The 57,478-nt window shown below is 67.1% G+C and carries 46 protein-coding genes (1 of these 46 only partly in view); 28 read left to right on the top strand and 18 right to left on the bottom strand.

What is annotated here, in order from left to right; all coding sequences use genetic code 11:
• The 9 genes from RTI28_RS20855 to RTI28_RS20815 all read right to left on the bottom strand — a co-directional run.
• Window positions 1-372, bottom strand: the 5' end (the start) of a protein-coding gene (locus RTI28_RS20855; RefSeq protein WP_316922184.1) for a class I adenylate-forming enzyme family protein. The gene continues 1,308 nt to the left of window position 1, outside the view; the window shows 372 of its 1,680 coding nt (coding positions 1-372); it begins with the start codon at window positions 370-372; the stop codon falls past the left edge of the window.
• Between the two features lie 181 nt (window positions 373-553).
• Window positions 554-1,699 (bottom strand): acyl-CoA dehydrogenase family protein, encoded by a 1,146-nt coding sequence (locus RTI28_RS20850; RefSeq protein WP_316922183.1) that lies wholly within the window; start codon window positions 1,697-1,699, stop codon window positions 554-556.
• Window positions 1,696-2,901: an acyl-CoA dehydrogenase family protein gene (locus RTI28_RS20845; protein ID WP_316922182.1), complete on the bottom strand. Its 1,206-nt coding sequence runs from the start codon at window positions 2,899-2,901 to the stop codon at window positions 1,696-1,698. Before RTI28_RS20845 ends, RTI28_RS20850 begins: the two co-directional genes overlap by 4 nt.
• 196 nt (window positions 2,902-3,097) lie before the next feature.
• Complete coding sequence (locus tag RTI28_RS20840; protein ID WP_316922181.1) at window positions 3,098-4,267, bottom strand: acyl-CoA dehydrogenase family protein; 1,170 nt, start codon at window positions 4,265-4,267, stop codon at window positions 3,098-3,100.
• A gap of 10 nt (window positions 4,268-4,277) precedes the next feature.
• Window positions 4,278-5,456, bottom strand: coding sequence for a lipid-transfer protein (locus RTI28_RS20835; RefSeq protein ID WP_316922180.1), 1,179 nt, complete (start codon window positions 5,454-5,456; stop codon window positions 4,278-4,280).
• 227 nt (window positions 5,457-5,683) lie between these two features.
• Complete coding sequence (locus RTI28_RS20830) at window positions 5,684-6,103, bottom strand: MaoC family dehydratase (RefSeq protein ID WP_316922179.1); 420 nt, start codon at window positions 6,101-6,103, stop codon at window positions 5,684-5,686.
• Window positions 6,075-7,202 carry an acyl-CoA dehydrogenase family protein gene (locus RTI28_RS20825; protein WP_316922178.1) on the bottom strand — a complete coding sequence of 376 codons (1,128 nt, stop codon included), beginning with the start codon at window positions 7,200-7,202 and terminating at the stop codon, window positions 6,075-6,077. The genes RTI28_RS20830 and RTI28_RS20825 overlap by 29 nt, the downstream gene beginning before the upstream one ends.
• A gap of 6 nt (window positions 7,203-7,208) precedes the next feature.
• Window positions 7,209-8,183, bottom strand: a complete 975-nt coding sequence (locus tag RTI28_RS20820) for a bifunctional MaoC family dehydratase N-terminal/OB-fold nucleic acid binding domain-containing protein (RefSeq protein ID WP_316922177.1) — start codon at window positions 8,181-8,183, stop codon at window positions 7,209-7,211.
• A 54-nt stretch (window positions 8,184-8,237) separates the two neighbouring features.
• On the bottom strand, window positions 8,238-9,014 hold the full coding sequence (locus RTI28_RS20815) for an SDR family oxidoreductase (protein ID WP_316922196.1): 777 nt from the start codon (window positions 9,012-9,014) through the stop codon (window positions 8,238-8,240).
• Between the two features lie 131 nt (window positions 9,015-9,145).
• Between RTI28_RS20815 and RTI28_RS20810 the strand changes: the two genes are divergently transcribed.
• From RTI28_RS20810 to RTI28_RS20795, 4 genes are all read left to right on the top strand, one after another.
• Complete coding sequence (locus tag RTI28_RS20810) at window positions 9,146-9,931, top strand: enoyl-CoA hydratase (protein WP_316922176.1); 786 nt, start codon at window positions 9,146-9,148, stop codon at window positions 9,929-9,931.
• A gap of 184 nt (window positions 9,932-10,115) precedes the next feature.
• The gene (locus RTI28_RS20805) at window positions 10,116-11,531 is read left to right on the top strand and encodes a PAAR domain-containing protein (RefSeq protein WP_316922175.1); all 1,416 of its coding nucleotides are present in this window, start codon (window positions 10,116-10,118) and stop codon (window positions 11,529-11,531) included.
• Window positions 11,528-11,914: a hypothetical protein gene (locus tag RTI28_RS20800; protein ID WP_316922174.1), complete on the top strand. Its 387-nt coding sequence runs from the start codon at window positions 11,528-11,530 to the stop codon at window positions 11,912-11,914. Before RTI28_RS20805 ends, RTI28_RS20800 begins: the two co-directional genes overlap by 4 nt.
• Complete coding sequence (locus RTI28_RS20795) at window positions 11,904-12,539, top strand: CHAP domain-containing protein (protein ID WP_316922173.1); 636 nt, start codon at window positions 11,904-11,906, stop codon at window positions 12,537-12,539. The genes RTI28_RS20800 and RTI28_RS20795 overlap by 11 nt, the downstream gene beginning before the upstream one ends.
• 425 nt (window positions 12,540-12,964) lie before the next feature.
• Here RTI28_RS20795 and RTI28_RS20790 read toward each other — a convergent pair whose 3' ends face one another.
• The 4 genes from RTI28_RS20790 to RTI28_RS20775 form a co-directional block, all read right to left on the bottom strand.
• Window positions 12,965-13,741: an SDR family oxidoreductase gene (locus tag RTI28_RS20790; protein ID WP_316922172.1), complete on the bottom strand. Its 777-nt coding sequence runs from the start codon at window positions 13,739-13,741 to the stop codon at window positions 12,965-12,967.
• Entirely contained in the window at window positions 13,738-15,432 is a 1,695-nt protein-coding gene (locus RTI28_RS20785) for an FAD-binding protein (protein ID WP_316922171.1), read from the bottom strand. The genes RTI28_RS20790 and RTI28_RS20785 overlap by 4 nt, the downstream gene beginning before the upstream one ends.
• Window positions 15,429-17,141: an FAD-binding protein gene (locus RTI28_RS20780; protein ID WP_316922170.1), complete on the bottom strand. Its 1,713-nt coding sequence runs from the start codon at window positions 17,139-17,141 to the stop codon at window positions 15,429-15,431. The genes RTI28_RS20785 and RTI28_RS20780 overlap by 4 nt, the downstream gene beginning before the upstream one ends.
• A gap of 389 nt (window positions 17,142-17,530) precedes the next feature.
• Window positions 17,531-18,202 carry a DUF3313 domain-containing protein gene (locus tag RTI28_RS20775; protein WP_316922169.1) on the bottom strand — a complete coding sequence of 224 codons (672 nt, stop codon included), beginning with the start codon at window positions 18,200-18,202 and terminating at the stop codon, window positions 17,531-17,533.
• A 253-nt stretch (window positions 18,203-18,455) separates the two neighbouring features.
• Here RTI28_RS20775 and RTI28_RS20770 point away from each other — a divergent pair, with 253 nt between their 5' ends.
• Complete coding sequence (locus RTI28_RS20770; protein ID WP_316922168.1) at window positions 18,456-21,095, top strand: patatin-like phospholipase family protein; 2,640 nt, start codon at window positions 18,456-18,458, stop codon at window positions 21,093-21,095.
• Window positions 21,096-21,177: 82 nt separating this feature from the next.
• Here the strand turns inward: RTI28_RS20770 and RTI28_RS20765 are convergent, their stop codons facing one another.
• Window positions 21,178-22,473 (bottom strand): serine/threonine transporter, encoded by a 1,296-nt coding sequence (locus RTI28_RS20765; RefSeq protein ID WP_316922167.1) that lies wholly within the window; start codon window positions 22,471-22,473, stop codon window positions 21,178-21,180.
• A gap of 186 nt (window positions 22,474-22,659) precedes the next feature.
• Window positions 22,660-24,033: an L-serine ammonia-lyase gene (locus RTI28_RS20760; protein ID WP_316922166.1), complete on the bottom strand. Its 1,374-nt coding sequence runs from the start codon at window positions 24,031-24,033 to the stop codon at window positions 22,660-22,662.
• 146 nt (window positions 24,034-24,179) lie between these two features.
• On the opposite strand from RTI28_RS20760, the gene RTI28_RS20755 reads away from it, so the two are divergent.
• The 4 genes from RTI28_RS20755 (at window position 24,180) to RTI28_RS20740 (ending at window position 28,168) form a co-directional block, all read left to right on the top strand.
• Entirely contained in the window at window positions 24,180-25,097 is a 918-nt protein-coding gene (locus tag RTI28_RS20755; RefSeq protein WP_316922165.1) for a LysR substrate-binding domain-containing protein, read from the top strand.
• A gap of 566 nt (window positions 25,098-25,663) precedes the next feature.
• Window positions 25,664-26,272, top strand: coding sequence for a biliverdin-producing heme oxygenase (locus tag RTI28_RS20750; RefSeq protein ID WP_316922164.1), 609 nt, complete (start codon window positions 25,664-25,666; stop codon window positions 26,270-26,272).
• Between the two features lie 55 nt (window positions 26,273-26,327).
• Window positions 26,328-26,756, top strand: coding sequence for a YbaN family protein (locus tag RTI28_RS20745; protein ID WP_316922163.1), 429 nt, complete (start codon window positions 26,328-26,330; stop codon window positions 26,754-26,756).
• Between the two features lie 53 nt (window positions 26,757-26,809).
• Entirely contained in the window at window positions 26,810-28,168 is a 1,359-nt protein-coding gene (locus tag RTI28_RS20740) for a CoA transferase (RefSeq protein ID WP_316922162.1), read from the top strand.
• A gap of 75 nt (window positions 28,169-28,243) precedes the next feature.
• Here RTI28_RS20740 and RTI28_RS20735 read toward each other — a convergent pair whose 3' ends face one another.
• Window positions 28,244-29,980 carry a sulfatase-like hydrolase/transferase gene (locus tag RTI28_RS20735; RefSeq protein WP_316922161.1) on the bottom strand — a complete coding sequence of 579 codons (1,737 nt, stop codon included), beginning with the start codon at window positions 29,978-29,980 and terminating at the stop codon, window positions 28,244-28,246.
• A gap of 395 nt (window positions 29,981-30,375) precedes the next feature.
• Here RTI28_RS20735 and RTI28_RS20730 point away from each other — a divergent pair, with 395 nt between their 5' ends.
• The 16 genes from RTI28_RS20730 to RTI28_RS20655 are packed head-to-tail and all read left to right on the top strand — an operon-like array spanning window position 30,376 to window position 48,263.
• Window positions 30,376-31,728, top strand: a complete 1,353-nt coding sequence (locus RTI28_RS20730) for a UDP-glucose/GDP-mannose dehydrogenase family protein (protein WP_316922160.1) — start codon at window positions 30,376-30,378, stop codon at window positions 31,726-31,728.
• Window positions 31,725-32,789, top strand: coding sequence for an NAD-dependent epimerase (locus RTI28_RS20725; RefSeq protein WP_316922159.1), 1,065 nt, complete (start codon window positions 31,725-31,727; stop codon window positions 32,787-32,789). The genes RTI28_RS20730 and RTI28_RS20725 overlap by 4 nt, the downstream gene beginning before the upstream one ends.
• Before the next feature lie 2 nt (window positions 32,790-32,791).
• Window positions 32,792-33,538, top strand: a complete 747-nt coding sequence (locus tag RTI28_RS20720) for a sugar transferase (protein ID WP_316922158.1) — start codon at window positions 32,792-32,794, stop codon at window positions 33,536-33,538.
• Between the two features lies 1 nt (window position 33,539).
• Window positions 33,540-34,187, top strand: coding sequence for a CpsD/CapB family tyrosine-protein kinase (locus RTI28_RS20715; RefSeq protein WP_316922157.1), 648 nt, complete (start codon window positions 33,540-33,542; stop codon window positions 34,185-34,187).
• Between the two features lie 24 nt (window positions 34,188-34,211).
• Window positions 34,212-35,237, top strand: a complete 1,026-nt coding sequence (locus tag RTI28_RS20710) for a polysaccharide biosynthesis/export family protein (protein WP_316922156.1) — start codon at window positions 34,212-34,214, stop codon at window positions 35,235-35,237.
• An 18-nt stretch (window positions 35,238-35,255) separates the two neighbouring features.
• Entirely contained in the window at window positions 35,256-36,821 is a 1,566-nt protein-coding gene (locus RTI28_RS20705; RefSeq protein ID WP_316922155.1) for a lipopolysaccharide biosynthesis protein, read from the top strand.
• On the top strand, window positions 36,782-37,906 hold the full coding sequence (locus RTI28_RS20700; protein WP_316922154.1) for a glycosyltransferase family 4 protein: 1,125 nt from the start codon (window positions 36,782-36,784) through the stop codon (window positions 37,904-37,906). Before RTI28_RS20705 ends, RTI28_RS20700 begins: the two co-directional genes overlap by 40 nt.
• Complete coding sequence (locus RTI28_RS20695; protein WP_316922153.1) at window positions 37,903-39,273, top strand: O-antigen ligase family protein; 1,371 nt, start codon at window positions 37,903-37,905, stop codon at window positions 39,271-39,273. Before RTI28_RS20700 ends, RTI28_RS20695 begins: the two co-directional genes overlap by 4 nt.
• Window positions 39,270-40,235 (top strand): glycosyltransferase family 2 protein, encoded by a 966-nt coding sequence (locus tag RTI28_RS20690; protein WP_316922152.1) that lies wholly within the window; start codon window positions 39,270-39,272, stop codon window positions 40,233-40,235. Before RTI28_RS20695 ends, RTI28_RS20690 begins: the two co-directional genes overlap by 4 nt.
• Complete coding sequence (locus tag RTI28_RS20685; RefSeq protein WP_316922151.1) at window positions 40,228-41,364, top strand: glycosyltransferase; 1,137 nt, start codon at window positions 40,228-40,230, stop codon at window positions 41,362-41,364. Before RTI28_RS20690 ends, RTI28_RS20685 begins: the two co-directional genes overlap by 8 nt.
• 10 nt (window positions 41,365-41,374) lie before the next feature.
• Window positions 41,375-42,373, top strand: coding sequence for a polysaccharide deacetylase family protein (locus tag RTI28_RS20680; RefSeq protein ID WP_316922150.1), 999 nt, complete (start codon window positions 41,375-41,377; stop codon window positions 42,371-42,373).
• Window positions 42,370-43,677, top strand: coding sequence for a lipopolysaccharide biosynthesis protein (locus tag RTI28_RS20675; protein ID WP_316922149.1), 1,308 nt, complete (start codon window positions 42,370-42,372; stop codon window positions 43,675-43,677). Before RTI28_RS20680 ends, RTI28_RS20675 begins: the two co-directional genes overlap by 4 nt.
• Window positions 43,674-45,593 carry a hypothetical protein gene (locus RTI28_RS20670; RefSeq protein ID WP_316922148.1) on the top strand — a complete coding sequence of 640 codons (1,920 nt, stop codon included), beginning with the start codon at window positions 43,674-43,676 and terminating at the stop codon, window positions 45,591-45,593. Before RTI28_RS20675 ends, RTI28_RS20670 begins: the two co-directional genes overlap by 4 nt.
• A 45-nt stretch (window positions 45,594-45,638) precedes the next feature.
• Window positions 45,639-46,328 carry an N-acetyltransferase gene (locus RTI28_RS20665; RefSeq protein WP_316922147.1) on the top strand — a complete coding sequence of 230 codons (690 nt, stop codon included), beginning with the start codon at window positions 45,639-45,641 and terminating at the stop codon, window positions 46,326-46,328.
• 1 nt (window position 46,329) lies between these two features.
• The gene (locus RTI28_RS20660; protein ID WP_316922146.1) at window positions 46,330-47,481 is read left to right on the top strand and encodes a GNAT family N-acetyltransferase; all 1,152 of its coding nucleotides are present in this window, start codon (window positions 46,330-46,332) and stop codon (window positions 47,479-47,481) included.
• The gene (locus RTI28_RS20655) at window positions 47,466-48,263 is read left to right on the top strand and encodes a ChbG/HpnK family deacetylase (protein ID WP_316922145.1); all 798 of its coding nucleotides are present in this window, start codon (window positions 47,466-47,468) and stop codon (window positions 48,261-48,263) included. The genes RTI28_RS20660 and RTI28_RS20655 overlap by 16 nt, the downstream gene beginning before the upstream one ends.
• 184 nt (window positions 48,264-48,447) lie before the next feature.
• Here RTI28_RS20655 and RTI28_RS20650 read toward each other — a convergent pair whose 3' ends face one another.
• Complete coding sequence (locus RTI28_RS20650) at window positions 48,448-48,636, bottom strand: hypothetical protein (RefSeq protein ID WP_316922144.1); 189 nt, start codon at window positions 48,634-48,636, stop codon at window positions 48,448-48,450.
• 126 nt (window positions 48,637-48,762) lie between these two features.
• Here RTI28_RS20650 and RTI28_RS20645 point away from each other — a divergent pair, with 126 nt between their 5' ends.
• Window positions 48,763-52,848 (top strand): leucine-rich repeat domain-containing protein, encoded by a 4,086-nt coding sequence (locus RTI28_RS20645; RefSeq protein ID WP_316922143.1) that lies wholly within the window; start codon window positions 48,763-48,765, stop codon window positions 52,846-52,848.
• A gap of 21 nt (window positions 52,849-52,869) precedes the next feature.
• Here the strand turns inward: RTI28_RS20645 and RTI28_RS20640 are convergent, their stop codons facing one another.
• Window positions 52,870-55,122 (bottom strand): putative bifunctional diguanylate cyclase/phosphodiesterase, encoded by a 2,253-nt coding sequence (locus RTI28_RS20640; protein WP_316922142.1) that lies wholly within the window; start codon window positions 55,120-55,122, stop codon window positions 52,870-52,872.
• Window positions 55,123-55,260: 138 nt separating this feature from the next.
• Between RTI28_RS20640 and RTI28_RS20635 the strand changes: the two genes are divergently transcribed.
• Entirely contained in the window at window positions 55,261-56,883 is a 1,623-nt protein-coding gene (locus tag RTI28_RS20635) for an NADP-dependent glyceraldehyde-3-phosphate dehydrogenase (RefSeq protein WP_316922141.1), read from the top strand.
• Between the two features lie 133 nt (window positions 56,884-57,016).
• Window positions 57,017-57,478, top strand: a complete 462-nt coding sequence (locus RTI28_RS20630) for a VOC family protein (protein WP_316922140.1) — start codon at window positions 57,017-57,019, stop codon at window positions 57,476-57,478.

Raw genomic sequence — 57,478 nt, 5'->3', positions numbered from 1 at the left:
GCGCAGGCCCCAGCTGTTGAGCGGCACGCAGACCGCGCCGCAGCGCTGGACGGCGGCGAAGGCCACCAGCCAGGCCGGCTGGTTGCGCAGGGCGATGGCCACCCGCTCGCCCGGCTGCAGGCCGAAGCGCGCCAGCAGCTGGCCGGCCAGGCGGTCCACCTGGTCGAAGAAATCGCTGAAGCTCAGGCGCTGCTCCTGCCAGACGAGGAACTCGCGCCCGGCGTGGACGCGGGCGGACTCGATGACCTCCTGCAGGGTCTGCGGGGCGTGGCGGAACTGGCGTGGGCCGCCCTGCTCCGGGGTCACTACTTCAAACGGCGCACCCGCGGCAGTGAGTTGCTGCCAGGCGCTGCGCCAGTGTTCGATGCTCATGTGCTCGTGTCTCCATGAAACGGATTGACGCGCCCCTTTGTAGGAGCTGGCTTGCCTGCGAAAGGACTGCGCAGCAGTCCCAATCAAGTTGCCACCTATTTGGGACTGCTTCGCAGTCCTTTCGCGGTGGTTCGTCACACGACAAGCCGCGCATCCAATTACAGGGGGGGCGCGCAGGTCATCAGGCTTCAAGGGCCTCATAGCGCTCGCAATGGAAATCCCGATCGCCCAGGCAGGCCTGCGCCACCCGCACGCGCTTCAGGTACAAGCCGACATCCAGCTCATCGGTGACGCCGATGCCGCCATGCATCTGCACCGCCTCGTTGGCCACCTTGAGCGCGCTGTCGCCGGCCTTCCATTTCGCCAGGCTGACCAGGCGCCGCCGCTGCGCCGTGTCGAGGCGCTCGTCATCCAGCGCCGACAGCCCGGCCAGCACCGCGCTGCGCGCCAGCGCCAGGTCGACGAACAGCCGCGCCGCGCGGTGCTGCAAGGCCTGGAACGAGCCGATCGGGGTATCGAACTGGACCCGGGTCCGCAGGTACTCCAGGGTGGTCTGCAGCAGGTTGTCGGCAATGCCCAGCAACTCCGCCGCCAGGCACGCCCGCCCGCGGTCGAGCACCGCATCCAGCACCGCCCAGCCCTGGCCTTCCTCACCCAGCAAGGCCGCGCGGCTCAGCTTCACCTGCTGCAACTGCAGGCGCGCGCAGTTGCGCGAGTCGATCAGCGGCAAGGCGCTGACACTCAGCCCCGGCGTATCGGCGGGAACCAGGAACAGGCTGATGCCCTGCTCGTCCCCGGGTCTGCCGCAAGTCCGCGCGGCGACAACGTAGGCATCCGCGCCGTTGCCATCCACCACCCAGTACTTGTCGCCGTCGAGGCGATAGCCATCGCCCTCGGCCTGCGCCTTGAGGCTGGTCCCCAACGGGTTGTGCCGTGCCCGCTCATCTACTGCCAGGGCCAGGCGCAGGCCACCGGCGATCAACCCCGGCAACCAGCGCGCCTGCTGTTCGGCGGTCCCGGCCAGGTGCAGCAGCGAACCACCGAGCACCACACTGGACAGCAGCGGCGTGGCCGTGAGGTTGTGGCCGATGGCCTCGAATACCGGCCCCAGGCCCATGCAGCCGAAGGCCAGGCCACCGAGTTCTTCGGGAAAGGCGATGGCGCTCCAGCCGAGGTTCACCGCGTCCTGCCAGAGCTGGCCGTCGAAGCCGCTCGCCGAGCCCTCGTCGCGCAATCTGCGCTGCGCCGACACCGGGCCACGGGCGGCGAGAAAGTCCCGCGCACTGTCGGCCAGCAGGCGCTGTTCTTCGCTGTAACGCAGGTTCATGCCGTCGCTCCTTTTTTCCCGTCGGGCAGGCCAAGCACACGCTTGGCGATGACATTGAGCTGAATTTCCGAGGCCCCGCCGGAGATGGTCAGGGCGTAGCTGTTGAGCCAGCCGCGGGTCACCGCCAGCTGCTGCTCGCTGAACGCCGCGCTCTGCCAGCCGAAGGCATGACCGCCGAGCAGGTCCAGCAAGACCTCGAACTTGTCCCGCTCCTGCTCGGTGTGCACCAGCTTCATGATCGCCATCAGGGCGCTGACGTCATCGCCGTGCCGCGCCTCCTCGCCCATGCGCTGCACGGTGAGGTCGTAGGCGTGTTCGTTCATTGCGCAGGCGGTGGCGCGGGCACGCAGGGCCAGTTCGCCCTGCCCCTGTGGCGCGGGCAGGTATTCGCGGACCAGCGCCGGCAGATCGAAATGCGACGGCAGGCTGATCTCGCCGAACTTGGACATGGCCTTGCGTTCGTGCTGCAGCAGGTACTTGCCGAGGTTCCAGCCGCCGTTGAGCGGGCCGATCAACTGGCTCCTGGGCACCTTCACGCCATCGAAGAACACCTGGCAGAAGGCCGACTTGCCGCTGATCAGGTCGATCGGCACCGCCTTCACCCCGGGGCTGCGCATGTCCAGGACGATCAGGCTGATGCCCTCGTGCTTGGGCTTGCTGCTGTCGGTGCGGACCAGGGCGTACATCCAGTCGGACTGGTCGCCGTAGGAGGTCCAGATCTTGCTGCCGTCCACCACGAAATGGTCGCCGGCATCGCGCGCGGCCATCTTCAGGCTGGCCAGGTCGGAGCCGGCATTGGGCTCGGAAAAGCCCTGGCACCAGCGCGTCTCGCCACGGGCCATGGGCGGCAGCAGGCTGCGCTTCTGTTCCTCGCTGCCGTAGGCCAGCAGCACCGGGCCAAGCATCCAGATGCCCAGGTTGATCTGCGGTGGCCGGCATTTCAGGCGACGCATCTCGCTTTCCAGTACCGCCAGCTGTTCGGCGTCCAGGCCGGCGCCGCCGTATTCTTCCGGCCACTCCGGGCAGAACCAGCGCTTGTCGCGCATGCGTTCGAACCACAGTTTGGCGTCCGCACTGGGAAACCGCGGCTGACTGGCACCCCAGACCACGTCGCCCTCGCCCATCGCGGTGCGCATCGACGGTGGACAGTTGGCCTCCAGCCAGGCACGGGTATCGTGCCGGAATTGCTCGATTGTGCTCATGACCTGTTCCTTGTTGTTATTGAAATGCGCGAGCCGGCCCTTGTAGGAGCGTGGCTTGTCGTGTGACGAACCACCGCGAAAGGACCGCGCAGCGGTCCCCGATAGCAGTGAAGTCTGGGACCGCTATGCGGTCCTTCGCAGTGGTTCGTCACACGACAAGCCAGCTCCTACAGAAGCGTTGGCGCCAATAGGTTTTTCAGCGTTGTGTCCGCGGCATCCCCAGGCCGAACTGGGCGATCAGCTCGCGCTGGATTTCGTTGGTACCGCCGCCGAAGGTCACGGTGACCGAGGCACGCAGCTCGTATTCCAGTTCGCCGTGCAGGGCGCTCGCCGCCGACCCCGCACGCAGCGAGCCGTTGGCGCCAATCACCGCGGCCAGACGCCGGAGGATCTCGATGGCCGATTCCGAGCCGTAGACCTTGGTGGTCGAACTCAGGGCCACGTCCATGCGTTCGTGCTCCAGATTGGCGGCGATACGCAGGTTGATCAGGCGCATCGCCTCCAGGCGCGAGTAGCACTCGGCCAGCGAGCTGCGCACCCAGGCCTTGTCCATCGCTCGACGCCCCTGCTCGTCGCGGGCCCTGGCCCACAGGTAGACGCGGCGGAACAGCCCGGCGACCTTGTCCGACCAGGAGCCCAGACCCAGGCGCTCATGGTTGAGCTGCGCGGTGATCAGCTTCCAGCCACCGTGCAGCTCGCCCACCAGCATGTCCCGGGGGACCCGCACGTTGTCGTAGTAGGTGGCCGCGGTGGGGTTGCTGGTGGTCGGGATCACTGTGCTGGAGAAGCCCGGCAGCGAAGTGTCGAGGATCAGGATCGACACGCCCTTGTGCCGCGCCTGCTCGGGGTCGGTGCGCGCCGCCAGCCAGATGAAGTCGGCCGATTCGGCGCCCGAGGTCCACAGCTTGTTGCCGTTGACCACGAAGTGCTCGCCGTCCAGGCGCGCGCTGGTCTTCAGCACCGCCAGGTCGCTGCCGGCCTGCGGCTCGGAATAGCCGATGGCGAACATGATCTCGCCGGCGGCGATGCCCGGCAGGAAACGCGCCTTCTGCGCCGCGCTGCCATGCTCCATCAGCGCCGGACCCACCGTGCTGATGGTCACGAACGGCAGGGGCGCCCCGGCGATATTGGCCTCTTCGAAGAAAATCAACTGCTCGGTGGCGGCATAGCCCTGGCCGCCATGGACCTTGGGCCAACCGACCGCCAGCCAGCCGTCGCGGCCCATCTGGCGGATGGTCTGGCGAAACAGCTCGCCGCCCTCCTGGCCGCGCAACTGCTCGCGCAGCTCGGGGGTCATCAGGGCCTGGAAGTAATCCCGCACCTGACGGCGCAGGGCATGTTGTTCGGGGGTGAGGTCGACGAACATGGACGGCTCCTTAGGCCACGCCGAGAATCAGGCCGCTGGTGGGCACGCCGGTACCGGCGGTGACCAGCACGTTCTCCACATCGGCCACCTGGTTCACCGCCGTGCCGCGCACCTGGCGCACCGCTTCGGCGATGCCGTTCATGCCGTGGATATAGGCTTCGCCCAGTTGCCCGCCATGGGTGTTGATCGGCAGCTTGCCGCCGCGGGCGTGATGGCCGGCGCGGATGAACTCCTTGGCCTCGCCGCGCCTGGCGAAACCGAATTCCTCCAGTTGCGGCAGCACGAACGGGGTGAAGTGGTCGTAGATCACCGCGGTCTGGAACGCCTCCGGGCCCAGGCCCGACTGGCGATACAACTCCCTGGCGACCACGCCCATCTCCGGCAGGCCGGTGATGTCGTCGCGGTAGAACGAGGTCATGATCTGCTGGCCGCTGCTGATGCCCTGGGAGCCGGCCTTGATGGTCACCGGTTTCTGCTTGAGGTCGCGGGCCCGTTCGGCCGAGGTGATGACCATGGCTACCGCACCGTCGGACTCCTGGCAGCAGTCGAGCAGGTGCAGCGGCTCGCAGATCCAGCGCGAGGCCTGGTGCTCCTCGAGGGTGATCGGCTTGCCATGGAAGAACGCCTTGGGGTTGCTCGCGGCGAAATCGCGCACTGCCACGGCGACCCGACCGAAGTCCTCGGAGGTGGCGCCGTAGGTGTGCATGTAGCGCTGGGCGAACATGCCGACCCAGGCCGCCGGGGTGTGGAAGCCGTGGGGCATATACCAGCCGTAGTTGACGTTCTCGAAGATCGGCGTCGAGGCGAAGCCGTAGGTGCCGGTACCGAAGCGGTACCAGGAACGCTCGTTCATCGCCCGGTAGACCACCACCACCTTGGCCACGCCGGTGGCCACGGCCATCGCCGCGTGCATCACCGGGGCGCAGGCGGCGCCGCCGCCGTGGGGCACCTGGGAGAAGAACTTGACCTCCTTGCAGCCCAGCAGGCGGGCGATCTCGTACTCCGGGACCTTGTCCACCGAGTAGGAGCTGAAGCCCTCCACCTCGGACGGATCGATGCCGGCATCGCGCAGGGCTTCAAGGGTGGCCTCCATGGCCAGGCGCAGCTCGGTGCGTCCGGAGTTCTTGGAAAACTCGGTCGCGCCCAGACCGACAATGGCGGCGCGCCCGGAAATCGACGATTGACTCATCAGGTCTTTCCTCAAATAGAACAAAACATAAATGCCGCCTTGCCTGTACGGGCGTGGCTTGCCTGCGAAGGACTTGAGCCGGCTTGCCCGCGAAAGACTTGAACTGGCTTTCCCGCGAAAGGACTTGTAGGAGCTGGCTTGCCTGCGAAAGGACTGCGCAGCAGTCCCAAATAGGTGGCAACTCGATCGGGACTGCTGCGCAGTCCTTTCGCGGGCAAGCCACGCTCCTACGGCAGCACTAGCGAGACCGTGCCGGTCACGTGGTTGCCCATGGAATTCTTGCCGCCGAGGGTCACTTCCACCGTGCGGGTCGCAGGGTCGAGGCCACTGACGCTGCCGCTGAAGGTCATGCAGTCGCCCGGATAGTTGGGCACGCCGAGCTTGATCTTCAGCGACGCAAAGCGCGCCAGCGGTCCCGCCCAGGCTTCGACGAAGCGCTGCACCAGGCCGTTGGTGGTGAGAATGTTCATGAACACATGGGGCGAACCCAGTTCACGGGCCGCATCCAGGTCGTGGTGGCCGGGAAAGTAGTCGCGGGTGGCGATAGCGCCGCCGGCGATCAAGGCGACGGTGATCGGCACCACCAGCTCCGGCAGGACTTCGCCGGGACGCACGTCTTCAAAGCGCTTGGTGTTCTTCAAGGTCATATTTCCATCCCAGCTTGTCGTTATCGCTCAGCCAGTCGCCGAGACGTTCCAGGCACGCCGCCGAACCGCCGAGGGCTAGGCCCAGGGCGCGGCTCCAGTAGAGAAAACGGTGGATCGGGTAGGTCAGGTCGACGCCGATACCGCCATGCACGTGCTGCGCGATATGGCCGATGCGGTGCCCGGCCTCGCAGGCCAGCCAGGCCGTGGCCAGCGCCTCCGAGGGCGCCGGCAATCCGGCGTCGAGGCGATAGCACAGTTGCCAGAGGGTGCTGCGCAGGGCTTCGAGGGCGATATGCGCGTCGGCCATGCTCATCTGCACCGCCTGGAAACTGCCGATGCGCCGCTGGAACTGCTCGCGCTCGCTGACATAGGCCACGGTGCGGCGGATCTGCTCCTCGCTGACCCCCAGTTGCAACGCAGCCAGGGCGGCGATGGCGCGGGGCTCCAGCCAGTCGAGGGCACTGACCGGCAGCAGGTGGCCGAGGCGGTAGCCCTCCACCTGCACGTCGGCCACCGCCTCGCCGTGGGTCATCACCGCCGGGGTCAGGCGCACATCGGGCGACTTCAGGTCGAGCAGGCACAGGCGTGGCTGACCGTGCAGCAGCACCGGCACCAGCGCCGCGCCTGACTGCGCGGCCAGCGGCACGGCGGCGACGCGGCCGGCGAGCAGCCAGTCGGCGCCGTTGGGCGTGGCTTCCAGCTCGATGCCGCGGGCCGCGTGGACACCGTCCAGAGACAGGCTGAGCAGGGTTTCGCCGCTGGCGGCCTGCTCGATCCAGGCCGCGTAGTCGTCGGCGGCAAAGGTCGCCAGGGTCGCCGCCACCAGTTGATGGCGCCACAGCGGCACCTGGCCCAGGCCGCGGCCCTGGGCCTGCAGCACCAGCATCAGCTCGGTCATGCCCAGGCCGCTGCCGCCGCCGGCCTCGGGAATCGCCAGGGCATGCAGGCCGGTTTCCCGGCACAGGTTCCACAGCGCCGCCATCAGCGGTTCGCCGCTCAGGTCCCAGCGGCGCAGGGCGTCATCGTCGCAGGTGTCGACGAACAGGCTGTCGGCCATCTGCTCGATGGCGCGCTGGTCTTCGCTCAATTCGAAATCCATGGGCAGTTACTCCGCATCGGCCACGGGACGGAACAGCGGCAGGGTCTGCTGCTCGTCGAAGACCTGGAACTCCACCTGCAGGCGCTGGCCGATCTTCAGTTCGTCGCGCGCGACCCCGGTCAGCCCGGCGATCAGGCGCACGCCCTCCTCCAGCTCGATCAGGCCGATCGGGTTGGGGTGATCGAATGGCGGTACTTCCGGGTAATGCATGACCACGAAGGAATACAGGCTGCCGCGACCGCTGGCCTGCACGGTGTCCCAGTCAAAACCGTGGCACTGCATGCACACTGGTGCCGGCGGATGGCGCAGGGTCGAACAGGCGGTGCAGCGCTGGATCAGCAGCTTGTTCTCGGCGCAGCCTTCCCAGAAGAAGCGGGTGTCGTCGCTGATGCCGGGCAATGGCCGCCGGGGTTTCTCCAGGGCCGCTGCCGGCTTGCCCGCCGCTTGCGGATTGGCCGGGCGGAACTTGAACACGCGGAACAGCAGCTCGCCCACCGGTTCGTCGCCGTCCGGCTTCTCGACGAAATGGCTCATCACCAGGGTGACGAAGAAACCGCTGCCGAGGGCGGTGGTCTTCTCGTCGCCCACCGCGTCCAGGCGGGTGGTGTAGTACAGGCGCTCGCCCAGGTGCACCGGGCGCCTGAAGGTCAGCTCCGAGTTCACCGCCACCACCGAGGCGTAGCCGTACGCCTCGATCAGCTTGAGCACTTCATAGGGATTCTCGTCGGTGGAGCCCGGCGGATAGTTGTTGGCGTGCAGGCCTTCCATGGTCCACACCTGGAGCATCGCCGGCGGTGCCACGATGCCGTCGTGCGGTCCCTGCAGGGCCGCGGCGGGATCGGTGTAGAGGGGGTTGTCCAGGCCCATGATCTCGCACCATTGGCGGATCATCGGCGCATTGACTTCGTCCCAGGCATATACCCGACCGTATTCGCGCCCCACCAGGGCGCGCACGTCGGACAGCAATTGTGGATCAGCCACAGTCGTCTCCTGCAAAGTGAGGGCGGCCACCCGAGGGCGCCGCCGTGGGGTCGATCAGGCCTGCGCCGCGGCGAGGAAGCTGGGGCGCTCGCCACCGCCATGCAGCAGCAGGTTGCAGCCGCTGGCGTAGCTGGCCAGGGGTGAAGCGATGAACAGGCAGGCATTGGCGATATCCGCCGCATCGGCCATGCGCCCGGCGGGAATGCCGGCGCCGACCGCGGCGATGCCGGCTTCACTGCCGTAGTGCAGATGGGCCTGGTCGGTGAGGACCAGGCCGGGGCTGACGGTGACCACGCGCACCTTGGGCGCCCACTCCACCGCCAGCGAAGTGACCAGCGCCAGCACCCCGGCCTTGGCCGCGCCATAGGCGGCGGTACCCGGCGACGGCCGCTGGGCGGCGACGCTGCCGATGAAGACGATGCAGCCGCCCTGCTCTTGCGCCTGCATCAGCCGGTTGGCGTGCTGGGCGACGTTCAGCGGGGCGATCAGGTTGAGGCGGATGATGCTCTCGTGAAAGCGCGGCGACGCCGTCGCCGCATCCGCCGCCGGGGCACCGCCGGCGTTGTTGACCAGCACATCGAGACGGCCGAAATCACGCTGGATGCCGGCGAACAGCGCCTGCAGCGAATCGGCATCACGCACATCGACGGCGCAGAACACCGCGCGCCGCCCACCGCTGGCCGGCAACTGCTCGGGGGCGTTGCGGGCACAGACGATGACCGCGGCGCCGGCGTCCAGATAGGCCTGCGCGATACCGGCGCCGATGCCCTTGGTACCACCGGTGACCAGGACCACCTTGCCCGTGTAATCAAGACCCTGTTGCTGCCCCATCATGTGTTCCTCGTTCGACTGACGAGCTTCACTCTAGGGGCATCGGGGCCGGCAAACTTCGTCTGAACGGACGATGAATCGGCACCTTCGCCGGTCGACACTGCGCTGCACTTTCACGCGCGAGAAGGCTTATGTCCGCTATCGAAGTTTCCCCCCTGCTGCTGGAGTTCCCGGCCCCCGGCGTGGCCCTGCTGCGCCTTCATCGGCCGCAGGCGAGCAACGCCCTGAGCCTGGAACTGCAGGCCTTGCTCTCGCAGCGCTTCAGCGAGCTGGGCAGCAATCCCGAGGTGCGCTGCATCGTCCTGACCGGGGGCGACACGGTGTTCGCCGCCGGCGGCGACATCACCACCATGGCCGGGGTCGGCCCGATCGACATCGTGCAGCGCCATACCGAGCGGGTCTGGGCGCCGATCCAGCACTGCCCCAAGCCGGTGATCGCCGCGGTGTGCGGCTATGCCTATGGCGGCGGTTGCGAACTGGCGATGCATGCCGACCTGATCGTCGCCGGCCGGTCGGCGCGCTTCTGCCAGCCGGAGGTGCGCATCGGCATCATGCCGGGGATCGGCGGAACGCAGCGCCTGGTGCGCGCGGTGGGCAAGGTCAAGGCCATGCGCATGGCCCTGACCGGGCAGCCGATCACGGCGGAGGAAGCCTGGGTCGCCGGGCTGGTCAGCGACCTGGTCGACGATGACCAGGTGCAGGCCCATGCCCTGAAGCTGGCGCAGACCATCGCCGCGCTGCCGGCCCTGGCGGTGGAGCAGATCAAGGAAGTGATCCTGGCCGGGATGGATGCCTCGCTGGAGTCGGCGTTGGCGTTGGAGCGCAAGGCCAATGCGCTGCTGTTCGCGTCGAGGGACCAGAAGGAAGGGATGCAGGCGTTCATTGAAAAGCGGCCGGCGCGGTTCGAGGGGTGTTGAACGGCCGCGCCCGGTAGGAGCGCAGAAAAGGCCGATTCCCAATACCACATCAGAACTTACCTACAAACCAACCAGAATCCCCCTGCTGATCCCCAAGCCCATTTCCAGCAACGATCTGCCCCTTCGCCCCGGAACCCCTTTCCCGGCGGGACTCTTTCAATAAAGAAGACAAGGAAGCAGACGCATGGCTCTCGGCTACATGATTCGCATGGGCGACAAGACCACGTGTGGTGGGCAGGTACTGGACGGCCACCGCAGATTCCTCATCGAGGGCATGCCCAGGGCCCGTGAAGGTGATCCGGTGTCCTGTGGCGTCACCGGGCAGGTCTACCAGATCGTGGGAGGTGTCGAGACATTCACCGATGATGGCCGCCTGGTCGCCGGCAACCTGGACAGCGTCAGTTCCTGTCCGTGCCGTGCCGGGCTGTTGCCGAGCTGCAACTTCTCCTACCAGTCCAGCAAAGGCCTTGGCGCCTCGGGAGCAGGCCGGACAGCGAGCAGCGCAGCACCGTCCGCAGCGAGGCAAGGCTACACCTCGGGTTCGGCCAGCCAGACCTCGGCAGCCAGCGCTGCCATGGCCGACTCCACACCACGCACCGATACCGAAATCGCCGAACCGGGCTTCTATATCGTCCCCAACAGCATGTCCCGCAGCGCCCTGGAGGCTGCGCTGTTCGACAAGCCGTCACTGGAAACCCTGGCGATGTTCCGCGCGCTGAATCCAGGTCAGGGCAACATCAAGGGCGGATCGATGATCATCCTCAGCGATCCGCGTAATCAGACCTGCACCCGCGAAGAAGCGTTGTTGATGGAGGCTGCGGCCACCGTCAACGAGGCACTGAAGCCGCTGAGCGATGAAGAAGCGGATTTCATGGTTCGCCACTACGGCGAGATTTCTACCTTCCTCGCCCACAGCGCCGCCGCCGTCGGAGTCGGTGAAGCGATGTTCTCGCGCAATCTGAACAATGTGAAAACCAGCCTGGAGAATGTTCAGAAGCTGCACTGGGATGCCTTTGCTCGCGACGGCAAGTTGAACTCCACGCAGTTTCTTGCCGAGCGCGCGCGAGTACTTGCCGATCTGGACATCAACCTCTCGCCACTGACCCGCAAGGCCATCGGTTTCCCCGTTCATCCGAAGCTGAAAACTGCATTGGGATTGTCCAGTCGGAGCCTGGTGCATCATTGGCGCAAGGCAGGTGTAGGGCCGATTCCAGGATATGCGACGCATATCGAGCGGGTGAGCAGGACGGCGAAGATTGTCCAGGCAGCGGGTTGGGTGGGCATACCGATTAGTGGAGGGGCGTCTTATCTCAAGGTGAAGAACGTATGCGCGGCCGGAAACGAAGAGGCCTGCACCAAAGTCAAGTACACGGAAGCGAGCAGCTTCTCGATCGGAACAGCCTCTGGTGTTGCGACCGGCTATGTTATGGCGAAGGGAGCAGCAGCGGCGATTTGCGTCGCTCTAGGCGTGCCTACTGCCGGTACAGCTCCAATCGCGTGCGGCATCGTCGCCGTTGGTGTCGCGTCATTTGCTGCTGGAGCCGGGGGGAGCAAATTTGGAGAGTACGTTGGAGAGCTGATTTACGAGTTCGCTGAATGATCACTGGAAAGCTGATATTGGCTGTTCTGTGCATCCTTATTGCCCTGAACTGTTTCGTATCGCTTGGCGTAGCCTTCTACCTGGGCTACGCCAGAGTAAAAACGATACAAAGTGCTTTCAAAAACACACCCAGAATTTCTGATCGCTCGCTGGACGGCCAACCCTTCCCGGAACGGCTGGCATTCGTCGGCATGGCCACATGGGCTATCACGTTTCCAAAGTTCCATGTCAAACATGGTTTGCTCGACCAGGCAGACCTGAAAGATTTTCCAGTTTCACTTCGCAGGAAGCTGGTGATCCTGGGTTGGGTCTTTATAGGCAATACCTCTGCGATGATGGTTGCCGCCCTGATTCTTGAGCTGAGGGACCTCCATGCCGGTTAATCGCAAACGCGCAGTTGTCCTCCTGACCCTCTGCGCATCGTTGCCGCTGGTAGCCTTGGCCGCCCACGCCACCATCACCCGCATCGACCCCAACCTCAGATACACCCCAGGCGAACAACTGGATGACCTGAACGGCGTCGCCATCTACTACAACGGCGGAGTCAACAGGGTGCAAGGGCGCAATCTCAGCCCCGATGGCTACAACCTCGGCCTGCGCTATCAGTGCGTCGAGTTCGTTAAACGCTACTACTTCGAGCGCCATGGCCACCGCATGCCCGACACCTATGGACACGCCAGGGACTTCTTCGATCCGGCATTGGCCGATGGCAGCCTGAACACCCAGCGCGGCATGCTGCAATCTCGCAATGGCAGCCCCGTGCAACCGCAGGCGGACGATCTGCTGGTATTCGCCCCTACCCTGCTCAATCGCTATGGGCATGTTGCGGTTGTCGCCAGCGTTGCCGAGGAGCGGCTGCAGATTGCCCAGCAGAATCCCGGTCCCTTTGGTCGTTCGAGAGAAGAGCTGCAACTTCGGGCGCGCGACGGAAGCTGGACTGTCCAGCAATCACAGGTGCTGGGGTGGTTGAGGCTGGTCAATTACGAGAATCGGGATGGGCCGCAGTGACAGCGATGTTGTCTGGCGGGAAAGCGCATCAAGGCTGCCAAGTGCTTGCCATGACAGGTGCAGTGCCCTTGAGATCGAGCGCCGCCCGCGCGGCGCATCGCGGATGAATCCGCTCCCACATTGGTTGCAACGTGCCTATGCCTGACAGGCCATGGTTGACCTCCTTGTTGGTTCGACGCGATACCGAGTCGAACCCAACAGCCTCCCCGCGATGCATCGCCGAAAAACAAAGGCTGACAACTCAACTCTCACAGGCCATGGCACGTTGCAACCGATGTGGGAGCGGATTCATCCGCGATGCGCCGCGCGGGCGGCGCTCGATCTCAAGGGCGCTGCAAGGCTCAAGACAGGCACTTGGTAGCCTTGATGCGGCTCCCTGACAAGCCTCAACGACATGTAGATACCCATGCAGCAACGAGGCCCCCTCAGATACTCATCACCATCTGCCCACTATCCACCCGCAACTCCACCCCATTCACCGCCCGCGCTTCATCACTGGCAAGAAACAGCACGCACGCCGCCACATCCTCCGGCCGGCACATGCGGTTCATCGGGTCGCTGTCGATGGTCAGCCGCTCCGGGTCCAGCCCCGCCGGAAAACCGCCGCTGGTCATGTCGGTCAACACACCATCCGGATGCAGGCTGTTGCAGCGAATCCGGTACTTGCGCCGCCGGCAGAACGCCGCCACCGAGCGGCTCAAGGCCGCCACCGCACCCTTCGAGGCGCTGTAGGCCAGGTAATCGTCACGCCCGGCCAGGGCGGCGATGGAGGACAGGTTGATGATCGAACCACCCCTCTCCTGCATCAGCCCGATGGCTTCGCGACACCCCAGGAACACGCTGTCGGCGTTGATCCGCATCAGCTTGTGCCAGTCGTCCAGCGGGGTGTCCTCGATGCTGCCGCTGATCAGGATCCCGGCATTGTTGACCAGGATGTCCAGCCGCCCGTAACGCTCGCGCACCACGCCCACCAGGGCCTGCCAGGCGCGCTCGCTGCTGGCGTCATGGCGCACGAACAGGGTCGCCTCGCCCAGTTCGGCGGCCAGCGCCTCCCCTGCCGCTTCGTCGATATCGGCGATCACCACCCGCGCGCCTTCGCGCACCAGCAGGCGTACGCTGGCGCGGCCGATGCCGCGGGCGCCACCGGTGACGATGGCGACCTTGCCGGCAACCCGGCCCTGTGTGCTGCTTTGCTCAGTCATGACGCGGCCTCGTCGGCAAGTTGTGGTTGATGGCTGTCCTGCCCGTCCCGCGCCGCAGCCAGGCCGGCACGGCGACCGGAGAACACGCAGTCGGCCAGGGACAGGCCGCTGATATACAGGTGCGAAGGAATACCCACGGCAGCCCGCCCCGCCGCGTACAAGCCCGGCACCGGCCGCGCGGCGTCGTCGAGCACCGCGCCGCTGCCTTCGTCGACACGCAGGCCGCCCAGGGTCAGCGCGCCCAGCGGGAAGATCGGATTGCCCACGGAAATGTCGCAGGCATAGAACGGCCCCTGCTCCAGCGCCTGGCGCCCGCCCCGCGACTTGCCGAACGGATCGCCGGTCTCGCCGCGGGCCGCGGCATTGTTGGCCTGCACCGCTTCGCGCAGGGCCTGGGCGTTCATTCCGGTGGCCTGAGCCAGTTCATCGAGGCTGCGCCCCTTGCGGATGTTGAACAGCATCAGCGCCAGCGCCGGCACGGTCTGGAACCACCAGTAGCCCTTGAACAAGGCCTCGCGCAGGGCCTTGCGGCGCAGCGGCGCATCCAGCACCAGCCAGGCGCGACCGCCCTGCTCTTCCATCAACGGCTGGCCGAGGGTGGCGCCGTAGACTTCTTCGTTGCAGAAGCGCCGGCCCTCGGTGTTGACCACAATGCCCTTGTGCCAGCTGTACGGCGGGTTGATGAAGCGCCAGGCCGAAACCCGCTCCAGGCGGTCGCTGGCCGCACCGACGCTGAGCCCCAGGCGCAGGCCGCTGCCATCGCAGCCGGTGGCGCCGACCTTGAAGTTGCGGCGGAATTTCGGCGCATGCTGGCCGATCAGTTCGCGGTTGAAGATGAAACCGCCGGTACTGAGGATCACCGCCTTGCTCGCCCGCACCAGCATTGGTCGGGCGAAGTCCTTCTCCAGTTGCGCCGCGCGCTGGCGCAGGCCGTCGCAGTAGCCCGGGGCGAAGTTCTGCAGTTTCTCGGCGCGCGCGATCAGCTTGCCGTGCAGCTCGGCCTGCTGGCTGCCCGGCGGCAGGCGCCAGAACTCGGCGCCGATCACCCGGCCCGCGGCATCCACCACCAGGCGTCTGGCGGCCGCCTGCAACAGCGGGCGCACCCCGGCGCGCAGGCAGGCTGCCTGCAGATGGCTATACAGCACCGCGCCGCACTGGCCCTTGCCGACGGTGCGATGACCGCGCGGCGCCGGCGGGTTGTCGCCACCGTAGAGCGGCACCAGCTCGTTGCCGGAGTAATAGAGGTAGTAACCGTCCTGCGGGTAGGAGGTCTTGCCGCCTGGCGGCACTTCGTGGGAATACGCCGCGCCGTGGCTTTCCAGCCATTCCAGGTTGGCCACGCTGTTGTTGCAGAAGCGGCGCAGGGTCGCGTCGCTGACCACGCCGTGGGTTTCATGCTTGAGGTAATCGAACATCGCCTCGGCAGAGTCGTTGTAGCCGGCGCGCCGCTGCTGGCGGGTACCGCCGCCGGCATAGACCACACCACCACTCTTGGCGCTGGCGCCACCGCCCTGGAAGCGGTCTGCCACCAGCACATCGGCGCCGGCAGCGCGGGCTTCGAGGGCGGCGCAGGCACCGGCCGCGCCCCAGCCGAGCACCAGCACCTCGCAGTAGTCATCCCACTGGCGCCCGTGCAGTTCGTCGCTGCGCAGCGGCGGCAGGATCGGCGTCACCGTATCGACACGGCTCATGAGGCCTCCCGGGCGAGATGGTTCGCCGCCACGTAGCCGAAGGTCATGGCCGGGCCGAGGGTGCCGCCGGCCCCGGGGTAGCTGGTGCCCATCACCGAGGCCGAACAGTTGCCGATGGCATACAGGCCCGGGATCGGCGTGCCGTCGTCGCGCACCACCTGGGCGTGTTCGTTGGTCAGCAGGCCGCCCTTGGTGCCGATATCGCCGGCATCCAGACGCATGGCGTAGAACGGCCCCTTGCGCAGCGGCGCCAGGCACGGGTTGGGCTTGATGTTGCAGTCGCCGTAGTAGCGGTCGAAGACGTTGCCGCCGCGGGCGAAATCAGCATCGACGCCAGTGCGCGCGTAGTCGTTGACCCTGGCCACGGTGTTTTCCAGCCCGGCGCCATCCACGCCGATCTGCGTGGCCAGTTCGGCCAGGGTGTCGGCCTTCCAGTACAGGCTGTTCAGCCACTCCTTGCGCAGGCGGCTGTCGGGCATGACCTGGGCCGGCATCAGCGGCCCCATCGCGTAGTTGAAGCGGAAATGCGCGTCGAAGATCACCCAGGCCGGCACGCTGCGTCCGCCGCTGAGCGGGTTGTCGCGGTGCATGGCGTCGACGAACTCGAGGTACGGCGCGGCTTCGTTGACGAAGCGCTGGCCGTTGCCATTGACCACGATGGCCCCGGGGAACGCCCGTTCGGCGAAGATGCCGCGGGGCTTTTCCTCGCCCGGCACGGCGATGGTCGGCGCCCACCAGGCCCAGTCCATCAGCGCCGTGGCGGCACCCTCGCGCATCCCGGCGAGCAGGGCCGCGCCGGTATTGTTGCCCGGCGGCGTGGCGCTCCAGGCCATCTGCGTGGGTTTGGGCAGGTACTGCTCGCGCAGGGCCTGGTTCTGCTCGAACCCGCCGGAGGCGAAGATCACGCCGTGGCGGGCCTCGATCGCCAGTTCCCGCCCCTCACGGATGACCTTGACCCCGGCGACCTTGCCGTCCTGCATCAGCAGTTCGCGAAAATCGGTGTCGAGCCACAGCGGTACATCACGGTCCATCAGCGAACGACGCAGGGAGGCGACCAGCGAACTGCCCAGCGCCGCGCGGCGGTCGTACTTGCTCTTGCGCCGCCATTTGAAGTCCAGCTTGTAGCGCAGCATCAGCCCGAGGATCAGCCAGCGCCAGCCGAAGCTGCGGGCCATGGCCTTGTGCGCATGGCGCGCGGTCCAGGCGATGCGGCCCATGAGCAGGGTCGAAGGCGACGGCTTGCGCAGGTTGTCCAGTTCCTCGCCGAGCAGGCTGGTGTCGAACAGCTCCGGGTCGAGGGTACGGCCGCCGGGCAACGAGCCGGGCAGGTGCGGATAGTAGTCCGGGTATTTCGCCGCCACGGCGTAGCGCACCCGGCTGTTGCGGGTCAGCGCCTCGATCATTTTCGGCGCGTTGTCGAGGTAGGCCTGCAGGCGCGCCGGCTCGACATGTTCGCCCGCCGCGGCCTGCAGGTAGCGCAGCGCCAGTTCGGGACTGTCGTTGCCGCCCAGGCGGGCGAAATAGTGGTTGTTGGGAATCCAGATCCCGCCCCCGGAGATGGCCGAGGTGCCGCCGTACTTGTCGCTTTTTTCCACGATCAGGACCCGCAGACCGTGATCGGCGAGAAACACCGCCGAAGTCATCGCACCCGCGCCGGAGCCGACGACGATCACGTCGTAGCCGGATTGAGACTGAACTTGAGCCGTCATTGTTGTTATGCCATTAGCTGAGGTCAGGAAAACCGCCGGTCAGGGGGCGGTGGACCTCATCTTCGGGGGGCTGGCCGGGAGGGGGCATCGTCAAAGCGGACTAGGTGGCAGGCCGTGGATTCCATGGCGCGGCTAATGGCCTCATCGCTGGCAAGCCAGCTTGTGTCTGTACGGTGCTCAGCTTTGTGTTGAACACTGCTGGTGCTGGTGCTGGATATCGTGTGTTGATCCATTTGCCAAGGCGACGCCAAGTCACCTTGGCCAATGGATATGCACGCAAGCCTCAGCACACCAGCTCCCACAAGGTTTACGGTACACGCGGTCCCTGTGGGAGCTGCGGTTCGGCGCTCCGACTCGCCAGCGATGAGGCCATCAAGAACAACAGAGAACTATTTCTTCTTCAGGTTCAGATAGGACTGGTGCAGATCCGCAGCCCAGCCATCGATCACCGCCTTCACATCATCCGGTTTCATCACCTGGCTGCTGTTCTCCAGCGGCTTGCCGGTGCCCTTGCGCACCACCTGGGCCAGCACCTTGTTGTTGCCGCCGTCGATGAACACCGCTTCGGTGGCGATATCGGTTTCCTGGTCGCGGATCCCCGACGCCGTGCTCACCGCCGCCGCCACCAACGCCACCGGGATCACTTCATAGGGCTTGAGCCCCTCGGTCTTGCTGCTCACCGCGGTGATCGCCGGCCGCACCACGATCACCCCCGGCCCGGGGGCGCTGGCCAGCGGCAGGGATTTGCCCAGCTCGCGCTTGAGCGCCTGGTCGTAATAGCTGGTGATCCCCTGCAGCGTGCTCTGCGGAATCTGCGCCGTGGCCTGGGGCTTGGGATACAGCTGACTCGGTTCGATGTAGACGCTGCGATAGGCGTCAGGCTTGAGTTGCGGATCGATCCAGCGCATCACCGGCGCGCCGGACGGTGATCGGGCCTCCTTGAGCCGGCTGTAGTCCTTGAGAAAACCTGAGTACTCGTCCGGTTGGCTGACGCCGCTGGAGCAGCCAGCGAGCAGCAACGAGGTCAGGCAGAGCGATCCCATCACCAGTGCGACTTTCATAAGTCCTCCCCTTATGGAAAACACCGCTGACTGCAGGCCAGCGGGTTAGGTATAGCCCAGCTTTCGCCCGCTGCCGCGGACAAGCACCGCGCTATGTCCGGGAAAGCTTTGCGCACAGGGTTTTCGCCCCTCGCCCAGCGCAGTAGCACGTGGCCACAGCCCTGCTCTACACTCGCTCGCCATGGACCCACCTCCCCCCAACAGCGAAAGGCGGAACATGGACAGGGAAGAAGCCGTTTCACCCGAGCAACGCATGCAATTCGACGCCGAACAGGCGCGCATCGACGAACGCCAGCGCCTCCTGCAACTGCCCGCCAGCGGCCGCGGGCGCTGGGCCCTGGCCTTGTCCGGCGGCGGTATCCGCAGCGCCACCTTCTGCCTCGGCGTGCTCCAGGCCCTGGCCCGCGCCCGCGCGCCGGGCGCGCTGCCGGCTGGCGATGACCGCCAGGCCACGCTGGGCAAGCGCCTGCTGCCGCGTTTCGACTACCTCTCGACGGTCAGCGGCGGTGGCTACGTGGGCTCGTTCTTCGGCAGCCTGTTCCTCCCCGGACGCCTGCGCGGACGGGAAAACACCGGCACCCTCGGCGAAGGCGAAGCCCGTGCCGGCGAGCAGGCCCGGATCGAAGCGGCGCGGGATGCCTACGACACGCTCGACTACGAACCGCCAGGGCGCATCCACACCGGCGACGACTACCGCCAGCAGCCGGTGGGCGCCGCGCCGCTGGCCTGGCTGCGGGAAAACGGCCGCTACCTGACCCCGGGCGGTGCCGGCGATCTCTTCTATGTCCTCGGCCTGTCGCTGCGCAACCTGTTCGCGGTGCACATGGTCATCGGCATGCCGCTGCTGTGCAGCCTCGCCCTCGCCGTCCTGGCGCAGTTGCTGATCGGCGCCAGCCCGCTCTGTGCGGCGGGCGGCATGCTCAGCACCGCGCCCCTGCTGTGCACGTCGCTCTGGTGGCTGCCGGGCGCCCTGCTGCTGTGCGCCGTGCTGCCGTTGATGCTGGCGTTCTGGATGGTCTATCGCCGAAACCACAGCGACGACTCGCTGCATCCCTTCAACCTGGCCACCGGGCTGTACGTGCTGTCCGGCCTGGTGACCCTCGCCCTCGGCCTGTTCACCCCGGGGATCGAGGCCAGCCTGCGCGCTCTGCTGCTGCTCTTTGCGCTGGTGTGCGCACTGGGCCTGGTCTACTGCCTGTGGCTGTGCCTTTACCTGGGGCGCGGGCGCCAGGACCCGGACAAGGTCCTGGCGCGGCAGAACAGCGTGGGCACCTATCGGGTCCTGGTCACCCGACGCCTGGCCTCGGCCATCGTCGCCACCCTGGTCAGCGTGTTCTTCGCCCTGATCCCGTGGCTGAGCGAATGGCTCTTCCTGCGCGTCGAACAGGGGCCACTGCTGTCCGGGGCCGCGGTGCTGCCGCTGTTGATGGTCCTGGTGCGCCAGGTCTCACTGTCCACTGACGACAAGGCCACGCCGGGCTGGCTGAGCACGCTGCCGATCGGCCTGATCGCCGGTGTCGTCGGTGCGGCGATCTTCCTGCTGGTCGCGCTGTTCTGGGGATTGCTGGCGCAGTACGTACGCTTCGGCAGCGACGCCCTCGACGATGCCCAGGGCTGGCTGCGCCTGAGCGCGCTGGTGCTGCTGGCGGCGCTGTGCAGCCTGGGCTCGGGCAGGTTCATCGGTTTCCTCAACCTGTCCTCGTGGCAGGCGTTCTACCGCGCGCGCCTGGCCCGGGCCTACCTGGGCGCCTCCAATGGCCTGCGGTTCTCCGGCAGCAGCCGCAAGATGCGCAAGCGTCTGCTGAGCGTGGCCGAAACCCTGCCGGGAGACGACGTCGGCATCGAGGACTACTACGCCAACAACGGCTGTGCGCCGCTGCACCTGATCAACGTCACCCTCAACCAGACCGTCGACCCGGCCGAGCAACTGGTGCAGCGCGACCGCAAAGGCAAGCCACTGTGCCTGGCGCCGTCCGGGGCCGAGGGCATGACCAGCGTCAGCTACCTGCTCGACGGCGAACCGCGCCAGCGCGCGCCACAGCCGGAGAGTGGCGAGATGTACCAGCCGCTGACCCTGGCGCACTGGGTGGCCACCTCGGGCGCGGCGGTGTCCACCGGCCTCGGCCGGCAGACCAGCCTCGGGACCTCGCTGGCCCTGGGCCTGACCAACATGCGCCTGGGCACCTGGTGGCCGGCCGATTTCCTGCGCAACGGCGAACGCCCCGGTGGCCTGCGCAGCAGCCGCGACAGCCTGGGCGAACGCACCCTGACCACCCAGCACTACCTGTTCCAGGAGCTGACCGCGCAGTTTCACGGCTTGAATCGCGACTTCCAGTACCTGTCCGACGGCGGCCACTTCGAAAACACCGCGACCTACGAACTGCTGCGCGAAGGCCGCAACATCGAACTGATCGTCACCTGTGACTGCGGGGCCGACCCGGCCTACCAGTTCAACGACCTGGCCAACCTGATCCGCCTGGCGCGGATCGACCAGGCCCTGGAGATCAGCGAGGATCCCGGGGTGTTCGAGGACGAGGTACTGGCGCCGTATTTCGGCCGGATCGAGGATTTCGCCGTGGCTGCCGAGGCACGTCGGCAGGCGGATTACCGGCGCTGCGCGCTCCTGCTCGATGTGCGCAACAAGGATGGCGAGCTGACCGCACGGATCCTGGTGCTCAAGCCGAACCTGATCGCCGGGCTGCCGCTGGACCTGGTCAACTACGCCAACGCCCATCCGACCTTCCCCAACGAGAGCACGGCGAACCAGTTCTTCGACGAGGCGCAGTTCGAGAGTTATCGGCAGTTGGGGTTGCAGATCGGCGGGCGCTTGTTCGGGGATGGCAAGGCGGCGTCGCCGGTGGCCGATGCGCTGTGGAAGTACCTGGCCCCGTAGGAACGGGGCTTGCCCGCGAAGAACGGCCATGCGCTCCTTCGCGGGCAAGCCGCGCGCCTACGGGATCATGCCAATGACAGGGTCAGGCAATCACCGACCAGGCAATCGCCGACAGGGTGATCAAGCCCACCGCCACCACGAACACATTCGACAGCTTGCCGGAATACTTGCGCAGCGACGGCACCTTGTTGATCGCGTACATCGGCATCAGGAACAGCAGGCAGGCGATCACCGGTCCGCCCAGCGATTCGATGATGCTGAGGATGCTCGGGTTGAGGGTGGCGACGATCCAGCAGGTCAGCACCATGAACGCCGCGGTGGCCCGCTCCAGGCCCTTGGCCGACATCGACTTGCCGCGGCCGCGCAGGGTCTTGACGATCAGGCCCTGGAAGCCTTCGCTGGCACCGACGTAATGGCCGAGGAACGACTTGGTGATCGCCACCAGGGCGATCAGCGGCGCGACGAAGGCGATCACCGGGGTCTGGAAGTGGTTGGCCAGGTACGACAGGATCGAGATGTTCTGCGCCTTGGCCGCCGCCAGGTCGGCCGGCGACAGCGCCAGCACGCAACTGAAGCAGAAGAACATCACGGTCAGCACCATCATCAGGTGCGACACCGCCAGGATGCGTCCGCTCTTCTGCTCGGCACGCTCGCCGTAGTGATTCTTCTGCGCCACGGCGAAGGCCGAGATGATCGGCGAGTGGTTGAACGAGAACACCATCACCGGAATCGCCAGCCACAGGGTCTTGAGCAGCAGGCCCGGGGCCATGCCTTCGCTCGCCTGGGCGAAGAAGGCGCTGTTCCAGTTGGGGATCAGGCCCAGGGCGAGCAGCAGCAGGGCCGCGACGAACGGATAGACCAGCACGCTCATGACCCGCACGATGATGCCCTGGCCGCAGCGCACCACGATCATCAGGCCGCAGATCAGCAGCAGCGAAAGCAGCGCCCGCGGTGGTGGGGTGATGTGCAGCTGGTGTTCGAGGAAATTGCCCAGGGTGTTGGTCAGCGCCACGCTGTAGACCAGCAGGATCGGGAAGATGGCGAAGAAATACAGGAGGGTGATCAGCTTGCCGGCGCCAGCGCCGAAATGCTCCTCGACCACTTCGGTGATGTCCTCGCTGCCGCCCTTGCGCCCGGACAGGACGAAACGGGTCAGGCCGCGGTGGGCGAAGAAGGTCATGGGGAATGCCAGCAATGCCAGGATCAGCAACGGCCAGAAGCCGCCGACGCCGGCGTTGATCGGCAGGAACAGCACGCCGGCGCCGATGGCGGTGCCGTACAGGCCGAGGGTCCAGGTGGTGTCGTGGCGGCTCCAGCCAGTGCTGGCGGGCGCGGCCGATTCGACACGCAGGTTCGTGGTGCTTTGTACATCAGTCATCGATAACGCCTTGTAATTGTTCTTGTTGCTCATGAATAACCAGGGTGACAGTGCATAGGACCGGGGCCGCTTTGCGGCCCTTCGCGAGCGAGCTCGCTCCCACAGGATGGAGTGAACCTTGTAGGAGCGAGCTCGCTCGCGAAGGGCTGCAAAGCAGCCCCGTGTGACGCTACGGACCGCCTACCTTCAACACTCGACGAAAGCGACGGCCAGTCCGCCGCGGGAAGTCTCCTTGTAGTTCTCGTGCATGTCGGCACCGGTGTCGCGCATGGTGCGGATCACCCGGTCCAGGGAAATGAAATGCTCGCCATCGCCGCGCAGGGCCATCTGCACGGCATTGATCGCCTTCACCGCGGCGATCGCATTGCGTTCGATGCAGGGCACCTGGACCAGCCCGCCGACCGGGTCGCAGGTCAGCCCGAGGTTGTGCTCCAGGGCGATTTCCGCGGCGTTTTCCAATTGTGGCGGGGTCGCCCCGAGGACGTCGGCCAGGCCCGCCGCGGCCATAGCGCAGGCCGAACCGACCTCGCCCTGGCAACCGACCTCGGCGCCGGAGATCGAGGCGTTCTTCTTGCACAGGATGCCCACCGAGGCGGCGGCGAGGAGGAAGTCGACCACGTCGGCGTCACAGGCGTCGGGGTTGAACTTCATGTAGTAATGCAGCACCGCCGGGATGATGCCCGCGGCGCCATTGGTCGGCGCGGTGACCATGCGCCCGCCGGCGGCGTTCTCTTCGTTGACCGCCAGGGCGAACAGGTTGACCCACTCCATGGCGCTCAGGGTCGAGCCGATCACATTGGGCTTGCCCAGTTCCTGCAGGCTGCGGTGCAGTTTCGCCGCGCGGCGCTTGACCTTGAGGCCGCCGGGCAGGATGCCTTCGTTGCTCAGGCCGTTGGCCACGCACTCGCGCATCACCGCCCAGAGTTGCAGCAGGCCGGCGCGGATCTCGGCCTCTTCGCGCCAGGCCAGTTCGTTGGCCATCATCAGTTGGCTGACCCGCAGGCCATGACGCTTGCACAGGGCGAGCAGTTCCTCGGCGCTGGAGAACTCGTAAGGCAGCTGCACCGCCTGGGCAGCGCCGCCCGCGCCGATTTCGCCGGCCTCGACGATGAACCCGCCCCCCACCGAGTAATAGGTCTGCTGCAACAGCAGGCCGCCCTCGCCGCTGGCTTCCAGGGTCATGGCATTGGGGTGATAGGGCAGGCTCTCGTCGAGCAGCAGCAGGTCTTGCCGGCAGTCGAAGGCGATCGCCTGGCTGCCGCCGAGCACCAGCACACCGGTGCTTTCCAGTTGCTCGATGCGCGGGCCGATGCACTGCGGGTCGATGCGGTCCGGCCACTCGCCCATCAGCCCCAGCAGGCAGGCGCGATCGGTGGCATGGCCTACGCCGGTGGCCGACAGCGAACCGTACAGACGGACTTCGACCCGCTTCACCGCGCCGAGCAGATCCTGCGTGCGCAAGGCCTCGACGAAGGTCGCCGCGGCGCGCATCGGACCGACGGTATGGGAGCTGGAGGGGCCGATGCCGATTTTGAACAGGTCGAAAACACTGATAGCCATGCTAATGCCTCTATTACCGAATGAAGTGAGCCATTACGGTGCACGGTGAAAAAATTGAGAGTTGTCACTAAGTTGGACGATACTGCCGCATGACTTTTCCTACGACCAACGAAACTTTCTAAGCAATGCTTTAGCAGGACTAAACGATGAGACGACAGATGAACGGCCAGATGTATGTCTGGCTGCACGTGTTTTCCTGCGCGGCGCGGCACCTGTCGTTCACCCGCTGCGCCGAGGAACTGCACATCACCCCCGGCGCGGTGAGCCAGCAGATTCGCCAGCTGGAGGAACGCCTGGGCTTTCGCCTGTTCCTGCGTCGTGCCCGCGGGGTCGAGCTGAGTGCCGAGGGCCAGCGCCTGGCCCTGACCGTGCACGAGGCCTACGGCAGCATCGATGCCGAACTGCGCCGCCTCGACGCCGGCGAGATCCGCGGGACCCTGCGCCTGCGCTCGATCCCCTCGTTCCTCGCCAAATGGCTGACGCCGCGTTTGCCACGCCTGCAGCAGCGCTTTCCCGATATCCAGTTGCGCCTGGTCGCCGAGGACAGCAACCAGGCGTTGCACGAGGGCGATTTCGACCTGGCCATCGACCTCAACGACGGCAGCTATCCGGGCATGCACTCGACGCCGCTGCTGGACGAGGAGATCTTCCCGGTCTGCTCCCCCGCCCTGCTCCGCGGCCGCCCGCCGCTGCACGGCCCGAACGACCTGGTGCACTACCCGCTGCTGCACGACATCACCGCCTGGCGCGGCAGTTCGGAGTACGCGGAGTGGGAGTTCTACCTCGAGGCCATCGGCGCCGCGGGCCTGGATGTGCGGCGCGGGCACACCTTCAACCGCAACCACCTGACCATCGAGGCGGCGATCGCCGGGATCGGCGTGGCGATCGCCCGGCGCACCCTGCTCAACGACGAACTGGAACGCGGCACCCTGATCGTGCCGTTCGGCGCGCCGGTGCCGAACCACAAGCGTTATGTGCTGCTGTACAGCGCCGGAACCCTGGCGCATCCGAGTGCACGGGCGGTGCATGACTGGTTGGTGGAAGAGGCGCGGGCCTTTGGCTGACTGATGGTCCCTATTGCTGCCTGGGTATCTACACAAGTTTGATGGTCTGGCGGGAAACCGCATCAGGGCCGCCAGGTACCTGTCTTGAGCCTTGCAGCGCCCTCCAGATCGAGCGCCGCCCGCGCGGCGCATCGCGGATGAATCCGCTCCCACATTTGTTGCAACGTACCTATGTCTGTCAGGCCATGGTTGACCGCATTGTGTGTTCGACTCGATATCGAGTCGGGCTCAACAGCCTCCCCGCGATGCATCGCCGAAAAAACAAAGGCTGACAACTCAACTCTCACAGGCCATGGCACGTTGCAACCGATGTGGGAGCGGATTCATCCGCGATGCGCCGCGCGGGCGGCGCTCGATCTGGAGGGCGCTGCAAGACTCAAGACAGGCACCTCGCGGCCTTCATGCGGTTTCCCGCCAGGCCTTCAAAGCTGTGTAGACACCCATGCAGCGATAAGCCCAGAACAGACGAAATAGATTTATCCAACACCCATGTGAGGTTTTTTTACTGTCGCCCGTCATCTTGCACGTCTAGTTACAAGGCCCGTCCCAAACGCAAGGAATTCCCAATGACAGCCAACACCGAACGCGCCAGCCTGCGCTCGCAGCGCCTGAATCAGCTCACCCACGCGCCGCACAGCGAGCTGGACGCCCTGGTCAAGTCCCACGCGCCTTTCGAAACCCGGGAAAACTTCGCCCGCTTCGTCGTCGCCCAGTACCTGTTCCAGAACGAACTCAAGGCCCTCTACACCGACCCGCGACTGATCGCCATCGTCCCCGACCTGGCCGAGCGCTGCCGCGCCGAGCAGGCCCGCCTCGACCTCGCCGATCTCGACACCGCGATCCCCGCCGACTACCCGGGCGCGCTGCAGAATCCAGGCATCGGCCAGGCCATGGGCTGGATCTTCGTGTCCGAGGGTTCCAAGCTCGGCGCTGCGTTCCTGATCAAGCGCGCCGTGGCCCTGGACCTGAACGAGAACTTCGGCGCCCGTCACCTCGGCGAACCAGCCGGCGGCCGCGCCGAAGGCTGGAAGCAGTTCACCCGTATCCTCGACAGCCTGGAGCTCAGCGCCGAAGAGGAAGCCGCCGCCGAACAGGGCGCGGTCGCGGCCTTCGAGCGCTTCACCGAGCTGCTCAAGCACGCCTACGCCACTGCGCCTAAAGCCGAACTGGCCTGATCGCGCTCCGGCCGTCATGATGACGGCCGGATTTCTCCGTGCAGTCGATATGCCCATGACCCGACCCTCTCCCTCGAAGCTTTCCCGCGTGCTCTACGGCCTGCTGGCCTACCTGAGCCTGGGCATCGGCCTGGTGGCGATCGTCGTACCTGGCCTGCCGACCACCGAATTCATCCTGCTCGCCGCCTGGGCCGCGACCCGCAGTTCGCCGCGCCTCAGCGCCTGGCTGGAAAACCACCGCCTGTTCGGCCCGATCCTGCACAACTGGCGCAACGGCAAGGTGATCCAGCGCCGGGCCAAGGTCAGCGCCACCGTCAGCATGCTGCTCTGCGCCAGCCTGATGCTGCTGTTCCTCGAACACCGCTGGCCGGTGTGGCTGGCCATTGGCGGCATGACCCTGGGCAACCTGTGGATCTGGTCGCGCCCCGAGTCCCTGCCGCAAGACCGCCGCGCAGCCAGGCGCGCCGACCCGTCGGGAATTTGACCAGCGCGCGGCGAATGACTTCACTTGTCTGCTTCGATCCCAGGAGCACAACGATGCTGAACATGCTCGGCGCCCTCGCCCATGACCTCGCCCTGCCGCAGCCCGCCGAGGGCGCGGTGCGCTTTGCCGCTCCAGGCAATCTGCCCGCGGCGTTCGCCGTCACGGAAATGGCCGGGGTCAGTGTCGCCGCCGCCGGCCTGGCCATCGCCGCGTTGATCGAGCAGCAGGCCGGCGAATGTCGCCGCGTGCTGCTGGACCGCCGTCTCGCCGCCCTCTGGTTCGCCTCCAGCCTGCGCCCGCAAGGCTGGCAGGCCCCGCCGCTGTGGGACCCGATCGCCGGCGACTACCAGACCCGCGACGGCTGGATCCGCCTGCACACCAATGCCCCCCGTCACCGCGCCGTCGCCGAACAGGTGCTCGGCCCGGCCGCCGATCGCCAGGACATGGCGCGTCGAGTGCTGGGCTGGACCGGCGAGGCGCTGGAGCAGTCCATCGTCGAAGCCGGCGGTTGCGCGGCGCAGATGCGCAGTTGGCAACAGTGGTCGGATCACCCCCAGGGGCTGGCGGTGAACGCCGAGCCATTGATCCGCCGCCAGGCTTTCGACGCCGACGGCTCGCGGACCTGGTCGGGGACCCCGGAGCGGCCGCTGCACGGCGTGCGGGTGCTGGACCTGACGCGGATCCTCGCCGGGCCCATCGCCACCCGCCTGCTGGCCGGCTTCGGCGCCGACGTGCTGCGCATCGACCCGCCAGGCTGGGACGAACCGGGCGTGGTCGCGGAGGTGACCCTGGGCAAGCGCTGCGCGCGCCTGGATCTGCACGATGGCGAGCAGCGCAGGCTGTTCGAAGGCTTGCTGGCCCAGGCCGATATTCTCGTCCATGGCTATCGCGCCGATGCCCTGGAACGCCTGGGCTATGGCGACGAGCAGCGCCGCGCGCTGAATCCGGCGCTGGTGGATATCAGCCTGAATGCCTATGGCTGGACGGGTCCCTGGCGTCTGCGCCGGGGTTTCGACAGCCTGGTGCAGATGAGCACCGGCATCGCCCATGCCGGCATGCGCTGGCAGCAGGCCAGCCGCCCGGTACCGCTGCCGGTGCAGGCGCTGGACCATGCCACCGGTTACCTGATGGCGGCCGCGGCGATCCGCGGTCTGGCCGAGCGCCTGGCTACGGGGCATGGCGGCATGGCCCGCCTGTCACTGGCGCGCACGGCGAAATGGCTGGTGGAGCAAGGCACGGTGGCCGACGACCTGCCGCTGGCCGAAGAAACCCCGCTGGACCTGGCCTGTACGCGGGAACAGACCCCGTGGGGACCGGCGCAGCGCCTGAAGGTGCCATTGCAGGTGGTAGGCGCGCCGTTGCAGTGGGCGCGCGGGGCTTGCGAGCTGGGTTCGGCGCAGGCCTGCTGGTAGGTAGGAGCGCGGCTTGCCGGCGAAGGCCCGCGAAGCGGGCCCCCTACCACCACAACCTGCCAGAACGATTGCAGCTCAAGGGTTTGGGACCGCTTCGCGGTCCTTCGCAGGCAAGCCAGCGCCTACAGCAGCGATACCCTGCGCTTTTCCTTCCGGCACCACCACCTGCCCCAGGTCGATATGCTTGAACACAGGACTGGCTCCCAGCCGCGCATTGAAGCGGGTGTTGAAGGTGAAGTCGTCCTCGGTGGGCACGCTCAGCGGCCTGCCATACAGGGCCTGCAGCGCCGTGCTGTCATAGCCGAGCAGCTGCAGCAAGGTCGGGAACAGGTTGTAGTGACTGGAGCGATTGCGATTCAGCGCCAGGTTCGCCTGCCAGTCCGGCGCCTTGACCCCCTCGCCCTGGATCACCACCAGCGGCACCAGCCCTTCCTCCATCACCGGATCGCTGTCGCAGTGGGTGTTCAGCCCCGGATTGCCGCGCTCGTGCAGGTCCTGGCCGTGGTCCGAGGTGTAGATCAGCACCGCCTGGCTCAGGTCCGCCTCGGCGAACAGGCGCTTGAAGAACTCGCCGACATTCCACGCCAGGGTGTTGCGGTAGGCATTGCGGTACAGCACCCAGTCCTGCGCCGTGCCGGAAAAGCCGTCACGCCTGCCGGTGTCGGTCACCTCGGCGTACTGCCCGCGCGGCAAGGCCGGGCGCCAGTGCATGAAGGCGTCCGGGTACTTGTCGTGCACCGGGAAATGCGCACCGAGCTTGTTCACCACGATCAACTGCGGCCTGCCGTCGCCCAGCAGCTCCACCAACTTGGCCGCCACCGCCATGTCGCGCTGCAGCACCGGGGTGTCATCGAACTGGATGAAGCGGTCGATATCGCGCTTTTCCGCCTCGCTCATCAGGTTCTGCAGATGGCCGCCGCTGCGCTGGGCATCGATGTAGACGGTGCCCAACCCGGCCTGGTGGGCGTACTGCCAGATCGACGGCTGGGTCGAGTTGATCCGCAGGTAGTCGCCGCGGGTACCGCCGTAGCGCAGGGTCACGTTGGTGTCGGCGCTGCAGTTGGCGATGGACGCGGCATAGCCGTAGTTGAAGATCTTCAGCCCCGGCTGGGCCTGGGTCAGCGGCGTCGGCACCCCTTGCGGCGTGTTCAGGTCGAGGTAGTTGCCGGCCACGCTCTCGTCGATCAGCAGGACGATGTCCCGGGCCATGGCCTCGCCGCTGCGGGGCAGGCTCACCGGCTGGCGGACGCCGACACGATCATGCAGGGTCTCGTAGCCCAGCAGGTTGAGATAGGCCAGCGGCGTGTACATCACCGGCAGGCCGCGGGCGCCCTCGCCGGCGCGAACGAAGAGGATGCCGGTCAGCAACGCCAGGCCCAGCAGCGGCGCGGCCCACGGCATCACCCGCGGCAGTCGCGGCGTGGCGCCGGGGCGCAGGCCGAGGCCGAACAACAGGAGCAACCCGCGCGCCAGCGCCAGAAGCATGGCGTCGTGGTACTGGGCGACGGCTTCGCCGATGAAACCGCCGGAATAGACCATCGAGATGAACGCGCTGTAGGTCAGGTAGCTGGCGGTGATCCGCGTGTAGGCATCGAAGAACACGGCGCTGGCGAAGAACACCAGGGCCAGCAGCCAGCGCACCCCGCCCTGGCGGATCTGCGCCGCCAGCCATAAAGCCGCCGCCAGCAGGACGAACACCCCGGCATACAGGACCAGCGCCGTGCCGCCCAGCGCCTGCACGCGCTCGCCGATCGCCGCGTGGAAACAGGCCAGGTAGGCCACCAGCAACAGGCTCTTGAGGTATGCACGCATGGAATGGCTCCACCTTCAACGACCGGGAATTGTCGAAAGGTAGCCAGCTTGCGAAAGACTTTCCAGCTATCGCCCGCCAATTTACTGGCGAAAATTTGGCGTCGACAAATAGGTATTAACACCAAAGGAAGTGTTGCCAAATAATTGCGAACCATTCTGTGTAACCCCTGTACGGCGCGGCTTACGACCGTTCATCGCGAAATCGATCGGCGATTTGCCAGTATGTTTTTTCGCTAAGGTGCGGATTGCCAACGAGTTGATGGCAAAACGACTTGTTGCTTAGGCACTGTAAGTTCGACGAAACATGCCATTCCATTGACACTTTTTCCCCAGCCTGCGCTATACCGAAAACACATCGCTGTTACACCCCCATTACGCCATGCGAGGCAGCCGGAATGGACGTAAGTGTTTTCGGTACTGGTTATGTAGGGCTCGTGCAGGCGGCCGCCCTGGCCGATGTCGGACACCGCGTGCTGTGCGTGGATGTCGACACGCACAAGATCAGCCAACTGCGCGAAGGCGTGCCGCCGATCCACGAGCCTGGCCTGTCGGCCATGCTCGAGGAGAACATCCGCGACGGCCGTCTGCTGTTCAGTACCCAGGCCAGCGATGCGGTGAATCATGCCGCGCTGGTGTTCATCGCCGTCGGCACGCCGCCGGACGAAGACGGCTCGGCCGACCTCTCCCACGTCCTCGGCGTGACCCGGCAGATCGCCGAGCTGATGGACGCCGACCGCACCCTGATCATCAAGTCCACGGTCCCGGTGGGTACCGCCGACCAGGTGGCGCAACTGGCCCGGGAAACCCTCGACCGCCTGGGCAAGCTGAGCCTCAAGGTGCGGGTGGTGTCCAACCCGGAATTCCTCAAGGAAGGCAGCGCCCTGGCCGACTGCCTGCGCCCCGACCGGATCATCGTCGGCACCTGCGACGGCGTGGCCCAGGAGCAGCTCGGCGAGCTGTACGCACCGTTCTGCCGCAACCACGAAAAACTCATGTTCATGGACAACCGCAGCGCCGAGCTGACCAAGTACGCGGCCAACGCCATGCTGGCCACGCGCATCAGCTTCATGAACGAACTGGCCAACCTCACCGAACGCCTCGGCGCCGATATCGAAGCGGTGCGCAAGGGCATCGGCTCCGACCCGCGGATCGGCTACCACTTCATCTACCCCGGCTGCGGCTTCGGCGGTTCGTGCTTTCCCAAGGACCTGCGCGCGCTGCTGCATACCGCCGAGCACAACGGCATGCCGCTGCGCCTGCTGCAGAGCGTCAGCGAGGTCAACGACAACCAGCGGCGGATTCTCTTCGCCAAGCTCAAGCAGCACTTCCCCGGCAGCCTGGCCGGCAAGTCGGTGGCGCTCTGGGGCCTGGCCTTCAAGCCCAACACCGACGACATGCGCGAAGCACCCAGCCGCTACCTGATGGAAGCGCTGTGGGCCGAGGGCGCCACGGTGCATGCCTTCGATCCGGAGGCCATGGCCGAGTGCCGGCGCCTCTACGGCTACCGCAAGGACCTGCAGCTCTGCGCCACCCGCGACGACACCCTGGAAGACGCCGATGCCCTGGTGATCTGCACCGAGTGGAAGAACTTTCGCGTGGTGGACTTCACCCTGCTGGCAAACAAGCTGCGCCAGCGCCTGATCATCGACGGGCGCAACCTGTACAACCCGGACCAGGTCGCCACCTTCGGCCTGGACTACTGCGGCATCGGCCTGCGCCATGTCGTGCCCGAGGTACCGGCATCATGAAAGTGCTGGTGACCGGCGCGGCCGGCTTCATCGGCGCTCACTGCGCGCTGCGCCTGCTGCGCGAGGGGCACCAGGTCATCGGCCTGGACAACTTCAACGCCTACTACAACCCGGCGCTGAAGGTCGCCCGGGGCGAGTGGGTGCGCCAGCAGGCCGGCGAGTTCTGCCTGCGCATCATCGACCTGAGCGACAGCGCAGCCCTCGACCGGCTGTTCGCCGCCGAGCGCTTCGACGTGGTCCTGCACCTGGCCGCCCAGGCCGGGGTGCGCTACTCCCTGGACAACCCCAAGGCCTACCTGGACAGCAACCTGGCCGGTTTTCTCAACATCCTCGAAAGCTGCCGGCGCCACCCGGTGCAACACCTGCTGTACGCCTCGTCCAGCTCGGTGTACGGCGCCAACCGCCAGGTGCCCTACTCGGTGCGCGACAGCGTCGACCATCCGCTGTCGCTGTACGCCGCCAGCAAGAAAGCCAACGAGGCCATGGCCCACTGCTACAGCCACCTGTTCGGCATTCCCGCCACCGGCCTGCGCTTCTTTACCGTGTACGGCCCCTGGGGGCGTCCGGACATGTCGCCGCTGCAGTTCGCCACGGCGATCCATGAAGGCCGCCCGCTGCGCCTGTTCAACCACGGCCAGCACCAGCGCGACTTCACCTATATCGACGACATCGTCGAAAGCCTGGTGCGCCTGATCCCGCTGCCGCCACAAGCCAATCCGCAGTGGGACGCCCACGCCCCGGACCCGGCCAGCAGCCACGCGCCGTGGCGCCTGTACAACATCGGCGGGCAGCGCCCGGTGGCCCTGCTCGACTACGTCGCCCTGCTGGAAAAGCACCTGGGACGCAAGGCCGAAGTGGAACTGCTGCCACTGCAAGCGGGCGATGTTCTCGATACCTGCGCCGAGGCCGGCGACCTCGCCGCGGCCACCGGCTTCACCCCGCAAATCTCCCTGGATGACGGGCTCGGGCGCTTCGTCGCCTGGTTCTTCGACCACTACCTGCCGCTGCTCGGGACGCCAGCGCAGGACAACCGGGCCACGCCCGCTGCAGTTCGGAGGTAGCCATGACCGGACAACCCCAAGACGCCCAGGTACAGGCGCTGTACCAGGACAAACGCATGGACCCCAAACACCGCATGCGCATCGATTCGGCAGTGCACAAGCAAGGCCGCGGCTGGTTCACCGGACGCCTCGGCGGCCGGCCCTGGACCCTGTCGCGGACCAATCGCTGCATCGCCGCCTTCGGCGCCGTGTGCCTGATCATCCTGCTCTCGCCGCTGCTGCTGGGGCTCGCCGCGCTGGTCAAGGCCAGCGGCCCGGGCCCGGTGTTCTTCGTGCAGCGGCGCACCGGTTACCGCGGACGCTGCTTCGGCATGTTCAAGTTCCGCACCATGGTCGCCAATGCCGAGGCGCTGAAAGAATCCCTGCGCCACCTGAACAAGCACGGCGCCCAATCCATCGACTTCAAGATCGACGACGACCCGCGGGTAACCCGGATCGGCCGCTGGCTCCGGCGCAGCAGCCTGGACGAGCTACCCAACCTGTTCAACGTGGTGCGCGGCGAGATGCGTCTGGTCGGGCCCCGGCCCACCTCGTTCAACGCCTACCGCTACAAGGACAGCCACCTCGCGCGCCTGAGCATCTACCCGGGCATGACCGGCCTCTGGCAGATCTCCGGACGCAGCGACATCGACTTCGACCAGCGGGTCGAGCTGGACCTCAGCTACATCGCCGAACAGAGCCTGAGCCTGGATCTGAAGATCCTGCTCAAGACTCCCTTCAAAGTCTTCACTGGCCACGGAGCAAGTTGAGATGGACGGTTCTACTTCGAGAAGCATGAGCATCGCGACCCCCAGCGAAAGCAACCTGACCTCCACCGTGCTCGACCAGGATCGACGCCTGCTGCTGATCACTGCCGCCAACCGCGGCAGTGGCACCAGCACCAGCGCCCTGGCCGTGGCCAGCCAGCTGGCGCAGTTGAGCGGTGGCTCGGTGCTGCTGGTGGACGCCAGCAACGACACCAGCAACCTCAGCCAGCAACTGGGCCTGACCCGGCTGCGCGGCTTCCACGACCTGCTGTTCGATGACCAGACCCCGCCCCTGGCGCAGGACTGCATCGTGCGCCTGTCCGACCAGAACTTCGATGTGCTGCCCAGCGGCGTGCACAAGCGCGGCGGCGAACGCCTCGACCCGGAACTGCTGCGCAGCCTGCTGCAGCGCCTGGCCAGCGACTACCGCTTCGTGGTGATCGATGGCGAGGCGGTCTACAGCGGCGCCGACAGCCTGGTCATGGGGCCCCTGGTGGATGGCGTGATCCTGGTGATCAACGCCGAGGACACCCGCCGCGAAGTGGCCCAGGCCGCCAGCCAGCGCCTGGTCCAGGCCGGCGCCCTGCTGATCGGCAGTGTGTTCAACCGGCGCCGCTACTACATGCCCAAGTGGCTGTACGACAACCTCTGAGCCGACCGTGCGAGGGACACAATGATGAAAACCACCCTGATCGCCCTGTTCGCGTTGTTACCGCTGGCGGCCTGCACCAGCAACCAGGAGATGCGCCAGATGCCGGTGCAGATCCTCACCGCGCCACCCGCCAGCGCCCAGGCCAGCGAACTCACCGGCAAGGAACAGGTGCTGCGTCCGCAGGACGTGCTGGATGTGATCTTCCACATCAGCACCAGCGGTTCCGACGCCTACCGCATCCAGTCCGGCGATACCGTCGGGCTCAACTTCCTCTCCGCCAGTTCGCTGAACGGCAACCAGCTGGTGCTGCCCGACGGCCGCATCGAGCTGCCGGCGGCCAACACTTCGGTGCAGGTCGCCGGAATGACCCCGGACCAGGCCCGCGCCGCGATCCAGCAGGCGTACCGCAACAAGAGCCTGTTCCAGCCCAACCGCGACCAGTTGACCGTGCAGGTGATCAGCCCGCTGACCAACGAGCAGAACCTGAAAAACGCGCTGAACCACCCGGCCACCGGCATGAGCCGGGAAATCACGGTGAACAGCGACGGGCGCGCCAACTTCCCGGAAATCGGCTCGGTGCCCCTGCAGGGCATGACCGTGACCCAGCTGGAGACCTACCTGAACCAGCGCTACGCCGATCTGCCGGGGCGCATGACCGTGGACGTGATGCTCAAGTCCACCGCGGTCAACGAGATCTACGTGCTGGGTGAAGTCGGCCAGCCCGGCGCCTACCCGATCCGCCGTCCGGTCTCGGTCCTCGAAGCCCTGACCCTGGCCCGCGGCCCGAGCATCAAGGCGCGCCTGGACTCGGTGGTGATCATGCGGCGCAACGGCAACCAGGTGCAGGCCATGCCCTACAACGTCGACCAGGCCCTGGACGCCAGCGCCGCGCAGGTGGCCTACCTGCAACCGGACGACATGCTCTACGTGCCCAAGACCAAGCTCGCCAGTGCTGGCGAACTGGCCCGGCAACTGGCCGACGTGGTGCTGTTCCAGGGCGTGGGCTTCAGCTTCGGCTACCGCGTCGACAACAAAGGCAGCGACAACTGAACTCAGGGGTACGGCGACATGAATCCCAAAGAGAACTACCTGCACGAATTCTTCCGCATCTTCTTCGCCAACCGTCAGTGGGTGAAGCGCATCTTCCTCGCCTTCGCGGTGATCGCCCTGGTCCTGCCGCTGGTGCTGCGGCAGAGCTTCGACATTGGCGCCGAAGTCATCGTCCAGTCGAAGAAGCTGTCGCAGAGCGACACCAACACCGCCCTGGCCCAGGAAACCGACAAGTTCATTCCGCCGTCCCTGGCGGACATGGAAACGGAGAGCAACATCCTCCGTTCGCCGACCCTGATTCGCCAGACCATCAACCAGCTGCGCGCCGAGGGTAAATACTCGGTGGAACCCGGCATGCTCGATCAGTGGCTATTCGCCCCGCTGCACCAGCATGTGATCGACCCGCTGCGCACCGCCCTGGGCCTGAAGGTCGCCGCGGCCGGCGACAGCCAGCTCGACGCCCTGACCGAACAGGCGGTGAAGAGCCTCAAGGTCGAGACCCTGCCCGGCTCCAACGTGATCTCGGTGAACTACAGCTTCGCCGATCCGGCCCAGGGCACCGCGTTCGTCGCCCGCCTGCTCGACAACTACCTGAAGAACCGCCAGGACCTGCAGTCCAACGAACTGCCGGAATCCTTCTACGAACAGAAGAAACTCCAGTACCAGACCCGTCTCGACGACCTCGAAGGCAAACGCCTGGGCCTGCTGGAAAGCAACGGCTCGTCGGATCCGAAGGAAGAGATCACCTTCCGCCTCAACGCGATCAACACCGAGGAACAGGCGCTCAACCTGTACCGCGACCGCCTGCTGCAAAGCCAGCGCTGGCTCGACTACCTGAAGTCGGCCCTGGCCACCGCCGGCTCGGCGAAGATGAACGACTACAGCTTCCCGTTCACCTTCACCACCACGGTGGACAACGTGGCCTTCGAGGACCGCGAGATCAAGCAGCTGGGTGAGCAACTGACCACCCAGGTGTCGCGCTACGGCAACGACGTGGCGATCTTCCAGCCCAACAGCGAACCGATGCAGCTGCAGCGCGACCAGATCAGCCGCACCCGCCAGCAGTTCCTCAAGGTGGTCGCCAACCGCATCCGCGAACGCGAGAAGGACCTGACCGTGGTCCAGGAAGTGATCGCGCAGAAGACCGCGCGCATCGGTGAACTCAAGGGCCGCATCCACCAGCTGCAGGAAACCCAGAGCAAGGCGCGCCAGCTCGACACCGAGATCGACGCCCTGCACAAGGCCTTCTTCACCTACACCCAGCGCTACGAAGAGAGCCGCGGCCAGGGCCAGCTGGACAACCTGTCCAACGCCCGCATCCTCAGCGCGCCGTACCAGCCGACCGAAGCGGCGTTCCCGCGGCCCGGCCTGATCGTGCCGTTCGGCATGCTCACCGGCCTGCTGTTCGCCATTGCCCTGGTCTACGTCCGCGAGTTCTTCGACCACCGCTTCAAGCATCCGGCACAGATCGGCCAGGACCTCAACCTGCCGGTACTGCTGGTGATCAACGACCAGGCGCCGGAGCTGCCCAACCCGCACAAGCAATGGTCGCTGCCACGCCTGTGGCACTGGGTGCGCAATTGAACGCCGCGGCCCCGCGCCAGCCGATCGTCCACCTGCTCAACAGCGGTGGCTTCTACGGCGCCGAGCGCATGCTGCTGGACCACTGCCGGGCCACTCCCGGGCAGCATCGGGTGGTGTTTCTCGACGCACCGGACGAGTTGCTGGCGCGCTTTCGCGAGGCCGGAGTGGACTGCCAGCGCTGCACCGGGGTGACGGGGCTGCGCGCGGCCCTACGCGGCGAGCGGGATGTCCGTCCGCTGCTGCTCAACGCGCACAACTTCCGCGGCCTGCTGTTCGGCTGCCTGGCGGTGCTGCTGTGGCGCCTGCCGCTGGTCTCGACCCAGCACGGCTTCACCCCGCGCAACCGCAAGCAGCGCCTGTATACCTGGCTGACCCTGCGCCTGTGCCGTTCGCCGCTGGTCAGCCAGGTGGTCTGCGTCGCCGACAGCATCGCGCGGATCCTGCGTGATGCCGGCGTCTCCGGCAGCAAGGTGCGGGTGATTCCCAACGGTCTGCCGGAGAGCACCGAGCCGGCCCCGCGCCACACCGGCAACGGTCAATGGCTGGCCGGCTATGTCGGGCGCCTGAGCAGCGAGAAAGGCCCCGACCTGTTTCTCGACACCCTGATCCCGCTGTGCCAGCGCTACCCGCAGTTGCACGGTGTGATGCTCGGCGACGGTCCGGAACTGCCGGCCCTGCGCGCGCGCATCGGCGCCGCCGGGCTGCTCGAACGCATCCGCCTGCCGGGCTTCCAGCACGACATGCGCGCCTGGATGGGCCGCCTCGATGCCCTGGTGATCAGCTCCCGGACCGAAGGCACGCCGATGATCCTCCTCGAAGCCATGCAGGACGGCGTGCCGGTGGTGGCCTTCGGCGTCGGCGGCATCCCCGATGTCATCGAACATGGCCGCAGCGGCCTGCTCGCCCGACCGCTGGCGGTGGACGAACTGGCCACGCAACTGGCCGCGCTGATCGACGACCCGGCCCAGGCCGACGAGCTGATCGCCCAGGCCCGCCGCACCCAACGCGAACGCTACCACCTGCCCACCCTGGCCCAGCGCTGGGCCCAGGTCTACCTGGGCGCTGCAACGGAGGTCCGCGCATGATCCTGCCCCTGTCCCTGATCGGGCTGTTCGGCCTCGCCGCCCTGGCCCTGCTGGTCAGCCCCTGGCCCTACCTCGCCCCGGGCGCGGTACTGGCCCTCGCCGGCCTGCTCGCCCTGTGGCGGCGTCCGGCCTGGGGCCTGCTGGCGATTCTTGCCCTGGTGCCGTTCGAAGGCCTGTTCAAGGACAGCGACCTGTCCGCGACCAAGCTGATCGGTGCCGGCCTCGGCCTGATCCTGATGCTGCAACTGGCCAGCGGCAGGCTCGGCGGCGAGCGCCTGCGCAGCAACCTGTGGCCGCTGCTGCTGGCCTTTCTCGCCTGTTACCTGCTGAGTTTCTGCCTCAGCGAAAGCTGGGCGATGTCGGCCCTGCACCTGCGCGAGCTGCTGATCGGCCTGCTGCTGTTCGTCATGACCCTGCTCATCGCGCGCGACCTCGACCTGACCCTGCTGGCGCGCCTGGTGACCCTGAGCGTGTCCGCCACCTGCGCCCTGGCGATGTACTCCAGCAAGTACCAGGACCAGGGCCGTGCCCAGGGCCTGCTCGACGACCCCAACGTCTTCGCCCTGCTGATCGCCTTCGCCGTGCCGCTGGCGATCTGGCTGCTGCTGACCAGCCCGAACCTGCGCCAGCGCCTGCTCTGGCTGCTCTGCGCCGGGCTGCTGCTGGCCGGCATGACCCGCACCGAGTCGCGCTCCGGCCTGCTGGTGCTGCTGATCAGCCTGGGCATCGGCCTGTATCACTACCGGGTGCAACTGGGCCGCATCCGTCCGCGCCACCTCGGCCTGCTGATGCTCGCCCTGGCCCTGCTGCTGCCGGCGGCGGCGACAGTGATGCCGGCCAAGTACCTGGAGCGCATCCAGTCGCTGAGCCTGCTCAAGTCCGGGGTCAACGCACACAAGGACGACTCGCTGGGGCGCCGTGCCTCCTACATCGTGGTCGGCGGCAAGATGATCCGCGACAACCCGCTGCTCGGCTCCGGTCCCGGCACCTTCCCCCTGCACTACGCCACCACCGGCTACGCCAAGGCGTTCTCGGCCAACCGCAAGGTCACCGACCTGTATCGCCGCGCGCACAACACCTACCTGGAACTGTTCAGCGAGATCGGCCTGCCCGGTGGCCTGCTCTTCGTCGGCATGATCGCCCTGGCCCTGCGCAACTTCTGGGCGGCCCGCGGCGCCTGGCTGCGCCAGCATGAGGTGGCCCGCGCCGACCTGCTCACCCACCTGAGCATGAGCATGCTATCGCTGGGCCTGTTCCTGATGTTCCTCAGCGCGCCCAACCACAAGTACCTGTGGATCATGCTGGCGCTGTCGGCGGTACTGCGCAGCCAGGCCGAGGCGGCGCAGCAACGGGAACTGCGGCCATGACCCGGGTCGGCATCGTCATCCCCATGTTCAACGAGAGCCGCCATATCGGCCGCACCCTCGCCGCGCTGCAGCGTGCCGCCGCCGAGGCCGGGGTCGACTGCCAGCTGATCGTGGTCGACAACGGCTCCAGCGACGACGGCCCGCGCATTGCCCGGGCCCTCGGCGCCGAGGTGCTGTGCCAGCCCGGGCTGAGCATCGGCGCCCTGCGCAACCGTGGCGCGGCGGCCTGCGACTGCGACTGGCTGGCCTTCGTCGATGCCGATATCGAGGTGCCGGACAGCTGGCTCAGCCGCCTCTTCGAACTGCACGGGCGCGGCGCCGCCGAGGTCTTCGCCCTCGACTGCGATACCCCGCACCAGGCGCCCTGGTTCGCCATCGCCTGGCAGCGCCGCACCCTGCGCGCCGGCGAACTGCTGCAACGCCAGCAATGGCTGCCCAGCCCCAACCTGCTGATGCCGCGCCAGTGGTTCGAGGCCGTCGGCGGTTTCGACGAGAACCTGCGCAGCGGCGAAGACAAGGACTTCACCCTGCGCCTGCACGAGGCCGGCGCGCGCCTGGCGGTGCTGCGCGACCCGGTGGTGCTGCACTGGGGCTACGAAGGCAGCTGGAAGGAATGGCTGGGCAAGGAGATGTGGCGCCAGGGCAGTCATCTGCAACTGCTGCGCAGCCATGGTGCCAGCCTGCGCCTGCTGCGCTTCCCGGCCCTGTCGATGGGCGCCTGGGTGCTCGACGCCATGGCCCTGTCGGCGCTGCTCGACGGTTTTCCGCACCTGAGCCTGTTGCTGCTGCTGATCGCCAGCCTGCCGGCCCTGGCCCTGAGCCTGCGGCAGAGCCTGAAGCACCGTGACCCGCGGCTGATCATGCAGCTCTGGGGGCTGCACTTCATCCGCCTGCACCTGGCCGGCATGGCCTTCGTCATGAGCCTGTTCAACTTGACCACCCGGAGACCTGCCCGTGGCTGAATTCATCTTCTGGCTGTGCCTGCTGTTGCCGCTCTACGCCTGGCTGGGCTATCCACTGCTGCTCAGCCTGCTGGCGCCGTTGCACCGCCGGCCCGAGGTGGCCACGGCCGCGCCGCTGACGGTCAGCGTGGTGATCGCCGCGCACAACGAGCAGCGCCATATCGAATCCAAGCTGCGCAGCGTGCTGAACCAGGACTACCTGGCCGCCAGCCTGCAGATCATCGTCGCCAGCGACGGCTCCAGCGACCGCACCGTGGCCTGTGCGCGCAGCGTCGACGATCCGCGCATCCAGGTCCTCGACCTGCCGCGCATCGGCAAGGGCGCCGCGCTGAATCGCGCGGTGGAGCTGTGCCACGGTGAGATCCTGGTGTTCACCGACGCCGACAACCAGTGGTCCGACGACACCCTCGGTCACCTGCTGCGGCCCCTGGCGGACCCCGGCGTCGGCGGCTGCGCCGGGCAGATGATCATCCCCCGCCCAGGCCAGGGCCTGAGCCTCGGCGATGCCCTGTACCGGCACTACGAGGGCTGGGTACGCCGGGTGGAAAACCGCAACGGCTGCATGGTCTCCGCCGACGGCGCCCTGCTGGCCCTGCGTCGCGAACTGTTCGAGGCGATTCCGGAGCAGGTCAACGACGACTTCTTCATCAGTACCTGCGCCCCGGCGGCCGGCCTGCGCATCGTCTATGTGCCCGAGGCCGTGGTGCTGGACTGCGGCGTCGACGAGGCCGACAAGCAGTTCCGCCGCCGCCAGCGGGTCACCGTCGGCGGCCTGCGCAGCCTCGCCGCGCGCAGCGCCCTGCTCAACCCGGCGCGCCATGGCCTGTACGCCATCGCCCTGATCAGCCACAAGCTGCTGCGGCGCCTGGCCCCGCTGCTGCTGGTGCCGCTGCTGCTGAGCAACCTGTGCCTGCTCGACGGCCCGGCATCCTACCTGTGGACCTGCACCCTGCAGTTGCTGGGCTACGCCATCGCCCTGGTCGGCCTGCTCGACAGCGGGCACCGCCTGCCGCGGCCGTTTCGCCTGGCCGCCTATGTGCTGGTGACCCTGGCGGGGATGAGCGTCGGTGTGTGGCAGTTTCTTCGCGGCCACAGCTACCGGCAGTGGAATCCCGAGCAGAATCGTTGAGGTCAGGACCATGCCGATCAAGACCACCCTCAAGCGCGCCAGTGGCTGGATCTACCTCAACTCCCCGGTAGGCCGCCGCCAGTTGCATGGCGCCGGACTGATCCTGATGCTCCACCGCGTGCTGCCGGACGACCGCGCCGCGGCCCTGCCCCATCGCAATGAACTGTGCGTCGGCCCGCAGGCCTTCGAGCGCCTGCTGCGCTGGTTGCGCCAGCACTTCGACTGCCTGCCGCTGCTCGACCTGCTGCACGGCCACGGCAGCGGCCGGCCGCGGGTGGCGCTGACCTTCGACGACGGCTGGCGCGACAACGCCCTGCATGCCTTTCCCCTGCTGCAGCGCTACCAGGTCCCGGCGAGCATCTTCCTCTCCACCGACTTCATCGGCAGCCGCCAGCGCTTCTGGTGGGAAAGCCTCGGCGAAACCCTGTGGGGCAGCCACGGCGAGCCGGCGCGGCACCAACTGATCGAAAAACTGCGCCGGGTCGGTCGGCCGCTGCCTGCCGCCTACTTCATGCATGACGCGCCCAAGGCCCGCAGCCTGGCCCTGGCCCACTACCTGCAAAGTCTGAAAAGCCTGGCGCCGGCGGCCCTGCACCTGCTCACCGACGCCTGTCCGGCGGAGTCCCTGCCCCAGGCCCTGGACTGGCAGCAGGTACGCCAGCTGGAGGACTCCGGGCTGATCAGCTTCGGCCCGCACGGTGCCAGCCACGCCCTGCTGCCCGGGCTGGACGACCGTCGCCTGGAAGAAGAAATCAGCCGCAGCCACAGCGCCCTCCTGCAGGGCTGCCGCAACCCGCTGCCGGTGTACTGCTACCCCAATGGCGACCATGACCTGCGGGTGCGCCAGCGCCTCGCCGCGCACCGCTATCCCTGGGCCCTGAGTACCCGCGCCGGGCTCTGCCAGAGCTGCGACGACCCCCTGGCCCTGCCGCGCATCGGCGTCAGCCAGCGCAATGCCAGCCGGCCTTCGCTGCTGGCCTGGCGCATCAGTCGTGGAGGTAACCCATGAGCCGCGGTCACTACCTGCGCCACCTGCTCCTGAGCATGGGCACCCGCCTGGCGATGATCGCCCTGCGCCTGCTGCGCAACGTGCTCCTGGCGCGCCTGCTCGGCCCCAGCGAACGCGGTCTGTTCGCCCTGCTCAGCAGCCTGCCGGACCTGATCGCCGCAGCCACCAGCGGTGGCCTCAACAGCGCCATCGGCTACCAGGCGGCGCAACAGCGCAATCTCGGCCTGCTGCTGACCCAGGTGCTGGTCTATGGCTGCCTGCTCGCCGCCCTGCTGACCCTGGTGTGCCTGGCGGCCCTGCGCGGCTTCGGCATCCAGCTGGAGGTCAGCGAGCAGCTCGGCCTGCTGGCCTGGCTGCTGTTGCTGGCGGTACCGCTGAGCGTGCTGAAAAGCGGCCTGCTGACCCTGCACAACGCCACCGGCGGGGTCGGCGCCTTCAACGCCCTGCGCCTGACCGAGTCGCTGGCGCCGCTGCTGCTGTTTCTCGCCTTCTACCTGCTCTGGCCCGAAGCGACCCTGTCCGCGGCCCTGGCCAGCTGGCTGCTGGGCCTGGGCCTGGTGGTGCTGCTCGGCCTGCTCTGGCTGCGCCGCGGTCGCCAACTGCGCCTGTGCTGGGACCGCAGCGGCCAGCGCGAACTGCTGGCCTACAGCGCCAAGAGCCATCCCGACCTGCTGTTCCAGCAAGTGATCCTGCGTTCCGACTACCTGTTCATCAGCGCCCTGCTCGGCAGCACCGCCCTGGGCCACTACGCCATGGCCAGCGCCGCCGCCGAGCTGCTGCTGATCGTCCCCGAGGCAGTGACCACGCCGCTGATGAAACGCCTGCTGCAACAGGACGCGGGCATGGAACGCATCACCCCGCTGGCCCTGCGCCTGACCGCCACGGTGATGCTCGGCGCCTGCCTGGGCATGGCGCTGATCGGCGAATGGCTGATCGTCACCCTGTTCGGCGTCGCCTACCAGCCTGCCTACCCGGCCCTGCTGGCGCTGCTGCCGGGGCTGTTCGGCCTGTGCTACGCGAGCATCCTGCGCCTCGACCTGCTGGGCAAGAACCGCCCCGGCAGCGTGTCGCTGATGATGGGCGCCGGCGCAGCGCTGAACCTGCTGCTCAATGTCCTGCTGATCCCCCGCCACGGCATCGTCGGCGCGGCGCTGGCCTCGTCGATCGCCTACCTGGCGGTGACCCTGGCCATGCTGGTGCTGTACTGCCGGCTCAGCGGCGTGGCCTGGTGGCGCACCCTGATCGTCCTGCCCGCCGACCTGCTGCCGCTGCGGCGCATGCTGCCAGGGAGGGTCGCCGGATGAAGACCCTGCTGCTGCCGCTCCTGCTGCTCAGCGGCCTGGCCGGCGCCGCGCCCGCGCGCTGGCCGGATATCCGCGACGGCGCCCTGTACCTGACCCCGAGCCGTGGCGACACGCTGCAGCTGGACTGGGTCGGCGCCTGGCAGGCGGCGGCCAATCCCGAGCAGGTATTTCTCCTCGATGGCCAGGGCCGCCTGGCGGCGCGCCGGGATATCGCCGCCGATGAAGTGCGCGGCCAGCAGCAATGGCCGCTGCACAGCGGGCATGGCAGCTATCGCCTGGAGATCCCCGGCTACAGCTTCCGCCGCTACCGGGCGGCGTTCGACGACAGCACCGGGGTGCAGTTCGCCCCGGCGCGGCTGCATTTCAGCCTGCAGGTGGAGGCCGACAGCACCTTCTACTTCCGCGTCGCGGCCGGCGAGGTAGCCATCCTGGCCGGCAAGTACCACGGCGGCGTCAGCGGTCTGCACGCGGTGCGCCTGGAGGACGGCAAGAGCCTGAGCCTGCCGCTGGTGCGGCAACCCGCCTACTGGCAGTACGAGCAGGTGACCTTGCCGGTCAGCCCGCAGGCACAGGTCTGGCGCCTGGAACTGCAAGGCCGCGGCAAGGCGGCGTTCTGGCTGGACGGCACGGCCAATCTGTTCGCCCGCCGGGTCGCCGACCTGCAGCCGCTGCGCGAGCAGGCCGGCACGGTGAATCTGCAACTGGGCGGCAAGCACCTCGGTCCCACCGCGAAACTCGGCCTCAACCTGCCCTATCTGCTGCCGCCACCGGCCAGCCATGCCGTGCTGGATGCCCTGCGCCCGACGGCGGCGGGCTTCTACAGCTTCGTCGATGTGCTGGCGCGCCAGCCCGAGTACGAGAACGCCTTTCGCCGCCTGTACCGGGAACGCTTCGCCATCGCCGACGACATCACCCTGCTCGCCGCCACCGGCCGCCGCGCCGATCTGCGCGACGACGCCATCAGCCGCCAGGGCCTCGATGCCTGGCTGGCGGCCAGCGTCGCCCTCGGTGGCGCGGGTCGCCATTACATCGCCTTCGCCGACGAGCCGAACCTCAACTACCAGCGCTACGAGGACTTTCGCGACTTCTTCGCCAAACGCCTGCGCCAGGTCGAGGACTACGCGGGCGCGCGCCAGGCCGGCGTGCGCATCGCCATGCCGGCCAGCTCGCGCCTGGTCAACGGCCCGCTGGCCGAGCACAGCGGCGAGCGCCGCGGGCTGGACTGGGCCAAGCGCCTGCTCGACGAATTCGGCCCGCGCATCGATGCGCTGGCCTGGCATGAATGGATGGTCCGCGACCTGCTGGCGACCCGGGTCTACCGCGACACCGTGCGCCAGGCCGCGGGCCTGGTCGGCCTCGACGAACGTGGCCGGCCACGCAAGGCCCTGCTGCTGGACCAGACCAACCTGTCCAGCGGCTCCAGCCTCAGCCTGTATGAGCAGAACGGCGACGACGCCGCGCTGTGGTGGGCCTCGGTGGCGATCAACGCCAGCGCCGACGGCCTGCTGGACATGCTCAACTGGTTCCAGGCCGCCGACGAGCCGGAGTACCCCAAGGGCATGCTGCAGGTCCTCGGCCCACGGGAGTTCGTGCTCAAGCCGGTGGGCCTGGCCCAGCAGTTCATCCAGCAGCACTGGCTGGACGAGGTGCTGCAACTGGACAACGACGCCTTCGAAGTCGACGTCCTGGCCATGGCCCGCGGGCCGCAGCGCAGCCTGCTCGGGGTGAACAAGAGCGAGCGGCGCCAGCAGGTGCGCTTCGCCAGCGGCGCCCGGCAGTGCCCGGCACAAAGCGAATTGACCTTCTTCGGAGCCGACCACCAGCCACGCAAGGCCGACCTGGCCTGTCGCGGTGGGCAGTTCGGCTTCGAGTTGCCAGGGCGGACCCTGTTCGCCCTGAGCTGGAGCGCGTCGTAGAGCGACGCGCCGGACCACCCGCCTTGCCCGATCAAGGAGGCAATCATGCGTGTACTGAATCAGTTGCAAACCCACATCAGGCACAAAGGACTGCGCTCTGCCCTGAACACCGCCTTGCGGCACTACGTGTTCTATCACTGGGAACTGCTCTGGATGGAGCGTGACCTGGTCAGCCCCGTTCCCCCGCACAACCTCAAGCCCAGCGCGCCGACCCGCAGCGAGCTGACCACCCTGCACAACGTGCATGCCTTCGCCCGTTACTTCGGCGACCGCCTGGAGACCATGCGCGAGCTGGTCAGCGAAGGCCACACCGGGATCATCCACCGCGACCCCGAAGGCCATGTGGTGGCCTTCATCTGGGGTTGCCCGAAGGACTACCACGACCACCACTTCTATGGCTGCTGGTTCCCGGTCAAGCAGGGTGAGTTCTTCGAGTTCGGCGGCGAACTCACCCGCGCCTACTGGGGCACCACGCTGTCGGTGGACCTGCAACTGGACCTGTGGAAGGCCATGCGCGATCAGGGCTGCGACAAGGTGGTGGACGTCTGCGAGAGCCACAATATCCCGGCGCTGAAGCTGCACCTGCGCATGGGCTATGCCGAGCAGGGTCGGGTCACCCACGTCTACTGCCTGTTCGGACGCTGGAAGTTCTACCGGCAGAGCCGCTACCAGGGTTCGCGCCTGTCCGCCCTGAACAAGCCGGTGGTGGCGCCGGTACCGGTGAGGGCTGCCTGACATGGGAGTACGCCTGAGCTGGTCGACCTCGCTGTCGACCCCCGCCTTTCCCGTCCGGGACTACGAAACCCTGCGCCAGCGCCTGCCGCAGAGCACACCGTTCAACGGCCTGGCCTGGTTGCGCGCGGCGGAGGCCGCGTTGCGCCCGGGGCAGAGCCTGCATGTGCTGCTCGGCCATGATGGCGAGCGCCTGTGCCTGTGCCTGCCGCTGGTGCGCATGCCGCTGCGCGCCGGGCTGCCGGGCTTCGTCGTGCTGCGTCACCTGGGCTGGCCGCTGAGCGACCGGGTCGGCCTGCTCATCGACCTGCCCGAGCACGAAGCGCCGCTGGTGCTGCGCGAGATTCGCCGGCACCTGCCCCACGCCCTGCTGCAGCTCAACGAAGTGGTCGCCGGCGAACCCTGGCTGCTGCACTGGGGCTGGCGCAGCTCGACCCATGAATGCCGGCGCGTGTGCAATGTCCCGGTGCACTGGCTGAGCGCGGCGGACCGCCAGGAAGTCAGCGGCGATCCGCGCTACAAACTGCGCCGCGCGCGCAAGCGCATCGCCGCCTGTGGCGCCGAGGTGCGCCGGGTGGTGGTGGATGCCGACAACATCGAGCACTGGCTGCAACGCATCGCCGCGGTGGAGGACGCCAGCTGGAAAGGCGACGACGGCGTCGGCATCTTCAGCACGCCGCAGTCGCGGGCGTGGATGTTCCAGGCCCTGGCCGGCCTTGCCGCCGAAGACCGTCTGCGCCTGGTGGTGCTGGAGCTGGACGGCGAGTGCATCAGCTATCGCCTCGGCCTGCTCGAGCGCGGTCGGCTCTACGACTACAACCTGGCCTTCCTTCCCGCCCACGCCGACCTGGGCAGCGGCCGGGTCCTGCTGCAGGAGTGGATCGACTGGGGGCTGGACGAAGGCTGGCAGTGGGTCGACGCCTCGCGGGTCAGCCTGGAGAACTCCAGTCATCAGTTGCATGAACGCATGACGGCGCAGGTCGAACACCTGCGCCATAGTTTCTACAGCTGGCGTTTCTCCGGCCTGTGCCTGGGCCTGGCCCTGCGCCTGTGGCGGCGCTGCCGTCCCTGGTGGCGTCCGGGCAAGCCGGCGGCGCCGACCCGCACCTCTCCCCGTCCCCCTCTTGCAGGAGCTGCGCAATGTCCCTCCAGGTGATAGTCAACGCCGATGATTTCGGCCTTAACGAGCCCACCAACGCGGTGATCCTGCGGGCGTTCCAGAGCGGCCTGGTGACCTCGGCCACGGCCATGGCCAACATGCCGGCGTTCCGCAACGCCTGCGCCCTGGCCCGCCAGCAGCCGCTGCTGCGGGGGCGGGTCGGGCTGCACTTCAACCTCAGCCATGGTCGCCCGTTGAGCGAAGCCATTCTCGAAGAGCCGGCGTTCTGCAACAGTGCCGGCGAGTTCGAGTTCGGCCTGTCGCGCAAGAGCCTGTGGCTCAGCCGCCGCGCGCGGCAGGCCGTGGAACTGGAGCTGGCCGCGCAGTGGCAGCACTGCCTGGGCCTGGGCTTGCTGCCCAGTCACCTGGACTCGCACCAGCATGTGCACAACATCTGGCCACTGGGCGAAATCCTCGCCCGCTTCGCCGCGCGCGAGGGCGTGCCGGTGCGCCTGGCGCGCAATATCGGGCGCAATATCGGCACCGGCAAGCGCGTGTTCAAGACCCTGCTCAACCGACGCCTGCGGCAACTGGCCGGGGTCAGTGCCGATCACGTGTGCACCCCGGTGGACCTGCGCGATGGCCTGGCGCCGCTGGATGGCGTGCTGGAGGTGGTGGTGCATCCCAGTGCGCTGGGCTCCGCGGATTTCGGCGATGCCTACCTGGACAGCGGGGAATCGTTGCTGGATCTGCTGGAACAGCGGCTGGCGGGGGTACGCCGGGTGGGGTATGGGACGCTGGCGGGGCGGACGGCGGGGGCGTTTCTGAAGGTTGGTTGAGGGCGAGTGCCTGTCTTGAGGTTTGCAGCGCCCTCAAGACAGGCACCCGGCAGCCTTGATGCGTTCTCCCGCCAGACCATCAAATTTGAGTAGGTGCTTCCCGATCCTGCTGGCTTTTCTGATCGGCAGAATGGGCCTATCGATTTTCCAGCCTCTTCTGCAACAGTGAGGCCCCCTGCCACATTCACTCCTCCGCCTCCGGAAAATGCCGGCAACTCTTGCGCTCCGCCATCTGCTGGTCCGTCGGTCGCTCATCGACGAACCGTGGCGGCCGGTCGCTGTGGATCTCCAGGAAGCCCCAGCGCAGATCCGCTTCGGTCTGTCCCGGCTTGGGCGGTTCGAACCACCAGACTTCGCGGCTGATCAGGGCCATGGGCTGCTCCTCGACTGAAGTTTTTCGACTCCTGTCACTATAGCCCCGGCCCCGGATAACTATGTGCCACCGCCGCCACCCGGCGGCACGGTGTGCTTGCACTCCTTTCTCACCAGGAGTGCACCCATGTCCCCCCAACACCCCACCCACCATGATCTGCTGGTCAGGGAACGCCTGCCGCGCTGGCTCGCCGACCTCAAGCCGGGGCAGATCGAGCGCCTGCGCCACCTCGACGACTACGCCAACTACAGCTGGGTGCAGAACGCACCGGCGGCGCTACGCGCCGAGCTGGAGCAGACCCTGCTGCGCACCCGCGCGGTGACCTTCGCCCTGGCCAGGGCCCTGCGCGAACTGCGCAACCCGAGCGACTTCGCCAGCCCCCTGCTGATGCAACGCCTGCGCGAACGCTTCGGCCTGCGCGGTGATCCGCGCGACATGCACTTCGTCCGCTTCAGCCGCGACTGGAGCTGGAGCGCGCTGGCCACCGAACTCAACCACCGGGTCGAACCGCTGCTTCAGGCCGCACTGCAGAACTTCGAAAAGGACGTGGAACTGCAGCCGGAGAGCGTGGCGATCATGGGCGAGTTTCGCGTCGACTCGTTCAACGGCTACGCGCGTTACCACTTCCGCCCCCTGCCCTTCAGCGCCGCCCAGTTCGCCGAGCAATGCCACGACCTCGATCTCGGCCAGCGCTATCAGGATCACCTGAATCAGCTGTTCGGCCGTCCGCAGGTACGCGAACTGGCGATCAGCGCACGCCGCGAGCAATTGCGCCTGGACCTGCTGCTCGCACGCCTGCGTAACCCGCAGCTGGAGCATGAGCCGATCCAGTGCCTGATCGATGGCGCGGATGCCAGCGCTGTGCCGCGCTGCGAGCATTTCAGCCTGTTCGGCGTCGATGTCCTGGATGCCCTGCTGATCCGTCCCGCCGCCGGCGCGCAGGCGGTGTTTCTCTACCTGCCCGGCATGCCCGAGGCGCTGACCGGGCATTCCAGCTTCGCCGCCTGCCAGCGCGCGCTGCTGCGCCTGTTGTGCGATCCGGCGCTGCGCCAGCGTTTCTACGGTTTCATCCAGCAGGACAAGGTCGAGCACTTCGCCAGCGTGCTGCAGCGCAACCTCACCGGACAGACCCTGCCGGACGAGCGCAACAGCACATGGAAAGCCCCGGCGGACTGCGACCTGCACTGCAATGGCACCGCCATCGAGGGCGAGCTCTTCGCCTTCCTGCAGGATCGCCAGCACCGCCGCCTGCTCAACGAAGGTCGCCAGCTGGCGGTTCCCAGCAGCGCCGTCGACGAAGCCGCACGCCAGCGCCGCCTGCATTACTGGGAGTCCGTGGGACTGGACCTGCTCGGTGTGGCGGCGTTCTTCGTGCCCGCCGCCGGCAGCCTGATGATGATGGTGTTCGCCGCGCAGATCCTCGGTGAGGTCTACGAAGGCGTCGAAGCCTGGGAACAAGGCGATATCGACGGCGCCCTCGGGCATGCCAAGGCGGTGGCGCTGGACCTGGGGACCGCCGTGGCCACCGGCGTGGCCCTGCATTACGCCGGCAAGTTCACCCGCAACCTGATCGAAGTGATCCGCCCGGACGGCACGCCACGCCTGTGGAACGGCGATCTGCAGCCCTACCGCGTCGACCCGCCGGCCGACGCCCGGCCCAATGCCCTGGGCCTGCTGGAATCGGGAGCGCAGCGCCATGTGCAGCTCGACGACGGACACTTCGCGGTGCGCCCCCACGCCGACGGCCAGCGCTGGTGCATCACCCATCCCGGCGACCGCGAAGCGTTCCAGCCGCTCCTCGAACACAACGGCGAAGGGGCCTGGCATGCGGCCCATGAACAACCGCTGGAATGGCCACGACGCACCTTGCTGCGTCGCCTCGGCGCGAAGGTCGAGGACTACAGCGATGCGGAACTGGAAGTCGCCAGCCGTATCGAGGGCATCGGCCGCGATGAACTCCTCGACGTCTACCTCAAGCACACACCGACACCGCCCCGCCTGCTCTCGACCTTGCAGCGCGTGCGTGCCGGCGTGCCCGCCGAAGACCCGCTGCAGGCCGTGGTCGAGGGGCTCTACCGGCCGGATCGCGGCCTTCCGGCCAGCGAACGCCTGGCCTTGCTCAGCCTGCCGCGGCAAGCGCGCTGGCCGACGGGCTGCAGCCTCGAACTGCGCGGCGGCGACCGCTCCGGCCCGCTGCTGGAGCGCGCCGGCGAACGCTTCGCCAATGATCAACGGCTGATTATCAAGGTGCCCGGCGGCTACCGCGCGGTGCTCGACGATCGGCCGCGGGCACCGGTCGCGGATCTGTTCGAGGCGCTGCTGCAGGCAGTCCCGGAACTGGGCAGCGAGCCGCAGGCCCTGAAGGAGACCATCGTCGAGCAGGCCCAGCGCAATCCCGGGCAGGCGCGCAGCCTGATCTGGTCCGCGCGCAGTGACGGCTGGCACGATGACGGCCGCCTGCTCGGTGGCTTCGACGCGCCGCCGCCGGCCCACTACCCGCCGACCCGCGCTGCCGGCAATGCGCTGCTGGCCCGCTACCGCCGGCTCTACCCCAGCGTCAGCGACGAACAGGCCCGCAGCACGCTGGAACAGTGGAGCGACAGCGGCCGGCAGCCTCACCTCGAACTGCGCACGCTGGAGCGCCAACTCGACTACCTGCGCACCGCTCTCGGCCAGTGGGCTTCGGGCGGGCCACTGCGCACGGTGGCGCGGGACACCCTGATCCGTTGCTGGCAACGCAACCAGGCCAACCCGGCCGAGCTGGACCTGTCGTCGATCGGCCTCGACGACGGTGACTTCGCCACCCTGCCACACCTGGCGGATGCCTTCAGTCATGTGAACGAGCTGAACCTGAGCTCCAATCCCCTGCGCGCGATTCCCCACCTGCTGCTCAATCAGTTGCCGCCGTTGCAAAGGCTCTGGGCCAGCGCGCTGGAGCTCAGGCACCTGCCGGCGGGACTGGGCACGCAGTTGCGCTTCCTGGAACTGACCGACAACGCCATCACCTGGTCGTCCATTTCCCAGGAGGCCCTGGCCGAATACCCGAACCTGGAAGAGCTCAACCTTTCCGGCAATCCATTGCAGAGCCCGCCGGACCTCACTGCGGCGCCGAACCTGCGCGATGTCAGCCTGTTCGACTGCTCCTTGCTGCGCATGCCGGAACACCTGAGCGAGCTGCCGCACCTGCAGAACCTCGACCTGTCCTCCAACCTCCTGACGCGCCTGCCCGAAGGGCTCGAAACGGACCTCACGCCGGCCGCGCAACGGGCCTTGAGCCTGGAATACAACCCGCTGGACAACGACTCACTGAACCGCATCGACACGCACTACGAGGCAACCGGCATCGACCTGCTGGTCGCCGAGGACGACTACACGACGCTGTTGCTCAATGCCGACGAGGGCACCCAGGCCTGCTGGGAGCGCCTCGGCCGGCTGATGCCGATCGAGTACCGCCGCGACCTGCGCCGTGTCGCCGACGAACCCATGTACGGGGCCGCGCCGACCACCACGCGGCGGCGTTTCTGGGCCATGCTGCCGTGGCTGGAGTCCAGTCCGCGGGCACGCGCCATGGCCCAGCGCATCGACGCCGGCAGGCTCCTGCAGTTCGAACGGGTCGCCGATCTGGAACGACCCGAGCCTTTTGCCACACCGCGCCTGAAGAGCGAACACTACCTGCGTATCGCGGTGGACAACGCACGCTGCCTGGCCCTCGACGATGCCCTGGTGGCACGCCTGCCGAACGCCAGCGAAGCCCAGCTGGAAGCCTTGCGCGCCCTGACCCTGCAGCGCCTGGGCAACGATCCGCAGTTGCGCATGCGCCTGGCCCCGGAGCCACACGAGCCAGTGAACCTGACGGGGGTCGAACGGGAAGCGGCGCAACTGGAGGGCAACTGGACCAGCGTGGTTCGCCACCAGTTGCGCCTGATCGAAGGCTCGACCGCGGTCGGTCGTGATGCCCTGCTCGCCGAAGGCGCCGATGGCGAGCCGGCGATCCGCTTCTGGACCCGGCACCTGGAGCGGCGCTACCACCCCGAGTTCGAACGCTTGCAGGAGCAGGCCAACGCCCAGTTGCTCGATGCCGAAAACCTGCTGAGCGAAGGCGAATACCTGAACGAAGCCAACCACCTGCGCCGCCAGCTCGACCGCGAACGCCGACGCCTGCTGGACGACCTCACCCGCGGCATCGCCGAGGGCAACCCGCTGCGCTGGTGAACCCGGCGCCCGGCGCCGTGCTCAGTACTGCACGGCGCTGAAGCGCTCGCCGGCCAGCCAGTGCTCGAAACGCTCCGCCGGCATCGGCCGCCCGATCAGGTAGCCCTGGCCGTGGTCGCAGCCGGCGTTGCGCAGGAACTGATGCTGGGCATGGGTCTCGATGCCCTCGGCGGTGATCCGGTAGCCCAGGGCGTGACCCAGATCGATGATCGCCCGGGTGATCGCCACATCGTTGTCGCCATGGGGCAGGTCCTTGATGAAGGCCCGGTCGATCTTCAGATGATTGATCGGCAGGGCCTTCAGATAGGCCAACGACGAATAGCCGGTGCCGAAGTCATCCACTGCCGTCGCCACCCCCAGCGCCTGCAGCTGGGCGAGGACTTCGCAGGCATGCTGCTGGCTTTCCATCAACAGGCTTTCGGTGATCTCCACTTCCAGCAGCTGCGGGTCCAGGCCGTGACGCTGCAGGGCCTGGGTCAGGCTGCCGACGTAATCGCTGCGCTCGATCTGCAGCGCCGCGACGTTGATCGCGATCGGCCCCGGCAGCAGCTCGCGATCGCGCCACAGGCGCACCTGTCGGCACACCAGTTCCAGCACCTGCTCGCCCAGGGGAATGATCAGTCCGGTACGTTCGGCCAGCGGGATGAAATCGCCCGGCGACACCAGTCCGTGTTGCGGATCGCGCCAGCGCAGCAGCGCCTCGGCGCCCTCGACGCGACCGCTGAACAGATCGATGCGCGGCTGGTACCAGAGTTCGAACTCCTTCTGCTCCAGCGCCCGGCGCAGGGCGCGCTCCATGGCCAGGCGCTGCTGCAGGCGCTCGGTCATGTCGCTGTGGTACAGGCGCCAGGCGTTGCGCCCGCCCTCCTTGGCCGCGTACATCGCGGTGTCGGCGTGGCGCATCAGGCTTTCCCCGGTGTGACCATGCTCGGGGCACAGGGCCACGCCGATACTGCCACTGACCAGGGCGGCATTGCCCTTGAGATCGAAGGGACGTTGCAGGGCGCGCAGCAGGCCGTCCACCACCTTGCCCACATAGTCCACCGCGTCGGCACGCCCGAGGATGAAGGCGAATTCGTCGCCGCCCAGGCGACACACCGTGTCCTCCATCCCGATACCCGCGCGCAGGCGCTGCGCGGCCTGCTCCAGCAACAGGTCGCCAAGGGCATGGCCGAGACTGTCGTTGACCTGCTTGAAGCCATCGATATCCAGGACCAGCACCGCCACCTGCACCCGTGATGCGGCCAGGGCCTGTTCCAGGCGGCGCTGGAACAGCACGCGGTTGGGCAGGCCGGTGACCGCGTCGAAATGCGCCAGGTGCTCGAACTGCGCCTGGGAATGCTTGAGCTCGGCGTTGCGCTGGTTGATCAGGCGATTGCTGCGGTTCAACTGGGCGACGAACAGGCTGAACAGCCCCGTGGTGGACAGCGCGAAGAGAAACAGCGGCGAACCGAACAGGGTCATGGACGACCAGCCGTCCCGCGGCATCGCCGCCAGTTGCCAGGTGCCCCCGGGGACATCGACGTTGAGCGTCACCGACGACGCCGACGCCGCGAACAGCGTCTCGTCGCCCCAGATCATAGCCCCCGCGGCGCCATCGCCGTCGGCACCGCGCAGCGCCAGGCGGAAGGTCGGGTCCTCGGCCACCCCGGCCTCACGCAGCAGGCTGTCGATATTCGCCACCACCGAGACATTGCCCCAGTACAGGCGCACGCCCTTGTGGCCCTTGAGAAACACCGGGCGCCGGTAGATCAGCGCCTCGCCGCCCTGGTACAGGCGCACCGGACCGGCCAGCACCGCTTCCTGGCGGTCCCGGGCGCGGCGCACCAGCGGGTACTGCGCAGGCAGCAGGCGATAGTCGAGACCCAGTACCGCGTGGTTGTGCTCCAGCGGGTAGACATCGGCGATCACATCGTTGGGCGCCAGGGAGATGTGGCGGATATAGGACACCGATTCCAGGGCCTGGCGCGCCATGTCGTGAAAATGGCGGGTGGAGATATCGCCATCGGCACTGAGCAACTGGGCTATGCCCTCGGTCTCACCGAAGGCCGAGCGCATCTGCGCCTCCAGCCCGGCGCGAATCGCCGACAGGCGCATGCTCGCATTGGCGATCAGCTCGCTTTCCTCGCGCTGCACGTCGAGGCGGCCGAGGACCACGGAAAGACCGATGCCGATCACCGCGAAACCGATCGGCAGCAGACGATAAGCGGTGGAGCGCACGCGGGTGGGAAGCGGTCGAGGGGTGTTTTCCAGGGCAAGGATTCTTGTCGTCATACGCCGGCTGCTTGCGTCCGTTTACCCGGTTATCGGCGATGGCAAAACAATATTGAGGCGGGCTGGCTTTTTTTTATCGTGCGGCGTTATGCTCGACTGAAACGTTTCACCCATTCAAAGAAAAAGAGGTGTCGTGCCATGGATCGTTTGCTGGACTCACTGTTTCCCACTGCCGAAGAAATCCCCGAGGCCTATCGCCTGGGCGCGCCGCTGGAGCAGCGCGACTACCTGGTGAACGGCCAATTGCGCCACTGGCAAGGTCCGCTGGCCACGGTGCGCAGTCCGGTCTGGCTGAAAGATGCCGACGGCAACGAGCAGCAGGTGATCCTCGGCAGCGCGCCGCTGCTGGATGCCGACACCGCCCTCGACGCCCTGGACGCCGCCGTGCACGCCTATGACAAAGGCCGCGGCGCCTGGCCGACGATGCGCGTGGCCGAACGCATCCGCCATGTCGAAGGTTTTCTCGGACGCATGCGCGAGCAGCGCGAGGCGGTGGTCAAGCTGCTGATGTGGGAAATCGGCAAGAACCTCAAGGACGCCGAGAAGGAATTCGACCGCACCTGCGACTACATCGTCGACACCATCGGCGCGCTCAAGGAACTGGACCGCCGCTCCAGCCGCTTCGAGCTGGAACAGGACACCCTCGGCCAGATCCGCCGCGCACCGCTGGGCGTGGCGCTGTGCATGGGCCCCTACAACTACCCGCTGAACGAAACCTTCACCACCCTGATCCCGGCGCTGATCATGGGCAACACCGTGGTGTTCAAGCCGGCCAAGTTCGGCGTGCTGCTGATCCGCCCGCTGCTGGAGGCGTTCCGCGACAGCTTCCCGGCCGGGGTGATCAACGTCATCTACGGCCGTGGCCGCGAGACCGTCAGCGCCCTGATGGCCAGCGGCAAGGTCGATGTGTTCGCCTTCATCGGCACCAACAAGGCCGCCAGCGACCTGAAGAAGCTGCACCCGCGCCCGCACCGCCTGCGCGCCGCCCTTGGCCTGGACGCGAAGAACCCGGGCATCGTGCTGCCCGAGGTGGACCTCGACAACGCGGTCAGCGAAGCGCTCACCGGCGCCCTGTCGTTCAACGGCCAGCGCTGCACCGCGCTGAAGATCCTGTTCGTCCACGAGCAGGTGGTCGACGCCTTCCTGGAGAAATTCCAGGCCCGCCTCGCCGCGCTCAAGCCAGGCATGCCCTGGACCCCCGGCGTGGCCCTGACGCCGTTGCCGGAGCCGGGCAAGATCGACTACCTCAACGGCCTGGTCGACGACGCCCTCGGCCATGGCGCGCGGGTGCTCAATCCCGGTGGCGGACAGAGCCGCGGTTCGTTCTTCTACCCGGCGCTGCTGTACCCGGTGAACCCGGCGATGCGCGTCTACCACGAGGAACAGTTCGGCCCGCTGGTGCCGGTGGTGCCCTATCGCGACCTGCAGACCGTGATCGACTACGTGCTGGATTCCGACTTCGGCCAGCAACTCAGCCTGTTCGGCACCAGTTCGAAGGAGATCGGCCTGCTGGTGGACACCTTCGCCAACCAGGTCGGGCGCATCAACATCAACGCCCAGTGCCAGCGCGGTCCCGACACGTTCCCGTTCAATGGCCGCAAGAACTCCGCCGAAGGCACCCTGTCGGTGCATGATGCCCTGCGCACCTTCTCGATCCGCACCCTGGTGGCGACCCGTTTCCAGGACGCCAACAAGCAGTTGATCAGCGACATCATCCGCAACCGCGAGTCGAGTTTCCTGACCACTGACTACATCTTCTGAGCGGATGCCCGTTCGTCCAGTGAATGCGCAATTCGATTTGCACATTCCGCATTCCTGTACAAATATACAGGTCCACGCCCGGGGCACCGGTTCCGGGTCAGTCCGTTGGCATCGTTACAGGAGGAACACGCAAATGGCAGCTAAACCCATCCCCGAAGGCATGCATAGCATCACCCCGTACCTGGGCATCAAGGACGCCTACAAGGCCATCGATTTCTACAAGGCCGCCTTCGGCGCCGTCGAGGTATTCCGTATCCAGAGCCTCGACGGCCGCATCGGTCATGCCGAACTGAAGATCGGCGACTCGTCGCTGATGCTCGCCGATCCCTGCGACCAGGCCGCGCTGCTCAGCAGCCAGTCGCAGCCCGGCGCGTCGGTCGGCCTGCACCTCTATGTCGAGGACGTCGACGCCAGCTTTGCCCAGGCGATCAAGGCCGGGGCCACCCAGGTCAACCCCGTGCAGGACCAGTTCTACGGCGACCGCAGCGGCTCCCTGAAGGATCCGTTCGGCAACCTGTGGTTCATCGCCACGCACAAGGAAGACCTGTCGGTGGAAGAGATCCGCGCGCGGGCGGCGAAGCTGTTCGGCGCCTGA

The sequence above is a fragment of the Pseudomonas sp. zfem002 genome (assembly GCF_032621685.1).
In the GTDB taxonomy this organism is placed as follows: Bacteria; Pseudomonadota; Gammaproteobacteria; order Pseudomonadales; family Pseudomonadaceae; genus Aquipseudomonas; species Aquipseudomonas japonica.
Note: the sequence above shows the minus strand (reverse complement) of the source record. Positions and strands in the feature narration are given on the sequence as shown.

What these genes read in the sequence shown, in the direction of transcription:
- RTI28_RS20850 (WP_316922183.1), bottom strand. Translation starts at nt 1,699, where the DNA reads ATGAACCTGCGTTACAGCGAAGAACAGCGCCTGCTGGCCGACAGTGCG.
- RTI28_RS20845 (WP_316922182.1), bottom strand. Translation starts at nt 2,901, where the DNA reads ATGAGCACAATCGAGCAATTCCGGCACGATACCCGTGCCTGGCTGGAG.
- RTI28_RS20840 (WP_316922181.1), bottom strand. Translation starts at nt 4,267, where the DNA reads ATGTTCGTCGACCTCACCCCCGAACAACATGCCCTGCGCCGTCAGGTG.
- RTI28_RS20835 (WP_316922180.1), bottom strand. Translation starts at nt 5,456, where the DNA reads ATGAGTCAATCGTCGATTTCCGGGCGCGCCGCCATTGTCGGTCTGGGC.
- RTI28_RS20830 (WP_316922179.1), bottom strand. Translation starts at nt 6,103, where the DNA reads ATGACCTTGAAGAACACCAAGCGCTTTGAAGACGTGCGTCCCGGCGAA.
- RTI28_RS20825 (WP_316922178.1), bottom strand. Translation starts at nt 7,202, where the DNA reads ATGGATTTCGAATTGAGCGAAGACCAGCGCGCCATCGAGCAGATGGCC.
- RTI28_RS20815 (WP_316922196.1), bottom strand. Translation starts at nt 9,014, where the DNA reads ATGGGGCAGCAACAGGGTCTTGATTACACGGGCAAGGTGGTCCTGGTC.
- RTI28_RS20810 (WP_316922176.1), top strand. Translation starts at nt 9,146, where the DNA reads ATGTCCGCTATCGAAGTTTCCCCCCTGCTGCTGGAGTTCCCGGCCCCC.
- RTI28_RS20805 (WP_316922175.1), top strand. Translation starts at nt 10,116, where the DNA reads ATGGCTCTCGGCTACATGATTCGCATGGGCGACAAGACCACGTGTGGT.
- RTI28_RS20800 (WP_316922174.1), top strand. Translation starts at nt 11,528, where the DNA reads ATGATCACTGGAAAGCTGATATTGGCTGTTCTGTGCATCCTTATTGCC.
- RTI28_RS20795 (WP_316922173.1), top strand. Translation starts at nt 11,904, where the DNA reads ATGCCGGTTAATCGCAAACGCGCAGTTGTCCTCCTGACCCTCTGCGCA.
- RTI28_RS20790 (WP_316922172.1), bottom strand. Translation starts at nt 13,741, where the DNA reads ATGACTGAGCAAAGCAGCACACAGGGCCGGGTTGCCGGCAAGGTCGCC.
- RTI28_RS20785 (WP_316922171.1), bottom strand. Translation starts at nt 15,432, where the DNA reads ATGAGCCGTGTCGATACGGTGACGCCGATCCTGCCGCCGCTGCGCAGC.
- RTI28_RS20780 (WP_316922170.1), bottom strand. Translation starts at nt 17,141, where the DNA reads ATGACGGCTCAAGTTCAGTCTCAATCCGGCTACGACGTGATCGTCGTC.
- RTI28_RS20775 (WP_316922169.1), bottom strand. Translation starts at nt 18,202, where the DNA reads ATGAAAGTCGCACTGGTGATGGGATCGCTCTGCCTGACCTCGTTGCTG.
- RTI28_RS20770 (WP_316922168.1), top strand. Translation starts at nt 18,456, where the DNA reads ATGCAATTCGACGCCGAACAGGCGCGCATCGACGAACGCCAGCGCCTC.
- RTI28_RS20765 (WP_316922167.1), bottom strand. Translation starts at nt 22,473, where the DNA reads ATGACTGATGTACAAAGCACCACGAACCTGCGTGTCGAATCGGCCGCG.
- RTI28_RS20760 (WP_316922166.1), bottom strand. Translation starts at nt 24,033, where the DNA reads ATGGCTATCAGTGTTTTCGACCTGTTCAAAATCGGCATCGGCCCCTCC.
- RTI28_RS20755 (WP_316922165.1), top strand. Translation starts at nt 24,180, where the DNA reads ATGAGACGACAGATGAACGGCCAGATGTATGTCTGGCTGCACGTGTTT.
- RTI28_RS20750 (WP_316922164.1), top strand. Translation starts at nt 25,664, where the DNA reads ATGACAGCCAACACCGAACGCGCCAGCCTGCGCTCGCAGCGCCTGAAT.
- RTI28_RS20745 (WP_316922163.1), top strand. Translation starts at nt 26,328, where the DNA reads ATGACCCGACCCTCTCCCTCGAAGCTTTCCCGCGTGCTCTACGGCCTG.
- RTI28_RS20740 (WP_316922162.1), top strand. Translation starts at nt 26,810, where the DNA reads ATGCTGAACATGCTCGGCGCCCTCGCCCATGACCTCGCCCTGCCGCAG.
- RTI28_RS20735 (WP_316922161.1), bottom strand. Translation starts at nt 29,980, where the DNA reads ATGCGTGCATACCTCAAGAGCCTGTTGCTGGTGGCCTACCTGGCCTGT.
- RTI28_RS20730 (WP_316922160.1), top strand. Translation starts at nt 30,376, where the DNA reads ATGGACGTAAGTGTTTTCGGTACTGGTTATGTAGGGCTCGTGCAGGCG.
- RTI28_RS20725 (WP_316922159.1), top strand. Translation starts at nt 31,725, where the DNA reads ATGAAAGTGCTGGTGACCGGCGCGGCCGGCTTCATCGGCGCTCACTGC.
- RTI28_RS20720 (WP_316922158.1), top strand. Translation starts at nt 32,792, where the DNA reads ATGACCGGACAACCCCAAGACGCCCAGGTACAGGCGCTGTACCAGGAC.
- RTI28_RS20715 (WP_316922157.1), top strand. Translation starts at nt 33,540, where the DNA reads ATGGACGGTTCTACTTCGAGAAGCATGAGCATCGCGACCCCCAGCGAA.
- RTI28_RS20710 (WP_316922156.1), top strand. Translation starts at nt 34,212, where the DNA reads ATGAAAACCACCCTGATCGCCCTGTTCGCGTTGTTACCGCTGGCGGCC.
- RTI28_RS20705 (WP_316922155.1), top strand. Translation starts at nt 35,256, where the DNA reads ATGAATCCCAAAGAGAACTACCTGCACGAATTCTTCCGCATCTTCTTC.
- RTI28_RS20700 (WP_316922154.1), top strand. Translation starts at nt 36,782, where the DNA reads ATGGTCGCTGCCACGCCTGTGGCACTGGGTGCGCAATTGAACGCCGCG.
- RTI28_RS20695 (WP_316922153.1), top strand. Translation starts at nt 37,903, where the DNA reads ATGATCCTGCCCCTGTCCCTGATCGGGCTGTTCGGCCTCGCCGCCCTG.
- RTI28_RS20690 (WP_316922152.1), top strand. Translation starts at nt 39,270, where the DNA reads ATGACCCGGGTCGGCATCGTCATCCCCATGTTCAACGAGAGCCGCCAT.
- RTI28_RS20680 (WP_316922150.1), top strand. Translation starts at nt 41,375, where the DNA reads ATGCCGATCAAGACCACCCTCAAGCGCGCCAGTGGCTGGATCTACCTC.
- RTI28_RS20675 (WP_316922149.1), top strand. Translation starts at nt 42,370, where the DNA reads ATGAGCCGCGGTCACTACCTGCGCCACCTGCTCCTGAGCATGGGCACC.
- RTI28_RS20670 (WP_316922148.1), top strand. Translation starts at nt 43,674, where the DNA reads ATGAAGACCCTGCTGCTGCCGCTCCTGCTGCTCAGCGGCCTGGCCGGC.
- RTI28_RS20665 (WP_316922147.1), top strand. Translation starts at nt 45,639, where the DNA reads ATGCGTGTACTGAATCAGTTGCAAACCCACATCAGGCACAAAGGACTG.
- RTI28_RS20660 (WP_316922146.1), top strand. Translation starts at nt 46,330, where the DNA reads ATGGGAGTACGCCTGAGCTGGTCGACCTCGCTGTCGACCCCCGCCTTT.
- RTI28_RS20655 (WP_316922145.1), top strand. Translation starts at nt 47,466, where the DNA reads ATGTCCCTCCAGGTGATAGTCAACGCCGATGATTTCGGCCTTAACGAG.
- RTI28_RS20650 (WP_316922144.1), bottom strand. Translation starts at nt 48,636, where the DNA reads ATGGCCCTGATCAGCCGCGAAGTCTGGTGGTTCGAACCGCCCAAGCCG.
- RTI28_RS20645 (WP_316922143.1), top strand. Translation starts at nt 48,763, where the DNA reads ATGTCCCCCCAACACCCCACCCACCATGATCTGCTGGTCAGGGAACGC.
- RTI28_RS20640 (WP_316922142.1), bottom strand. Translation starts at nt 55,122, where the DNA reads ATGACGACAAGAATCCTTGCCCTGGAAAACACCCCTCGACCGCTTCCC.
- RTI28_RS20635 (WP_316922141.1), top strand. Translation starts at nt 55,261, where the DNA reads ATGGATCGTTTGCTGGACTCACTGTTTCCCACTGCCGAAGAAATCCCC.
- RTI28_RS20630 (WP_316922140.1), top strand. Translation starts at nt 57,017, where the DNA reads ATGGCAGCTAAACCCATCCCCGAAGGCATGCATAGCATCACCCCGTAC.